The sequence below is a fragment of the Amycolatopsis sp. NPDC051102 genome (assembly GCF_040682815.1).
GTDB lineage: Bacteria > Actinomycetota > Actinomycetes > Mycobacteriales > Pseudonocardiaceae > Amycolatopsis.
Genome location: NZ_JBFBBT010000008.1, coordinates 225,482 through 282,312, shown reverse-complemented (window position 1 = coordinate 282,312; position 56,831 = coordinate 225,482). Strand labels below are relative to the sequence as shown.

Below are 56,831 nucleotides of genomic sequence, written 5' to 3'. Positions count from 1 at the left end.
GTGCGGATCGACTGCGACGGCGATACGGTCCTGCTGCGCGTCGACCAGACCGGCCCGGCTTGTCACACCGGCACGCACACCTGTTTCGACACCGAGGAACGCCTCCTCCTGGCCGATGAGAAAGAGCACGCGTGACCATCGTCGCCGACATCCTGGTCGGGCTCGTCGCCCTGATCCACGTCTACATCGTCGTCCTGGAGATGTTCCTCTGGACGACGCCCCGCGCCCGCGCCGCGTTCGGCACGACGGAGGAGTTCGCGGAGGCGAGCAAGACGCTGGCGGCGAACCAGGGGCTGTACAACGGCTTCCTGGCGCTGGCGCTGGTGTGGGGCCTGATCGCGGGCCAGTTCCAGCTCCAGCTGTACGGCCTCGTCTGCGTGATCATCGCGGGCCTCTACGGCGCCGCGACGGCCAGCAAGCGGATCCTTTTCGTGCAGGTGCTCCCGGGCGCGCTGGCGCTCATCGCGCTGCTGATCGCCCGGTAGGCCCAACGTCGTTGCCGCTCAAGGCTTCCAGCCTGGCTGCCGCCGGCGACCGCGACGACCTCGCGCGCCGAAGGCGGCGGCGTCAGCCGATCTCGCCGGTGAGGTAGCGCTGCAGGTTCGGCGCGATCGCGCGCACCAGGACCTCGACCTCCTCGGTGGCGACCGGCTCGAACTTCGCCACGTACCGGACCATGCCCAGGCCCACCATCTGCGTCGCGCAGAGGTTCATCCGCAGTGGCACGCGGTCCGAGCCGATCGAGGTGATCAGCGCGCTGAAGAACCGCTGGAAGAAGTCGCGCAGCACGTGGCCGGCCTGCTCGTGGCCGGTGACGCTGCGGATGAGCGCCACGAACACGCCGCCGCCCGCGCTGTCCCAGCGGGTGATGAACGTGCGGACGATCCGCTCGCCCAGTTCGTCGTCGGGGCCGTTGCGGAGGACCTTCTGCAGTTCCAGGGGGTCGAACGGCAGCTCGAGGACCGCTTGGGCGAACAGGCCCTCCTTGCTGCCGAACCAGTGGTTGACCATCGCCGCGTCGACGCCGGCGCGGGTGGCGATCGCGCGCACGGTCGCACCGTCGTAGCCGTTCTCCGCGAACACCGACCGCGCGGCCTCGACCAGCGCCGTGCGGGTGTCCTGGCCGGCGGGCCGCCGCCCGCGGCGGCGGACGTTAGGCTCGCTGTTCTCCGTGGTGCTCACCTGCCCATCATGACGCACGGCAAGCCCGAATTCAACATTCATTGAATTAAGGCGGTGAACCGCAGGCCGTCCATCAGGAGGTCCAGCAGGCGGCAGGCCTGGGCTTCGTGTCCGGGCCGGGGGGCCACGGTGAAGATGCCGATGAGCGCGGCGGCGATGTCTTCGGCGGTGACGTCGGAGCGGAGGTCGCCCGCCGCGCGGCCGGCGTCGAGGATCGCGGTGATGGCCGCCAGCAGCTCGGTGCGAGTGCGGGCGTGCGCGATTTCGCCCGACTCGATCATCGCGAGCAGCGTGTCGAGCATGCCGTTCTTGGTCGCGATCCAGTCGCCGAACAAGTCCATCCAGCGCCGCATCGCCGCGGCCGGAGGCAGCCGGCCGAGCAGCTCCTGCGCGCCGGTCGCCAGCCGGGTGACCTGGTCCTGGTAGACCGCGTCGACCAGCGACTCGCGGGTCGGGAAGTGCCGGTAGAGCGTGGCGATGCCGACCCCGGCCTCGCGGGCGATCGCCCGCATGGACGGCTCGGTGTCCGCCGCGGCGAACATGCGGGTCGCCACCGTGAGCAGCTGGTCGCGGTTGCGGGTCGCGTCCGCGCGCGGTCCGCGCGGCTCGGGCTCGGGCAAAACGGATCACGCTCCGTTTCTGCTAGGCTCGGCAGGTAACCGGAGCATAGTCCGTTTCACGGTGTGTTCCCCCAGCGCGAGGAGACAGACATGAGCAAGGCGGTCCGGCTCGACACGTTCGGCGGCCCCGAAGTCCTGGCTGTGCAGGAGGTTCCCGCACCGCAGGCCGGCCCGGGACAGGTCCGGGTGCGGGTCACCGCGGCCGGATTGAACCCAATGGATTGGATCATGACCGCCGACGCGGACACCGCCGCCCGGTTCGGCTTGCGCCTGCCGGCCGGGTTCGGGACCGACTACGCGGGGCGGGTCGACCAGGTCGGCGCGGGGGTGACCGGGTTCGCGCCCGGCGACCGGGTGTTCGGGGGTGCCCTGTCACGCGCGGTCGCCGAGTTCGTGGTGGTCGACGCGGCCGGGGAAGCCGCGGCGGACGAGGTCCACCACACCCCCGAGGGCGTCGACGACCGCACTGCCGCCACCCTCACGATCGCCGGCCGCACGGCCGCCGCCGCCCTCGCCGTCGTCGATCCGGGTCCGGCCGACACCGTGCTGATCGGCGGCGCGGCGGGCGGGGTCGGGGTGTTCGCCGTCCAGCTCGCCCGGATCGCGGGCGCGCGGGTGATCGGGACGGGATCGGCGGCCTCGGCCGGCTTCCTGCGCGAGCTCGGAGCCGAGCCGGTCACCTACGGCGACGGCCTGGCCGGCCGGGTCCGCGCCCTCGGCGGTGTCACCGCCGCCATCGACCTGCACGGGACCGAGACCGCGCACGCCGCCCGGGAGCTCGGCGTCCCGGACCACCGCATCGTCACCGTCGCCGCGCGGCTCGACGGCGTGGCGGGGGCCAACGGCGCGGACGCCGCGCCCGGGACCCTGGCGGAGATCGCCCGCCTGGTCGCGGCCGGCCGGCTCCGCGTGCCGATCGCGGCGACCTTCCCGGTCGAGGACATCCGCCGCGCGGCCGAGCTCCAGGCCGGCCGGCACGTGCACGGCAAGGTGGTCGTCGACTTGTAGCGTCGTGGTCGTCGCCCGCGCCACCGGGCGATCCGCGCAAGCGGCACAATGAGGTCCATGGTCAGCGCATCCGCCGGTTCGGCCGGTCCCGGCACGGTCAGCCCGTCCCGCGAGGACTTCCGCGTCCTCGCCGAGAGCCGCCGCGTGATCCCGGTCGTGCGCCGGGTCCTCGCCGACGGCGAGACGCCGATCGGGGTGTACCGCAAGCTCGCCGCCGACCGGCCCGGCACGTTCCTGTTCGAGTCCGCCGAAAACGGCGCGTCCTGGACCCGCTGGTCGTTCATCGGCGTCCGCAGCCCGGCCGCGCTCACCGTCCGCGACGGCGAAGCGGTCTGGACCGGCACCCCGCCGGTCGGCCTGCCCTCCGATGGCAACCCGCTGAACGTCCTGCGCGAGACCATCGAAGCCCTGCACACCGAGCCGCTGCCCGGCCTGCCCCCGCTGACCGGCGGCATGGTCGGCTACATCGGCTACGACGCCGTCCGCTGGCTGGAACGGCTGCCGGAGCTGGCCGAGCGCGACCTCGACATCCCCGAGCTGACCATGCTCCTGGCCACCGACCTGGCCGCGTTCGACCACCACGAGGGCACGGTCACGCTCATCGCGAACGCCGTCAACTGGGACGACTCGCCCGAGCGCGTGGACGCGGCCTACGACGACGCCGTCGCCCGGCTCAGCGCGATGACCGAGCAGCTGCAGGTGCCCGCGCCGGCCACGGTCGCCGCGTTCGACCGGCCCGCGCCGGAGTTCACCCGGAAGCGGTCGAAGGCGGACTTCCACGCCGCGGTCGAGAAGGCCGTCGAGGCGATCAAGGCCGGCGAAGCGTTCCAGATCGTGCCGTCGCAACGCTTCGAGATCCCGACCGCGGCCGACGCGCTCGACATCTACCGCGTGCTGCGGACGTCCAACCCGAGCCCGTACATGTACCTGCTGCGGCTGGAGGGCTTCGACATCGTCGGCTCCAGCCCCGAATCCCTCGTCACCGTGCGGGACGGCCGCGCGACCACGCACCCCATCGCGGGCACGCGCTGGCGCGGTGCGGACCCGGAGGAGGACGCGCAGCTGGCCAAGGACCTGCTGGCCGACGACAAGGAGCGCGCCGAGCACCTGATGCTCGTCGACCTCGGCCGCAGCGACCTGGGCAAGGTCTGCAAGCCGGGCACCGTGCGCGTGGTCGACTTCTTCCAGATCGAGCGCTACAGCCACGTCATGCACATCGTGTCCACCGTCACGGGCGAGCTGGCCGAGGGCAAGACGGCGTTCGACGCGGTCACGGCGTGCTTCCCGGCCGGGACGCTCTCGGGTGCGCCCAAGGTCCGCGCGATGCAGCTGATCGAGGAGCTGGAGCCGGTCCGCCGCGCGCTGTACGGCGGCGTCGTCGGCTACCTCGACTTCGCCGGCGACGCCGACACCGCGATCGCGATCCGCACGGCCCTGGTCAAGGACGGCATCGCGCACGTCCAGGCCGGCGGCGGGGTGGTCGCCGACTCGGTGCCGGACTACGAGGACACCGAATCGCTGAACAAGGCCCGGACCGTGCTCTCGGCGGTGGCCGCGGCGCAGACGATGGTGGCGGCGGGTGCGCTCGACCCGGCCGCGGACGCCGCTCATGTCTGACACGCCGGACGCCTCCCCGGTCGCCGACGCGGCCGCTCCGGCGGCGAGGCGTCCACTGTGGATGATCGTGGTCGCGCTGCTGCTCGGCGCGCTCGCGCTGTGGGGTGCGTCACGGCTGACGTGGTTCGCCGAATTCCGCGACGGCGGCGTCCGCGGCACGGTCCTGTACCGCGAAACCGGCGAGCAGCGGGCGACCGCGCTGGTGCCGCTGGCCCTGCTCGCGCTGGCCGGCGTGGCCGGGGTCGTGGCCACCGGCGGCTGGGCGCGGCGCGTGCTCGGCGGCGTGCTCGTGCTGGCCGGGGTGGCGGCGGTCTGGACCGGCGTCGATGGCGTCCGGTTCGCCGGCTACGCCGACGGCCTGCCGGTGACCCAGATGCTGCTCGGGCGCGGCCTGGCCGTGCTCGGGGGAATTCTCGTCGCCGCCGGCGGGTTGGTCGCCGTCAAGGGCGCCGGCCGGGCCGCCCGCCTCGGCACGAAGTACGCGGCCCCGGCCACCCGGAAGAAGGTGCGTGACCCGGACGCCGAGCTGTGGGAGGCGCTGTCCGAAGGGGAAGACCCGACGGACGTCCGGGGCAGGCATTCGGAGTAACGCGCACACCCGGAACCGGGCGTCTCGGATGCGGGGGTTAGCATCGTTTCGGCGGGAAGGGGAAGGTTTTTGTGAGCGAACTTGCGAGTGGATCCGTGAGCACGCGCCCTGGTGGGGGCGCCCGGTGAGCGTGCTCGAAGACATCGTCGCCGGCGTGCGGGAAGATCTCGCCGTGCGGGAATCCGCGCTGCCGTTCGACCAGCTGAAGATCCGGGCGGCCGCCGCCCCCGGCCCCCGCGACGTGATGTCCGCGCTGCGCGAGTCCGGTATCGGCGTGATCGCCGAAGTGAAGCGGCGCAGCCCCTCGAAGGGCGACCTGGCCGACATCCCCGACCCGGCCGCGCTGGCGAAGGACTACGAAGACGGCGGCGCGCGCGTGATCAGCGTGCTCACCGAGCAGCGCCGCTTCGGCGGTTCGCTGGCCGATCTGGACGCCGTCCGCGCCGCGGTCGACATCCCGATCCTGCGCAAGGACTTCGTCGTCAGCCCCTACCAGGTGCACGAGGCCCGCCTGCACGGCGCCGACATGGTGCTGCTGATCGTCGCCGCGCTGGAGCAGAACGCGCTCGTCGCGCTGCTCGACCGCGTCGAGTCGCTCGGGATGACCGCGCTGGTGGAGATCCACAACGCCGAGGAGGCCGACCGGGCCCTCGAGGCGGGCGCCAAGGTCATCGGCGTCAACGCGCGCAACCTGCACACCCTCGAGGTGGACCGGGACGTCTTCTCGCGGCTGGCCCCCGGCCTGCCGATGGACGTCTACAAGGTCGCCGAGTCCGGGGTGCGCGGCCCGGGCGACCTGATGTCCTACGCCGGCCACGGCGCCGACGCGGTGCTGGTCGGCGAGGGTCTCGTCGCCTCCGGCGACCCGAAGGGCGCCCTCGTCAAGCTGGTCACCGCCGGTTCCCACCCCGCCTGCCCGAGGCCGTCGCGGTGACCGAAGAGCACGGTGCTGTCAAACGGCCTCAGGAACTCGGCGCACACGACCCGGACGAGCGCGGCTATTACGGCCCGTACGGCGGGCGGTTCATGCCGGAGGCGCTGATCGGCGTCGTCGACGAGGTCGCCACCGAGTACGACAAGGCCCGCCATGACCCGGAGTTCCTGAACGAGTTCAACCGCCTGCTGAAGGACTACGCGGGCCGCCCGTCGCTGCTCACCGAGGCCAAGCGCTTCGGTGAGCACGCCGGCGGCGCGCGGGTCTTCCTCAAGCGCGAGGACCTGAACCACACCGGCTCGCACAAGATCAACAACGTGCTGGGCCAGGCGCTGCTCACCAAGCGGATGGGCAAGAAGCGCGTGATCGCGGAGACCGGCGCGGGCCAGCACGGCGTCGCGACGGCCACCGCGTGCGCGCTGCTCGACCTCGACTGCGTCGTCTACATGGGCGAGGTCGACACCGAGCGCCAGGCGCTGAACGTGGCCCGGATGCGGCTGCTCGGCGCCGAGGTGATCCCGGTCAAGACCGGATCGCGGACGCTGAAGGACGCGATCAACGAGGCCCTGCGCGACTGGGTCACCAACGCCGACACCACGCACTACCTGTTCGGCACGGCCGCCGGGCCGGCGCCGTTCCCGACGATGGTGCGCAACTTCCACCACGTCATCGGCACCGAGGCGCGGGAGCAGATCCTGGAGCAGGCCGGGCGCCTGCCCGACGTCGTCGCGGCCTGCGTCGGCGGCGGGTCCAACGCGATCGGCATCTTCTCGGGCTTCTACGACGACCCGTCCGTGCGGCTGGTCGGCCTGGAGCCGGGCGGCGAGGGCATCGAGGGCAACCGCCACGGCGCGACCCTGACCAAGGGCACCCCGGGCAACCTGCACGGCGCGATGACGTACCTGCTGCAGGACGAGGACGGCCAGACGGTCGAGTCGCACTCGATCTCGGCCGGGCTCGACTACCCGGGCGTCGGCCCGGAGCACGCGTGGCTCAAGGACACCGGCCGCGCGGAGTACCGCCCGATCACCGACGCCCAGGCGATGGACGCGTTCAAGCTGCTGTCCCGCACCGAGGGCATCATCCCGGCGATCGAGTCGGCGCACGCGCTGGCCGGCGCGCTGGACCTGGGCCGCGAACTGGGTCCGGACGGCCTGATCGTGGTCAACCTGTCCGGCCGCGGCGACAAGGACATGGACACGGCGGCCAAGTGGTTCGGACTGGTGAACGAATGAGCGGGCTGGACGACCTCTTCGCGACCACGCGCGCGGAGGGCCGCGGCGCGCTGATCGGCTACCTCCCGGCGGGCTTCCCGACGGTCGAGGGCTCGAAGGACCTGATCGCGGCGTGCGTCGACGGCGGCGCGGACCTGATCGAGGTCGGCGTCCCGTATTCGGACCCGGTGATGGACGGCCCGACCATCCAGGCCGCGTCGGTGACCGCGCTGGACAACGGCTTCCGCCTCAAGCACGTGTTCGAGGTCGTCGAGTCGGTGTCGGCCCGCGGCGGCCGCGCGGTCGTGATGACGTACTGGAACCCGGTGAACCGCTACGGCGTGGACCGCTTCGCCCGCGACCTCGCTTCGGCGGGCGGGCTCGGCCTGATCACCCCGGACCTGATCCCGGACGAAGCCGGCGCGTGGATGGAAGCTTCGGCTCAGCACGGCTTGGATCGGACGTTCCTGGTGGCGCCGTCGTCGTCGGAGGAGCGGCTCGCCCGCACGGCGGCGGCCTCGTCGGGCTTCATCTACGCGACCGCGGTGATGGGCGTGACGGGCGCACGCGACCAGGTGGGCGCGGGAGCGGAAGAGCTGGTCCGCCGCACGCGCGCGCACACGGACCTGCCGATCGGCGTGGGCCTGGGTGTCCGCTCGGGCGACCAGGCGGCCGAGGTGGCGTCCTTCGCGGACGCGGTGATCGTGGGTTCGGCCCTGGTCACGGCGGCGGCGGAAGGCGCGGACGGGGTTCGCCGCCTGTCGGCGGAGCTGGCCGAAGGCGTGCGCCGGGCGGTCGCGACCGCCTGACCCGGATCTGCTGCCGGGCGGTGTTCCACGGGTGTGACGCCCTCACCTGATCCAGAACTGTCGGTAGCGGTCCGCATACTCGTTGTGTGATGATCCACAACGAGGGGACCGGCCACACATGTCACACTGGAGCAGACCCACGGCGACGCGCGGGAGCGGAGGTGAAGCGCGATGGCAGCACCGGCTGAGCCCGAGACGCACAGCGAGTTCCACATCCCGCCACGACCGGACGGCTGGACGGTCGACGAGGTCCTCGCCTTGTCCGAGGACCAGGCGTCACGGCACCGGGTCGAACTCGTGGACGGAGCGCTCCTCGTGAGCCCCGCGCCGACTTCGGTGCACCAACGGCTCCTGCAGAAGTTGCAGCTCGCCTTCGTGCCCGCGCTGCCGGGCGGTACCGAACTACTGCCCGGAGTGAATGTGCGCTTCGGAACGCAGCGGCTGCTGGTCCCCGATCTGGTGATCCTCAACTGCCCTGGAGTCGATACCGTGGCGTACCTCGCGAGTGATGTCCTGCTCGCCGCGGAGATCGTCTCACCTTCGAGCAAGGTGCAGGACCGGATGCTCAAACGAGCCCTCTACGCCGAGGCATTCATCCCGTACTACCTCCTGGTCGAGCCGCTCGAACCGACGGTGGCGACCCTGTTCGCCCTCGAACGCGACGAATACGAGCCCATCGCCAAGAGCAAGGACGGCGAACTCCGGCTCATGCGGCCGTTCGAAGCCACCCTCCGCCTCTGACAGCTCTTGTACGAAAGCTGTACGCCCCCGCGGCAAAGTCCGCGCCATGGACATCGCACACCTCCCGCGGCGCAGCTTCCTGCGCGGTGCCGCCGGCCTGGCCGTCGCCGGGGCAGCCGGGCTTCTCCTCCCGCAAGCCGCCCGCGCGGTCACCGTGCCGCGGATCTACAGCTGTGCCGAATGGGGCGCGCGACCGCCCGCCGATGCGCTCACCACGCTCGACCACCCCGCGAACCGGGTGCTCATCCACCACATCGCCTGCCCCAACAGCACCGACTACTCCCTCGCGCACGCCTTCCAGGTCGCCCGGGACGACCAGCACGACCACATCGACAACAACGGCTGGTCCGACACCGGGCAGCACTTCACCGTCAGCCGCGGCGGCTACCGGCTCGAAGGGCGGCACGGCAGCCTCGACGCCCTGCGCGGTGGCACCACGATGATCCAGGGCGCCCACTGCCCGGGCCAGAACACCAACGCCATCGGCATCGAAAACGAAGGCACCTACACGAGCGTCGAGCCGCCGCAGGCGCAGTGGGCGTCGCTCGTCGTGTTCTGCGCCTACATCTGTCGGCAGTACGGGATCCCCGTTGAGGAGATCAAGGGCCACCGCGACTTCTACAACACCGAATGCCCCGGCGACCGCCTGTACGCCAAGCTGCCGCAGCTGCGCACGGAGGTCGCCAGGGCACTGGCGGCGTGAGCGGCTACCCGAGGGTGTCCAGCGTCCGCACCGCGTCCGAAGCCGCGGCCTGGTCCGCCGGGTCCGGTTCGGCCGCCGCGGCCGGGTGACGCGAGGCCGCCGGGTGCGTGCAGCCCAGCTGCTGCAACGACCCCTTGAGCCGGTCGGTGAGGAACTTCAGCAGGCCGGTGCCGTCGTCAGGGGACGGCGCCGCCCGCAGCAGCCGGCGGTCCGACGTCAGGCGATCCAGCCCGGACGTCCGCAACGACCGGCAGTACGCCCGGGTGCTCGCCGGACGCCGGTCGAGCGCGGGCTGGTCGACGCCCGCCCGGTACAGGTTCGTCTTGGCGGGGCTGGGTTTCCCGTCGACCAGCGTCATCGGGTCGCCCGGCGGCACCAGCGCCACCGGGTTCCGCTGGCCGGCGGCCGCCTGCAGCTCGTTCAGGGCGAGTGACGTCGTGGGGCGGCCGCCGTCCGTCAGGTCCGGGGCCGTGAACGGGGTGCAGCCCAGCGCCGGGTCCACGAACGCGTCGAGCAGCCGGTTGTCGCTGCCGTTCGCGAGCGTGGCGGGCTTTCGCAGCGTGCGCGAGTTCGCCGCGGTGGCCTGGGCCGTCCGGCCGTCGCGCGTCGCCAGGTACGTCGTCGTCACGTTGTCGCTCTGGTCCTGGTCCACCAGCGAGAAGTCGCGCACCGACGGGCACGGCCGGCCGTCCTTCGCCCGGCCCAGCGGCGGGATCCGGAGCTTGCCGTCCCGGACGGCCTTGTTCGCCGCGTCGAAGAACGGTTGCGCGCCGCAGAAGGCGACCTGGCCGAACAGCGAACCGCCGAGGCCGTTGACGCAGTGACCCAGCCGGCCCCCGGCGAGGGTCAGCGTGTCGCCGTTGAACCCGAACCACAGGCCGACGACGGCGTTCCGCGGCAGCGCCGGGACGACCGGCGGTGCCGCGGGCGCGGTGCCCGCGTCGACGACGAGCGGGTGGTACACCGACAGCTTCCCGGTGGCGGGGTCGAGGATCGTCGCCTCGGCGAACGCGCCCTGCGCGTCCACCGATTCGTGGCAGGCGCCTTGCCGCGGATCGGTCGCGCGCAGCTGGTACGGCGTGGCCAGGCCACGCGCCGACAACGGATCTTCGGGCACCTGCAGGGTGCAAGCGGAATCGGGGATCGCGGGCGGCGGCGCGGGGGTGCGCGGTGCGGCCACCGCGATCCCGACCGCGCCCAGCGACGCCGCGGCCACCGCGACGGTCACCTTGAGCTTCCAAGGCCGTTGCCGGTGGCGGGGACGAGCTTCTGGCATGGACTGTGCCTTCTTTCGGCCTCCTCACCTCACCCGGCGCAGGACGCTAGCACAGATAACAGCCCGATCACAGAACGATTTCCGGGCACAATTCCGGCATTCGCGGCGAATGGTGCCCGGAAAAGATCAATGGAGGTACCGCATCACGGCGCACAGCTCCTCGGGCGGCAGGGCGCCGAGCCGGTCGATCTCCCCGCGGCGCACGTCCACCAACGTCGTCGCCAGCTCCGCCCCGAACGCCGAAGTCAGCGCGGAGTCCGCCTCGAACGCCGTCACCGCGTCGGCCAGCGACTCCGGCAGCCGCTCGGCCGAAGGCAGCGTGCCCGGGTCGACGTCGACCGGCTCGGGCAGGTTCGCCCGGGACTCCACCCCGGCCAGGCCCGCGAAGATCAGCGCGGCCACCACCAGGTACGGATTGGCCGTCAGGTCGAAGCACTTGACCTCGAAGTTCGCCGCCCGGTCGCGCTGCCCGGCCGGGCCCTGGACCAGCCGCAGCGGCGCCTCGCGGTTTTCCAGGCCCCACACGCGGAAGACCCCGGCCCACTGGTGCGGCTCGAGCCGCAGGTAGCTGACCACCGAAGGCGCGCCGATCGCCAGCAGCGCCGGCAGCCCGGAAAGAATGCCGGCGCCGAACGCCTCCGCGGTGCCGGTGAGCCCGAACCGCCGGTCGCCGCCGGCGCACAGGTTGCGGTCGCCGTCCCACAGGCTCAGGTGGACGTGGCCGCCGTTGCCGACGCCGTCCGGCGCGAACTTCGGCGTGAACGACGCCCGCAGCCCGTGGTGCTCGCTGACCGTCCGGATGGTCTCGCGCATCAGCACGGCGACGTCGGCCGCGCGCACCGGGTCGCCGGCCGCGACCGACACCTCGAACTGCCCGGCCGCATACTCCGGGTGGATCTGTTCCACCGCGACACCCTGCGCGGCCAACGTGGACACCAGCGTGCGCAGGTAGCGTGCCTGCGAGGAAAGCCGCGCGTACCCGTAGGCCGGGCCCGCGGTGGCCGAGCGCGGGTCGTCCGGCGCGTCGGCCGCCGTGACCACCCACTCGATTTCGAACGCCGTCCGCGCGTTGTAGCCCAGTGCCGCGAGCCGGGCCGTCGCGGCCGCGGCCAGCGCCCGCGCGTCCTGCGGGTGCGGCTCGCCTTCCTGGTCGTACCGCCAGGCCGGCGCCCACGCCCAGCCGGGCTGGGCGGCCAGCGGCACGAGCGCGTCGAGGTCAGGGTGCAGCCGCAGGTCGCCGACCGGGCCGCGCGAGTGCGTGCCGTCCACGATGTCGTCGGTGGCCAGGAAGAAGTCGAACGAGTTCGACGCGCCGACACCCCACGCCGCGGCCGACCACAGCCGGTCCACCGGCACGGCTTTCACCCGCGCGATGCCGCTGTTATCCACGAACGTCAGCGCGACGAGCTCCACGCCGGCGGCGCGCAGGCCGTCGGCCCGGAGTGCGCCCTGTTGCGCGAGTTCTGCCCGATCGAGCTGGCTCATCCTGCCCCCGTCGATGTTCACTTGAGTGCTTCTCGCCTGAGAAAGAGGTGAAGATCGTGTCAGACACCGTCGAAACCCGTCCAGGTCTGCGCCGCTCCCTGTCCGTCTGGCAGGCCGTCGGCCTGTCCGTGGCGTTGATGGCCCCGAGCATGGCCGCCAACATCAACCCCCAGCAGACCGCGGCCGCCGCCGGCCGCGCCGTGCCGCTCGCCTTCCTGCTCTCGGCCGTCGGCGTCCTGCTGGTCGCGTACGGCTTCGTGAAGCTCTGTCAGCACTACCAGCACGCCGGATCGGTGTACGCCTTCGTCGGCGCCACCCTCGGCCCGCGCGCGGGAGTGGTTTCCGGCATCGGTCTCCTCGGGACGTACACGTTCTACGCCGTCGTCACGAGCTCGGCCGCGGGCACGCTGGGCACCGCTTTCCTGACGCAGGTGGGCATCTGGCCGGACCCGCCGTCGTGGGGCCCGTTCGTGCTGACGGCCGTCGCGCTGATCGGCGCCTGGCTGCTGGCGGTGGTGCCCGCCCGCCGCGGCACGAGCACGCTGCTCGCCGTCGAAGGCGCCACGATCGCGGTGATCCTGCTGGTCACGGTGGTCATCCTGGTCCGGCTGCTCGCCGGGAGCGCCCCCGGCGGCGCGCGGTTCACGATGGCCGTCTTCGTTCCGGAAACCGGGCTGTCCGGGGTGTTCCTCGGCGCGGTCTTCGGGTTCCTGTCCTTCGCCGGGTTCGAAGCCGCCGCGACGCTCGGCGAGGAAACCCACGACCCGAAGCGCAACATCCCGCGCGCGATCCTCGGCACGGCGATCTTCGGCGGCCTCTACTTCGTGGTGGTGACGGCCGTGGAGATGATGGCGTTCGGCGGCGACGCGGGCGCGTTCCACGATTCGTCGTCCCTGCTGGGCGACCTCGGCAGCCGGTACGCGGGCGCCTGGGTCGGCGACGTCATCAGCGTGGGCGCGGCGATCAGCGCGTTCGGGTGCTGCCTCGCCTGCGTCGTCGGCGGCTCGCGGCTGCTCTACGCCCTGGGCCGCGACGCGGTCGGCGGCCGTGGCATCGGCCGGACGTCGTCGCGCGGCACGCCGGTGGCCGCGGTCAGCGTGGTGACGGGCGCCGCCGTCCTGATCATCCTGGTGTGCGCGCTGTTCTTCGGCGCGACGGCGTCGGACACGTTCGCCTGGTCCGGTTCGATCGGGACGCTCATCCTGCTGGTGATCTACCTGCTCACGACGGTGGGCGCGATCCTGCTGCTGTTCGTGAAGCGCCGGATGCGCGTGCCGGGGTGGCACCTCGTGTTCCCGATCGGCGCGCTCGCCGTGCTCGGGTACACCGTGTACGTCAACGTGGTGCCGTACCCGGCCGAAGGCCCGGCGCGGTGGTTCCCGGTGGTGGCCGCGGCGGTGCTCGCGCTCGCGGTGATCTTGGTGCTGGCCGCGCCCGCCTACGCTCGTAGGGTGGGGGAGAGGCTCACGAGTGTGGACGGAGGCGCATGACCGAGCTGCTCCCGTTCGTCGCGGACCTGCCGCTGGTGGACCACCACTGCCACGGCCTCGTCACCCGGGACGTCACCCGCGCGGGCTTCGAGGCGATGCTGACCGAGGCCGACGCGCCGTCGCCGCTCGGGACGAGCCTGTTCGACTCGCTCATCGGGCTGGCCGTGCGCGCCCGCTGCGCGCCCGTGCTCGACCTGCCGGCGCACGCCCCGGCCGAGGTCTACCTCGAGCGTCGCGCCGGACTGGGCGCGGCCGAGGTGGCCCGGCGGTTCCTGCGGGCCACCGGCACGACCGACTTCCTCCTGGACGGCGGGTTCCTGCCGGACACGCTGACCACGACCGCGGAGTTCGCCGGGCTGGCGGGCACCCGCGCGCACGACGTCGTCCGGCTGGAGCAGGTCGCGGAGGCGGTGATCGGCGGCACCACCGCGGCCGGGTTCGCCTCGGCTTTCGCCGACGAGCTGGGGAAACGCGCCGCGACGGCGGTCGGGCTGAAGTCGATCGCCGCCTACCGCGTCGGCCTCGCGCTGGTGGGGGAGCGGCCGTCGGCGCCGGAGGTCGAAGCCGCCGCCGGCCGGTGGCTCGCCGCGGGCGGCGGCCGGCTGGCCGACGAGGTGCTGCACCGGCACCTCGTGTTCACCGGCCTCGACCTCGGCCTGCCGGTGCAGTTCCACGTCGGCTACGGCGACGCCGACGTCGACCTGCACCGCTGCGACCCGCTGCTGCTCACCGGGCTGCTGCGGGCGACCCGCGACCGCGGGGTGCCGATCCTGCTGCTGCACAACTACCCGTTCCACCGCCAGGCCGCGTATCTGGCGCAGGTCTTCGAGCACGTGTTCGTCGACGCCGGGCTCATCACGCACAACGCGGGCTTCCGGGCCCCGGCCGTGCTGGCCGAGCTCCTGGAGATCGCGCCGTTCGGGAAGGTGCTCTTCTCCACCGACGCCTTCGGCCTGGCCGAGCTGTACCACCTGGGCACGGCCCTGTTCCGGCAGGGTTTGTCGGACTTCGTCCGCGCCGCGCTGGCGGCCGACGCGATGTCCGAAAAGGACGCCGTCCGGCTGTGTGCTTTGGTGGGACACGAGAACGCGAAGAGGATCTACCGCTTGGAGCACGTGTGAGTGATCTGTGGACCCGGTGGACGCAGGCGATCGCCGGGGAACTGCCCGCCGCCGTCGAGCTGCGGCACGCCGTGCACGCCGACCCCCGCGGGTCCGGCGACGAAGAGGACACCGCCCGCCTGGTGAGCGACGCGCTCGGCGCGGGCGACGGCACCCGGGTCGCCAAGACCGGCCGCGCGATCCCGCTGCCCGGCACGTCCGACGGCCCGGCCGTGGCGCTGCGGGCCGAGCTCGACGCCCTGCCGGTGCTGGAGGGGACCGGCGTGCCGTGGGCGTCCGGCAACGAGCTGATGCACGCGTGCGGCCACGACGTCCACCTGGCCGCGCTGGTCGCCGTCTGCCGGGCCGCACGGCGCGTCGGCGTGCCGCGGCCGATCCTGGCGCTGCTGCAGCCGCGGGAGGAGACGTCCCCGCCCGGCGCGCTCGACGTCGTCGAGTCCGGGGTGCTGGCCGAGCACCGGGTGGACACGGTGATCGGTGCGCACGTCCAGCCGCGGATCGCGCACGGCGTCGTCTCGGCGGCGGCGGGCCCGGTGAACGCCTCCACCGACGAGTTCGAGGTGACGATGCACGGCCAGGGCGGTCACGCCGGCTACCCGCACCTGCTGCGCGACCCGATCGTCGCGCTTTCGCAGCTGGTCGTGAGCCTGCAGCAGCTCGCGTCACGCCGGATCGACCCGGTGTTCGGCGCGGTCTGCTCCATCGGCCGGATCCAGGGCGGCGCCGCGGCCAACGTCGTCCCGAACAGCGCGAGCGCGTTCGGTTCGCTGCGCCTGATGCGCACGAAGGACCGCGAGCGCGCCCTGGAGACGCTGGCCGACATCGTGCACGGCACCGCGCGGGCCCACGGCTGCACGGCCGAGCTGGAGATCAGCCCCTGCGAGCCGGTCCTGGACAACGACCCGGCGCTGGCGGCGGGCGCGCAGCAGTGGCTGCGGCACGCCGGCTTCGTCGTCGACGACAAGTTCCGCTCGTTCGGCGCCGACGACTTCGCCCACTACTGCGGCGGCGCGACCCGCGGCCTCATGCTGTTCGTCGGCCTCGGCGACACGGCGGGGGTGCCGAGCCTGCACGACGAGCGGTTCCTCCCGCGCGACCAAGCCGTCACCCAGGTCGCGCACGCGCTGGTGGCGGGGTACCTGGCCGCCTTGGACGCCCCGGCACGCTAGCGCTACGGTGGCCGCGTGATGAGCGCCTACCTCGCGACGATCCCCAGCCCCGACCGGGGGGTCTGGCACCTCGGACCGATCCCGCTCCGCGCGTACGCCCTGTGCATCATCGCCGGCATCATCGTGGCGATCTGGTGGGGCGAGCGGCGCTGGGTGGCCCGTGGCGGCACCAAGGGCACGGTGATCGACATCGCGGTGTTCGCGGTGCCGTTCGGCCTGGTCGGCGGCCGGTTGTACCACGTGATCACCGACCCCGAGCTGTACTTCACCGAGGGCCGCAACCCGTGGAACGCGTTCGCGATCTGGGACGGCGGCCTCGGCATCTGGGGCGCGATCGCCCTGGGCGCGGTGGGCGCGCTCATCGCCTGCCGCCGCAAGGGCATCCCGCTGCCGGCGATGGCCGACGCGGTCGCGCCGGGCATCGTCGTCGCGCAGGCCATCGGCCGCATCGGCAACTACTTCAACCAGGAGCTCTACGGCGCGCACACGGACCTGCCGTGGGGCCTGGAGGTCTACCAGCGCTTCAACCCGGAGGACCCGGACAACCTGCTCAACGGCGTCGCGACGGGGCACATCCCGCTGCCGGAGAGCCCGGTCCACCCGACGTTCCTGTACGAGCTGATCTGGAACCTGCTGGTCGCGCTGCTGGTGGTGTGGGCGGACCGCAAGTTCAAGCTGGGCCACGGCCGGGCGTTCGCGCTGTACGTCGCGGGCTACACGGTGGGCCGCGGCTGGATCGAGATGATGCGGACGGACACGGCCAACCACATCCTCGGGCTGCGGGTGAACGTGTGGACGTCGATCCTGCTGTTCCTCGCGGCGGTGACGTACTTCGTGCTCGCCGGCCGGCGGGGGCCGCGGGAGGCGCCGGAGACGCTGGTGAGCAAGGACGCGGTGGGGCCGGACGAGGTCCCGGTGGCCGCGGGGGAGCCGGGGGCTTCGGAGGTCGGTTCCGTCGATGAGCCCGAGCTCGAGCCCGCGGCCGATGAGCCGGAGCCCGCGAAGGTGGCGGCCGATGCCCCGGCTGCCGTGGACAAGCCGGCTTCCTCGGAGGCAGCGGCCCCAGAGCCGAAGAAGACCGACGAGAGCTGATCGCTCGCGTTCGGAGGCCGCCGCCGGGATGCCTGGTGGCGGCCTTCTTCGTGTGCGGGGGTTGGGCGCCGCCCCCCACTTGCCACGCTACCGGGTGGCACCGACGGTTTCGGGGCCGTTCAGCCGAGGTCGGGGAGGCCGAGCTCCAGGTTGGGTGCCTGCAACCCGCCGTCGACCTCGAGGATCTTGCCGGTGATGTAGCCGCCCGCCCGGGAGGCCAGGAACACCACCGTGGCCGCGATGTCCTCCGCTTCGCCGATCTTCCGCAGCGGCGTCGCGGACTCCATCTTCGCCTTCAGCTCCGGGTTGCCGACCACGATCTCCAGGGCCGAGGTCGCCACCGAACCCACCGAGATCGCGTTGACGCGGACCTTCGGCGCCAGGTCCGCCGCCGCCAGGCGCGTGTAGTGCGCCAGGGCCGCCTTCGCCGTTCCGTACGCCGCGAAGCCGCGGCCTGACACCCGGCCCATCACCGACGAGATGTTGACCACCGAGCCGCCCGTCTCCACCAAGGACGGTGCCGCCGCCACGGTCAGCGCGTGGGCCGTGGCCACGTTGAAGCGGAACGCTTCCTCCATGAAGTCCACCGTCGACTCCAGCAACGGGCGCGGGTACGTGCCGCCGACGTTGTTGACCACCAGGTCGAGGCGGCCGAACTCCGACACCGCCGTCGACGCCAGTGCCGCCGCCGCGTCGGGCGAAGAGAGGTCCACCGGTACCGGCACGGCCCGGCGGCCCGCGTCGGCCACGCGCGCGGCGACGTCCTTGAGCTGGGACTCCGTGCGGGACGCGATGACGACGTCGGCGCCCGCTTCGGCGAGGGCCACCGCCGTGGCCGCGCCGATTCCGCGTCCGGCGCCGGTGACCACCGCGACCTGGCCGGTGAGCTTGAACCGATCGAGGATCATGCGGCGAAATGTAACACGTTCTAGTGATCGCGGACACAGTCCGCGATCAGGTCACGTTAGACTTGACCGGAGTTTCCGGGCCGTATACTTAGCCGAACGAACTACCGGAAGCCCATCAGGAACTATGTCGTTCCGCGCAGCCAGATCGTTACCGTCCGACGTCGTCCGGGGCGCTCTGGAATGCTGCTGCCGTGTTTCCCAGGTGTTAAAGTCGCGCTAACAAGCGGGCCATCGTCGTCCCGTGCGCTCCCCGGCCGGTAGCCCGGCCCCGCACGACAAGACGACGAAGGAGGTCCCTTCATGATCTTCTCCGCCATTCCCGGCAAGCAGGGTCTCTACGATCCGGAGACCGAACAGGACTCCTGCGGTGTGGCCATGGTGGCCGACATCCGCGGGCGCCGCTCCCACGGCATCGTCACCGACGGCCTGGCCGCGCTGACCAACCTCGACCACCGCGGCGCCGCGGGCGCCGAGCCCACCAGCGGCGACGGCGCCGGCATCCTGCTGCAGCTGCCCGACACGCTGCTGCGCGCCGAAGCCGGCTTCGCGCTGCCCGAACCCGACGAGCGTGGCCACCACACCTACGCCGCCGGCATCGCTTTCCTGCCCCAGGACACCGAAGAGCGCCGCAAGGCCGTCGGGCTGGCCGAACGCATCGCCGTCGAAGAGGGCCTGGAGGTCCTCGGCTGGCGCGAGGTCCCGGTCGACGCCGACCGGGCCGACATCGGCCCGACCGCCCGCTCGGTCATGCCGCACTTCGCCATGCTTTTCGTCACCGACGACGGAAAATCGGGCCTGGAGCTGGACCGCCTCGCGTTCTGCCTGCGCAAGCGCGTCGAACACGAAAGTGTCACCGCCGGCTGCGGGACGTACTTCCCGTCGCTGTCCTCGCGGACGCTCGTCTACAAGGGCATGGTGACCCCGGAGCAGCTGCCCGCCTTCTTCGCCGACCTGCGCGACGAGCGGCTGGAAAGCGCCATCGCGCTGGTCCACTCCCGCTTCTCCACCAACACCTTCCCGTCGTGGCCCCTGGCCCACCCGTTCCGGTTCGTGGCCCACAACGGCGAGATCAACACCATCCGCGGCAACCGCAACCGCATGCGGGCCCGCGAGGCGCTGCTGGAGTCCGACGTCATCCCCGGCGACCTGAGCAGGCTGTTCCCGATCTGCTCGCCGGACGCGTCGGACTCGGCGTCCTTCGACGAGGTCCTCGAGCTGCTGCACCTGGGCGGCCGGTCGCTGCCGCACGCGGTGCTGATGATGATCCCGGAGGCGTGGGAGAACCACGCCACCATGAAGCCCGAGCGCCGCGCGTTCTACCAGTTCCACGCCAGCCTGATGGAGCCGTGGGACGGCCCGGCCTGCGTCACCTTCACCGACGGCAGCCTGGTCGGGGCGGTCCTGGACCGCAACGGCCTGCGCCCGGCGCGCTGGTGGCGCACGGCCGACGACCGCGTCGTGCTGGCCAGCGAGGCCGGCGTCCTCGACGTCGCTCCGAAGGACGTCGTCGCCAAGGGACGGCTCAAGCCCGGCAAGATGTTCCTGGTCGACACCGAGGCCGGCCGGATCGTGGACGACGAAGAGGTCAAGTCCGCGCTGGCCGCCGAACTGCCCTACGACTCGTGGCTGCACGCGGGCCTGCTCAAGATCGCCGAGCTGCCCGACCGCGACCACATCGTGCAGAGCCACGACTCCGTGCTGCGGCGCCAGCTCTCCTTCGGCTACACCGAAGAAGAGCTCAAGATCCTGCTCGCGCCGATGGCCGAGAAGGGTGCGGAGCCGATCGGTTCGATGGGTTCCGACACCCCGCCCGCGGTGCTGTCGAAGCGATCCCGGCTGCTCTACGACTACTTCAAGCAGAACTTCGCCCAGGTCACCAACCCGCCGCTGGACGCGATCCGCGAGGAGCTCGTCACCTGCATGGCGCGGATCATGGGGCCGGAGCGCAACCTCCTGGCCCCCGGCCCGGCGTCCTGCCGCCACTTGAAGCTGCCGTACCCGGTCATCGACAACGACGAGCTCGCCAAGCTCATCCACATCAACGACGACGGCGACCTCCCCGGCTTCGCCTGCAGCGTCCTTTCCGGACTGTACGAAGTGGACGGTGGCGCGGAAGCGCTCGCGAGCGCCATCGAGCGCGTCCGGCGCGAGGCGTCCGAGGCGATCGCGGCCGGCGCGCGCACGCTCGTGCTGTCCGACCGCGACTCCGACCACCGGATGGCGCCGATCCCGTCGCTGCTGCTGGTGTCCGCGGTGCACCACCACCTGGTCCGCACCAAGGAACGCCTGCGCGTCGCGCTGGTCGTCGAATCCGGTGACGCGCGCGAGGTGCACCACATCGCGCTGCTGCTCGGCTACGGCGCCGCCGCGGTCAACCCGTACCTGGCCTTCGAGACCATCGAAGACATGATCGGGCAGGGCGCGGTCACCGGCATCGAGCCGGCCAAGGCGATCCGGAACTACGTGTACGCGCTGGTCAAGGGCGTCCTGAAGATCATGTCCAAGATGGGCATCTCGACGGTCGGCGCCTACACCGCCGCCCAGGTCTTCGAATCCCTCGGCCTGAGCCAGGACCTGCTCGACGAGTACTTCACCGGGACGTCGTCGAAGCTCGGCGGCGTCGGCCTCGAGGTGCTCGCCGAAGAGGTCGCGACGCGCCACCGCCGCGCGTACCCGGACAACCCGACCGACCGCGTCCACCGTGGACTCGACACGGGCGGCGAGTACGCCTACCGCCGCGAGGGCGAGCTGCACCTGTTCACGCCGGAGACGGTGTTCCTGCTGCAGCACGCGTCGAAGACCGGCCGCGACGAGGTCTACCGCAAGTACACCGACGAGGTGCACCGCCTCTACCGCGAGGGCGGCACGCTGCGCGGGCTGTTCTCGTTCAAGGACGGCGTCCGCGAGCCGGTGCCGCTGGACGAGGTCGAGCCGGCCGAGGCGATCTTCAAGCGCTTCAACACCGGCGCGATGTCCTACGGCTCGATTTCGGCCGAGGCGCACGAAACCCTGGCCATCGCAATGAACCGCATCGGTGGCCGGTCCAACACCGGCGAGGGTGGCGAGGACCCGGAACGGCTCTACGACCCCGAGCGCCGCAGCGCGATCAAGCAGGTCGCTTCGGGCCGGTTCGGCGTCACGAGCGAATACCTGGTCAACGCCGACGACATCCAGATCAAGATGGCGCAGGGCGCGAAGCCCGGCGAGGGCGGCCAGCTGCCGCCGAACAAGGTGTACCCGTGGATCGCGCGCACCCGGCACTCGACGCCGGGCGTGGGGCTCATTTCGCCGCCGCCGCACCACGACATCTACTCCATCGAGGACCTGGCCCAGCTGATCCACGACCTCAAGAACGCCAACGAGCACGCCCGCATCCACGTGAAGCTGGTGTCCTCGTTGGGCGTCGGAACGGTGGCGGCGGGGGTGTCGAAGGCGCACGCGGACGTCGTGCTCATCTCGGGCCACGACGGCGGCACCGGCGCGTCCCCGATGAACTCGCTCAAGCACGCGGGCACGCCGTGGGAGATCGGCCTCGCCGAGACCCAGCAGACGTTGCTGCTCAACGGGTTGCGCGACCGGATCACCGTGCAGGTCGACGGCGCCATGAAGACCGGGCGCGACGTCGTCATCGCGGCGCTGCTCGGCGCCGAGGAGTACGGCTTCGCGACGGCCCCGCTCGTCGTCGCGGGCTGCATCATGATGCGCGTCTGCCACCTCGACACCTGCCCGGTCGGCGTCGCCACGCAGAGCCCGGAACTGCGCAAGCGCTACACCGGCCAGGTCGAGCACGTGGTCAACTTCTTCAAGTTCGTCGCCGAAGAAGTCCGCGAAACCCTGGCCGCACTGGGCTTCCGCACGCTCGACGAGGCCATCGGCCACGCCGAGCTGCTGGACACCGACGAGGCCGTCGACCACTGGAAGGCGTCCGGTTTGGACCTGGCGCCGATCTTCGAGATGCCGTCGGAGACCCCGTACGGCGGCGCGAAGCGGCGCACCCGCGGCCAGGACCACGGCCTCGAGCACGCGCTCGACCGCACGCTCATCCAGCTCGCCGAAGCGGCCCTGGAAGACGCGCACCAGGTGAACATCGAACTGCCGGTGCGCAACGTCAACCGGACCGTCGGCACGCTGCTCGGCTCGGAGATCACCCGCCGCTACGGCGGGGACGGGCTGCCCGAGGGCACGATCCACGTCACGCTCACCGGGTCGGCGGGCCAGTCGCTCGGCGCGTTCCTGCCGCGCGGCATCACCCTCGACATGGTCGGCGACGCGAACGACTACGTCGGCAAGGGCCTTTCCGGCGGCCGGATCGTCGTCCGCCCCGACCCGGAGGCGTCCTTCGCCGCCGAGGCGCAGACGATCGCGGGCAACACGATCGCCTACGGCGCCACGGGCGGCGAGATCTTCCTGCGCGGCCAGGTCGGCGAACGCTTCTGCGTCCGCAACTCCGGCGCCACGGTCGTCGCCGAGGGCGTCGGCGACCACGCCTTCGAGTACATGACCGGCGGCCGCGCGGTGGTGCTCGGCCCGACCGGGCGGAACCTGGCGGCCGGCATGTCCGGCGGCATCGCCTTCGTCCTCGACGTCGACGCGAAGAAGGTCAACCAGGACATGGTGGACCTGCTGCGGCCGACCGCCGACGACCTGGCGTGGCTGAAGAAAACCGTGCAACAGCACTACGATCTCACCCGCTCCGCGGTGGCGGCCTCGCTGCTCGGCGACTGGCCGCGCCGGTCGGTGGCGTTCACGAAGGTGATGCCGCGCGACTACCAGCGGGTTCTGGACGCGGCGAAGGCGGCCCGAGCCGCCGGCCGCGATGTCGACGAGGCGATCATGGAGGCCGCTCGTGGCTGACCCGACCGGTTTCCTGAAGTACGAACGCGAAGAGCCGAAGAAGAAGTCCTACGAGGAACGGCTTTCCTCGTGGGGCGAGGTCTACGCGGACGTCGACCCGGCCGAGCGCAACGAACAGGTGCGCAAGCAGGCGTCGCGCTGCATGGACTGCGGTATCCCGTTCTGCCACTCCGGCGGCTCGGGCTGCCCGCTGGGCAACCTGATCCCGGAGTGGAACGACCTGGTCCGCCGCGGTGACTGGGCGGCGGCGAGCGACCGGCTGCACGCGACCAACAACTTCCCCGAGTTCACCGGGAAGCTGTGCCCGGCGCCGTGCGAGGCCGGCTGCGTGCTGTCGATTTCGCCGATGTCGGGCGGCGCGGTGGCGATCAAGCGCGTCGAGCAGACGATCGCCGACCAGTCCTGGGAAGCGGGCTACGTCCAGCCGCAGGTGTCCGAAGTGTCCAGTGGCCGCCGGGTGGCGATCGTGGGCTCCGGCCCGGCCGGGCTCGCGGCGGCCCAGCAGCTGACCCGCGCGGGCCACGAGGTCACGGTGTTCGAGCGCGACGACCGCCTCGGCGGCCTGCTGCGCTACGGCATCCCCGAGTTCAAGATGGAGAAGAAGGTCCTCGACCGCCGCCTGGCGCAGCTGCGCAAGGAAGGCACCCGGTTCGTGACGGGCTGCGAGGTCGGCGTCGACCTGTCGGTGGAGGACTTGCGAGCGCAGTACGACGCGGTGGTGCTGGCGGTCGGCGCGCTGCGCGGCCGCGACGACACGACGACACCGGGCCGCGAGCTGGCGGGCATCCACCTGGCGATGGAGCACCTGGTCCCGGCCAACAAGTACGTAGAGGGCGACGGCCCCCCGTCGATCGACGCGAGCGGCAAGCACGTGGTGATCATCGGCGGCGGCGACACGGGCGCGGACTCGTACGGAACGGCGACCCGCCAGGGAGCGCTGTCGGTGACACAGCTCGACCAGTACCCAACGCCGCCGTCCGCCCGCGACGACGCCCGGTCCCCGTGGCCGACGTGGCCGTACATCCTGCGCACGTACCCGGCCCACGAGGAGGCGGGCGAGCGGAAGTTCGCGGTGGCGGTCAAGCGGTTCGTGGGTTCCCCCGAGGGCCGCGTGACGGCGGTGGAGCTGCAGCAGGTCCGCGTCCAGAAGGACCCGGCCACCGGTCGTCGCGAGGTGATCCCGGTGAACGACGAGATCGAGACGCTCCCGGCGGACCTGGTGTTGCTGGCGATCGGCTTCGAAGGCGTGGAGGAGATGCCGCTCCTTCCCGGCTTGGGTCTCTCGTTGACCCGCCGCGGAACGTTGTCGTGCGGCGCGGACTGGCAGACGGAGACGCCGGGCGTGTTCGTGTGCGGAGACGCGCATCGAGGGGCGTCGCTGGTGGTGTGGGCGATCGCGGAGGGCCGTTCGGTGGCCAACGCGGTGGACACGTACCTGACGGGCGCGTCGGACCTGCCGGCTCCGGTGCACCCGACGGCGTTGCCGCTCGCGGTCGTCTGATCGTTTCGTCTCGGAGGCCCTCTCGCCACTGGTGAGGGGGCCTCCGGCGTTTCGGAGCGGTAAAGTAGTAACGATGGTCGTTCTCGCAACGACGCTGGAGGGGCCAGCGGACGGTGACGGGGGGATCGCCGATGACCCAGCCCGAGCAGAACGAGCCGGAAAGCGTGGTGAATTCGGTTTCGTTCGACGAGAACATGACCGGAAGCATCTTCCAAGCCGGTCAGATCGTCGGCAACGTGTACCACAGCTCATCGGGCATCGCCCGATCCTGGTACCTGGAGACGGTTCGTGAAGTGGCGCCGAGCAGCCTCGCGAACCGGACGACCGAACTGGCCGAGCTGGCAAAGTTCTGCACCGCACCCGATCCGTCGCCGCAGTACGTGTGGTGGAGAGCCGAGGCATGGTCCGGCAAGACGGCCTTGATTTCGTGGTTCGTCCTCAACCCACCCTCGAACGTCCGGTTGGTCCCCTTCTTCATCACGGCCCGGTATGCCGGCTCCGACACGCGCGACGACTTCCTCAACGTGGTGAATCCTCAGCTCGCGGCCATACTGGGAATCGACGCGCCGAAAGGGGACGGCCCGTCCGAGTTTCGTGGTCTGCTGTCGGAAGCGGCGAAGCTGTGCACCGGTCGCGGCGAACATCTCGTGCTCGTCGTCGACGGACTCGACGAGGACCGGGGGACAGGGCAGGCGGGCGGCGCAAGAAGCATCGCCGCCCTCTTGCCCCGCAACCCGGTCGACGGTCTTCGGATCATCGTCACGGGCCGCCCGAATCCCGGGATCCCGTCCGTGCTGCCGGACGATCATCCCCTCCACGACCCCAAGATCGTCCGCGAACTCGCGCCTTCCCCGGCAGCGGAGGCTGCGCGGCACGCGATGGAAGCCGACCTCGACCGGTTGCTCACTCCGACGGCTGCCCCCGGCCGGGACGTCCTGGGCCTCCTCGTCGCCGCGCGCGGCGGCCTCAGCCGCCAGGACCTCGTGGAACTGACGGGGGAAGAGGCACAGATCCAGAAGATCATGGACAGCGTTCAAGGCCGGGCTTTCAGCCGCCGTCGCGCTCATTGGCATCCGCGGTCCGCTCCCGAGGTCTATCTCCTGGGCCATGAAGGACTGCAAGCCGAGGCGACACGTCGGCTGGGAGAACCGGCCATCCGGGCTTACCGCCGGAAGATCACGGAGTGGGCCGAGGGATATTGGGAGCGAGGCTGGCCCGCACACACTCCACAGTTCCTCCTGCAAGGCTACCCACGGCTGCTGCAGGAAGACGGGGACTTCGGCCGGATGGTCCGGTGTGTCACCGATCTGGCCCGGCAACGGCGTCTCGCGGAGGTCGCCGGCGGCGAAGCCGCTGTACAAGCAGAAGTCGCCGGCGCGCATGCGGCTGTCTTCGCGTCGGCGAAGCCCGACGTCCTCGACATCGTCAGATTGACCATGCACCGCGATGACCTCAGTGACCGAAATGCTCGTACGCCGACGAGGTTACCGGCCCTTTGGGCCCGGCTGGGCGACTTCGCCAGGGCGGAGGCGTTGACTCGGTCGATATCCGAACCATTCCGCCGGGCGGACGCCGTGAGTGCCCTCGTCGAGGTTCTGGTCGAACACCGGAAGATCGATCGCGCGGACCGATTGATCGCCGAAACCGTCGACGAGACGAAGAATCCGCATGTCCGGCGCCGGTTCGTGCAAGCTGTCGTCGCCGCTGGTGACCTCGCCCGGGCGCGGGCGATCGCGAGCGCAGTCGCCGACCCCGACCAGCGCAAGCGTGCGCTACTGGTGGTCGCCGCCGCCGAGCCGGAGACGGGGCCGGACAAGCTCTTGGCCGCGGTCGAGATGATCGAGGGAGACGAAACAGAAGCCGGCGCTCGGCACTTCGTCGCGTCATGGCTGGTCAGACGCGGAGAAATCGATGGGGCGATGCGGATGGCCGAAGATCTCTCCGCTCTTTATCGCGAGGACGTGGCCGAGCAGGCAGTCGAATTCCTGCTGCGGGCGGACGACTTCGAGTCGGCGAGGCGCCTGGCGGATTCGACCGGGAACGCCGCCGCGCGCTGGCCCGTTCTTCGCGCGGAGATCGAGTTGCTGGCCAGGCAGGACTTCGATGGGGCGCGTGCGAGGGTCTACGCCATCGAGGATATCGGTTCCCGTGAGCGGCTGATGCGAGTGCTGACGATCCTCGCGACCGAGATGGGGGACTTCGACCTCGCGGAATCGCTCCTCGACACGATGACATCGTTCGAAGGCAAGATGGCCCTGTTCGGGGTGCTCGCGGCGATGGGCAAGCGAGGTCTGGGTGAACGAGCGGGCAACTTGCTGAAATGGGCCGTGGCGAAGCCCGAACGACGGTTCGATCAAACAATGCGAGCGGACGCCTACACGGCACTTGCCGAAGGAATGCTGTCCTCCGGTGATACCGAGGGGGCGTGCGTGTTCGCTCATCACGCCGAATCGGCGGCGCGCCATGTCGGTGACTCCTACGAAACCGGAGCGTTGTTCCGGCGGTTTGTGGAGTTCGCCGTCACGGCAGGCGATGTGAAGACAGCCGAGCGTCTCGCGAGGATCATCGTCGAAGCCGGGATGAAGCGGCAGGACTTCGCGGGCATCGCCCGCTTCTTGGCCGAACGCGGCGATCCCCGGCTGGCGGAATCCCTCGCGTTCCGGGTGGAACGGATCTCCGTGCTGATGGAGGTGCTTTCGCCTCTGCTCCGGCGCCTGAGGGCCGGTGGTGAAACCAGTGCGGTCCGCCGGATCGTCGCCCGTGTCGATGATCTCATCGATCACTTCGAAGGAACTCGGTTCGACTCGATCCGCCTGCTGGACGTCGCCGGGTTCTACTGCGCGGCCGGCCTGCCGCGGCAGGCCCTCGCCTGGGTGGCGAAGTTCGAGGACAGCTTTGACCGGATGCGTGCGTTGTCGGTTGTGCTGAAGGAGTTCTGCGCAATCGGTGACATCGAATCGGCGATCGACGTGGTGCTCGACGAGGGCCGTGACGAGCCATCGGGCTTGAGACTCGCCGGGAGTCTTGCGGAGGCTCTGGGCGAGGCGGGTCACCGTGAAGGTCTCCAGGTGCTCAAGCACCTCGGCGTCGACCCGCGGTCGACCGCGCCGAGAGTCTTCCTCGAGCACCTCGCCGAGCACGACGGTGAACGCTCCTTCGAACTGGCCAAGACGTTGCTGATCAATTACGAGCGGACCGCGGCGTTGGTGGCCATCGCGGGAAAGGTCGGCGAACCGATGCGGTCGCGGGTACTGGCCGAAGCGATGCTGGACAACGACTGGTCACAGGCACTGTCTGCACTGTCTGCGGACGAGCGCCTCGGCTTGGTCGCGGTGATCGACCAATTCATCGAACTGCAGGAAGCACGCCTGGGGTTCCACACTTCCGGTGAGTGACGCGCGCTCGTCCATTACGCCGGACGGCGGCTGTGCACTCCGTACACGGACAACTACTTTCGAGGAGTTGTGTCGCCTTTGCGACGATTCACTTCTCCGGAAGGTGGGGCGTCTTGAAGCACACGAAAGCCGCGGTGGTCACCGCCATCCTCTCCCTCGCGCTCGCCTTGGTCGGTACCCCCGTCCAAGCCGCGCCGAAACCCTTCTGGACGCCCGATGCCATGCGGGCGGCCGTCCCCATGGACTCCCTCGTCAAAGCTCCGGCAGCAACGCCGAAAGACGTCGCCAAAGGGCAGAGCACAATCATCCAGAGCATCCCGAACGGCGGTGGAGCCTGGACCGGTGGTGGCAAGGTCACCCAGACCGCCGGGCGCGTGTTCTTCCTCTTCAACGGCCAGAAAGCCTCCTGCTCCGGTGACGCCGTCACCAGCGCCAACGGCAGCGTCGTCGTCACCGCCGGGCACTGCGTTAAGTACCAGGGCACCTGGCACACCCAGTGGGTCTTCGTGCCCGGCTACAACAACGGCAACGCCCCCTACGGCCAGTGGACCGCCAAGACCACCCTCACCACGCCGCAGTGGGAAGCCAGTGAGGACATCAACTACGACGTCGGCATGGCCGTCGTCAATCCGCTGAACTCGCAGCGGCTCACCGATGTCGTCGGTGCGCAGGGCATTGCCTTCAACCAGCCGAAGAACCAGAACATGTACACCTTCGGCTACCCGGCCGCCGCGCCCTACGACGGCACCAAGCTGATCTACTGCAGCGGCAGCACCTTCACCGATTTCCTGCTGACCCAGGACCACGGCATGAGCTGCAACATGACCGGTGGCTCCAGCGGCGGCCCGTGGTTCCTCTCGTTCGACGAGAGCACCGGCGCCGGCGTGCAGGCCTCGGTGAACAGCTTCGGCTACAACTTCCTGCCCGGCTACATGTTCGGGCCGTACTTCGGTGCCGACGCGCAGAACCTGTACAACCGCGCTCAAGCCGCGTGACCGCGGGTCAGCCCAGGGGCGGAGCAGGAGTTCCGGTCCCTGGGCTGACGTCGGTGCGGGGCCGTCGCGGCAGGGTCGGGGCATGCGGAAAACCCTCATCGCTCTCGCCTTCTTGCCCCTGCTCGCCGCACCTCCGGCGCAGGCGGCCCCGAACCTGCAGTGGACGACCCCCTGCCCGGACTACGGCCTGTCGCCGTCCCCGACGGCCGGGCTCGAATGCGCCACCCTGCGCGTGCCGCTCGACTACGCGCACCCGGGCCGCACCATCGAACTCACGCTCTCCCGCCACGCCGCCACCGCCGGCAAGAAACGAGGCGTGCTGCTGATGAACCCCGGCGGGCCGGGCAGTCCCGGGCTCGCCATGCCCGCCCAGCTGCTGCAGCGGATGGGCGGCTCCAGCCTGCCGGACGCCTACGACGTCATCGGGTTCGACCCCCGCGGCACCACCTACAGCACACCGGTGACGTGCGACATGACGCCGGAGCAGCGTGGCGCTGTCCTCGGTCCGTACGCGGACGGCCCGCGGGACGTCGTGGCCACCGCCGCGAAAGCGCGCGTCGTGGCGGAGAAGTGCGGCCGTGCGTCCACAAAGGACCTGCTGCCGCACATGACGACCGCGAACACCGCGCGCGACCTCGACCGGATCCGGGAAGCGCTGGGGGAGCGGCGGATCTCCTACTACGGTGTCTCCTACGGCAGCTACCTCGGTGCCGCCTACGCGTCGATGTTCCCCGGCCGCACCGACCGGATCGTGCTCGACAGCGTCCTGGGGCCGGGCGGCCTCGACGTCCGCGCGAACCAGCGCTTCGCCGAAGGGTTCGACGACCGCTTCCCGGACTTCGCCGCCTGGGCGGCCGCGCGCGACGACGTCTACCACCTGGGCCGGACGCCGGCGGCGGTGACGGCGAAGTTCGCCGAGCTCGCCGCCGTCCGCGGGCCGGAGTTCCGGGCGAACACGTGGAACGGGCTCTACGACGACGCGTTCTTCCCGGCGCTGGCCCGGGACTGGGCGGGGACCGCGCGCACCGCGGCCGGCCCGCTCGACGGCGACAACCGCGCCGCGCTGCAGCTCCAGGTGCTCTGCAACGACTCCGACTGGCCCGGGCAGCTCGGCTACTACCAGCACGCGGTCGAACGCGAACGGGTGCGGCACCCGATGTTCGGCCCGGCCGCAGCGAACGTGAACCCGTGCGCGTTCTGGCCGGTCGAACGCGCGGAGCCGCCGGTGCGCGTCGGCGGCCCCGGCCCGGCGAACGTCCTGCTGGTGCAGAACCGGCGCGACCCGGCGACCCCGCTCTCCGGCGCGCGCGAGACGCGGGCGGCGTTCGGGTCCCGCGCGCGGCTGGTGACCGTCGACGCCGGCGGGCACGGCGTCTTCACGCGGGAAAACGCCTGCGGAAACGCGGCGGTACTGGGCTATCTGCGTGACGGGGTCTTCCCCGCGGCGGACGTTTCCTGCCAATCTGGCCGGTGAGGGGGTCGATTCCCCCTCGGGGGAAACGAGGGGAAAAAATCATGAAAAGAATGGTGTTCTTCGCCGTGTCCGCGCTGGCCGCGTTCGTGCTGGCCGCTCCGTCGGCCGCCGCGCAGCCCGCGCGGGTGGGGCCGTTCTGCATTCCGGAAAGCCTCTGGCTCGACGGCGTGAACGGGACCGCGATCTGCCTGGCCGTGGCGACACCGTCGATCACGCCGCCGTTCACCGCGGTTTCCGAACAGAACGGCAGTCAGAACGACTGGTGCCTGTTCACCCAGCCGGGCTACGCCGGGCTCCAGCTACGGGTCCCGGCGTTCTCCCAGACCCACGTCTGGGTGACGATCGCTTCGGCGCGGCCCTGCTGAGGGCTCACGTCAAGGCGGTGAGCAGCGCCCAGTAGCCGCCCCCGCCGACGACCACCCCCATCAGGAGGCCGGCCAGCACCTCCCGGGTGGTGTGGTCCCGCAGCGCGACGCGGGACCACGCCACCCAGGCGACGGGCAGGGCCAGCAGCAGCGCCCACGGTCCGTACGTCAGCGCCAGCACCACGACGGCGGCCGAGGCGACCGCGGCGTGCAGCGAGATCTTGAACTTCGCGCCGAACGTGATCGCCACCGCGACCACCAGGCTCGCCAGCATCGACGCCGCCAGCGCGACCAGCTGCGCGGGCGCGCCGCCGGCCAGCAGCACGGCGAACCCGAGCCCCAGCGACACCCCGGCGGCCAGCAACGGGACCCGGCGCCCGGCCCGGTTCGTCACGTGGTGGCCGTCCCACTTGCCGCGTCTCGCCCCGCGGACGATCACCGCCATCGGGATCAGCGAACCCGTCACGGAGATCAGCAATCCCCAGCCCAGCGCGGGGAGCGGCCGGTGGCCGGTGGCGGCCCAGGCGACGGCGAGAGGCAGCGTGAGGACCCACACCCAGGGGGCCAGGATCTCGGTGGCCAACCGGGCGAAGCGCAGCACGGCGCGAACCTCCTGTGTCGTTCGATCCCCATCCGGCCACAGCCACGGCCGAATGATGTTGTACCAACAGGGTGCGTGCCGGGTGGGGGTCGGCCTGCTCGCGGCCCGATTAGTATCGTGGTCAGCGTGAACTGGACTGTGGACGTCCCCGTCGACACACTGCCCGAGCTGCCGCCGCTGCCGCCCGAACTGCGGGAGCGGCTCGACAAGGCGCTGGCCCTGCCGGCCGCGCAGCAGCCGGAGTGGCCCGACCCCGAGGCGACCCGGCGGGTCCGCGGCGTGCTCGAGAGCGTGCCGCCGATCACTGTCCCGGCCGAAATCGACCGGCTGAAGAGCCGGCTGGCGATGGTCGCGCGCGGCGAGGCCTTCCTCCTGCAGGGCGGCGACTGCGCGGAGACGTTCGAGTCCAACACCGAGCCGCACATCCGGGCCAACCTGCGCACGCTGCTGCAGATGGCCGTCGTGCTCACCTACGGCGCCAGCCTGCCGGTGGTCAAGGTCGGCCGCATCGCCGGCCAGTACGCGAAGCCGCGCTCGGCCGCGACGGACGCGCTGGGCCTGCCGGTGTACCGCGGCGACATCATCAACTCCCTGGTCGCCAAGCCCGAGCTGCGTGTGCCGGACCCCGGCCGGATGATCCGCGCCTACGCGAACGCGGGCGCCGCGATGAACCTCGTCCGCGCCCTCACCGCGGCCGGCATGGCCGACCTGCACCAGGTGCACGACTGGAACAAGGACTTCGTGTCGGCTTCACCGGCGGCGCAGCGCTTCGAGTCGCTGGCCAACGAGATCGACCGCGGCCTGCGGTTCATGTCGGCGTGCGGCGTCACCGACACGTCGCTGCAGTCGACCGAGATCTTCGCCAGCCACGAAGCGCTGCTGCTCGACTACGAGCGTTCGATGCTGCGTCTCGACAACGCCGACGCGACGAACCCGAAGCTGTACAACCTCTCGTCGCACTTCCTCTGGATCGGCGAGCGGACCCGCCAGCTGGACGGCGCGCACATCGCCTTCGCCGAGCTGCTGGCCAACCCGATCGGGTTGAAGATCGGCCCGACGACCACGCCGGAGCAGGCGCTGGAGTACGTCGAGCGGCTCGACCCGCGCTCCGAGGCGGGCCGGCTGACACTCATCGCCCGGATGGGCAACGGCAAGGTCCGCGAGGTGCTGCCGGCGATCGTGGAGAAGGTCGAGGCGTCCGGGCACAAGGTCATCTGGCAGTGCGACCCGATGCACGGCAACACCCACGAGTCGTCCACCGGCTACAAGACCCGCCACTTCGACCGGATCGTCGACGAGGTCCAGGGCTTCTTCGAGGTGCACAACAAGCTGGGCACCTACCCCGGCGGCATCCACGTCGAGCTGACCGGCGAGGACGTCACCGAGTGCCTGGGCGGCGCCCAGGAAATCTCGGACGTCGACCTGTCGGGCCGCTACGAGACGGCCTGCGACCCACGGCTGAACACGCAGCAGTCGCTGGAGCTGGCGTTCCTGGTCGCGGAGATGCTGCGCGGCTGATCCCGGCGGGTCCGCGAGCCGCCGGGGCGGCCGCCGGCGGTCAGGAGGCGTCGAGCAACCGGGCCGCCGATTTCAGGACCGCGTCGCGCAGCGAGCCGACGTCCGGCACCGCCTCGCCGTTGACCTGCAGGCCGACGTGGACGGAGTCGCGGTAGGTCGCGACCGCGATGCCGACCGCGTGGCGCGGTGCCAGCGGCACGAACGGGTAGAGCTCCGTCAGCCGGGCGCCGTCCAGGGACAGCCGGGCCGGCGGCAGCGGCACCGTCGTGATCACCAGGTCGAACAGCATCGGCGCGGCCAGGCCCGCGGTGCGCGTGCCCAGGCGGTGCAGCAGCGGCGGGACGCGGCCGGCCAGCAGGGGCAGCGCCCCGGCGCCCCGGCTCGGGCCCGCCGCCTTGTTGCGGGTCATCGCCCGGCGGACCACGCGCAGCCGCTCGATCGGGTCGTCCTCGCCGACCGGCAGGTCGCACAGGTACCCCGAAAGCTTGTTGCCGCCGAGCTGGTCCGCCGCACGCCCGCGCACGCTCACCGGGATCAGCGCGCGCAGCGTGCGGCCGTCGGCGCGCTGGCCGCGGTTCACCAGCCATTCGCGCAGCGCGCCGGAAAGCACCGCCAGCACGACGTCGTTGGTGGTGCCGCCGTGCGCGCGGCGCACCCGGCGCAGCTCGGTCAGCGGCAGCCGCACGAACCCGAGCCGCCGCTGGGCCGACGGCGGCGCCGAAACCGGCGACAGCGGCGGCCGCGCGGCCCGCACCACCGACGACGCGATCCCGGCGGTCTCGTTCGCCTGGTCCCACACCGTGCCCAGCGCGTCCTTCACCGTGTCCAAAGTGGAGCGCGGGGCGGGGATCGGGCGGGCCGGCGCGGAGACGCGCTCCGGCTGCTCGGCGCCGTCGAGCAGCCCGGCCGCGACCGCGTACGCGCCGGCGCCGTCGGTCAGCGCGTGGTGCAGTTTGAGCAGCAGCGCGAACTTCCCGTCCGGCAGCCCGGTGACCAAGGTCAGCTGCCACAACGGCCGCGAGGTGTCGAGCGGCTCCGCGATCCACTGCGACGCGTACGCGGGCAAGGGGTCCGGGTCGTACAGCGAGCTGAGTTCCACGTGGTCGATGTGCGCGGCCGCGGCGAACTGCGGGTCTTCGGTCCAGCGGGCCGAGCCCGGCGGGAACAGTTCCGCGCGCGCCCGCTGGCGCAGCTTCGGCAACCGTGCGGCCCGCTGCGCGAGCAGCGCCGTCAACGCGGCCGGATCGACCGGGCCGCGGGCGGCGAAGGTGACCACCGCCCCCATGTGCATCGGGGAGGTTTCGCTTTCCAGGCAAAGGAAAGCGACGTCGAGTGCGCTGAGCGGCGAGCCTGCCATGGGCGACCTTTCCGGGTTCGCGGGGGGCGCACGGCCACGTGCGTCGGAAGGGAAGGAACTCACTGCACCAGCCCGACATGACGGCCGGGTGGTCGAAGTGTTTCCACCACGCTAACGAGCGGCCCTGTTCCGCCATTCGAGACACCCCGGGCCGCGGTGCCCCGGCTCACAGATCAAGAAGGACTCATTCTCCGGGAGCATGCTCGGGTTCTTCCGCCCGTGCCACCGGCGTGCCCCAATCGGGGGTGAGCGCGACCTGCTTGCCGACGCGGCGCACGGGCAGGCCGTTCACCTGCCGCCGCCCCAGCCCCGGCCAGATCTCCGCGGCGTCCTTCGCCGCGGCCCGGATCGCCCCGCCGTCGAGCGTCGTCCGGGTCTCCGGGATCTGCCGGTCCGTCCACTGCACGACCAGCTTCAGCGGGCCGGCCGACGGCAGCGGCCACAGGAAGATCTCGTGTTCGACGGCGAACCGGGTGCCGCCCACCGGCTGGGCGCGCAGCACCGGGGCCTCCGGTTCGGACGCGGACGGCACCGAGATCGTCTCGGAGCTCGCCCGGCTGCCGTCGGCGAAGAGCACGCCGATGAGCAACCCGTTGTAGTCGGGCTTGCGCCGGTGGTCGATCAGTCCCTCGGCGGGGTCGTCGACCAGGCTGTCCCGGGAGTACACCGTGACGCGCAGTGTCAGCGCCTCCGGCCACACCTCGATGGTCCGCAGCGCGACCACCGTGCGCTCGGACCGGCCCAGCGGCTGCGCCCACGGCAGCACGGCCGGGACGATGTGCTCGCGCGGGGGGTCGGTCCAGTGCCGTCCGTTGAAGGCGTAAAGCTCCTGCTCCGGAACGGGGAACAGGGGACGCTCACGGGGACCGCCGGTGAAGAAGCTCATCGGACGGCCCGCGACGCACGGTCCGGCACCATGCGCCCACGGTAGGACAAGAGAGCGGGAATTTCCGCCCCCGAACGGGGGTACGGCCCCCGCGAACCGTGATCCGGGACACAGGGGCCGTACACGCAGCGTGAGCGGTCAGTCGCTGAGCTTCAGTTCGCCGTTGCGCCGGGCGGACTCGTCGAGCTCCTTCTCCGCCGGCTTCCCCATGGCGTCCATCAGCTGGCGGGCCAGGCCGAGACCGGTCCCGCCGAGCGACAGCGCCTTGGCGAACATGTCGGACATGCCGTCGGCGCCGTTGAGCACGACCATGTGGTCGACGTTGCCGAAGGCGCTCGCGCCCGCTTCGACGATCTCCGGCCAGCGCTCGGCCAGCTGCTGCGCGACGACGGCTTCCTGGTTCTCCGCCAGCGCCGCCGCGCGGGCCTTGATGGCGTCCGCCTCGGCGAGACCCTTCGCCCGGGCCGACTCGGCTTCGGCGAGACCGCGCGCCTTCGCGGCTTCCGCTTCCGCCAGGCCGCGGGCCTTGGCCGCGGCGGCCTCGGCCTCACCGGTCGCCCGGGTCGCCCCCGCCATCGCCTCGGCACGGGCCTTCGTGGCCTGCGCCTCGGCCTCGGCGGCCGTCTTCACGCGGGTCGCGTCCGCCGCGGCCCGCAGCTCGGTCTCCCGCGCTTCGGCCTGGGCCTTGGCGATCGAGGCGTCCCGGGCGGCGTCGGCCGTGGTGCGGGTGTCGTAGGCCTTCGCGTCGGCCGGCTTGCGGACCTGCGACTGCAGCCGCTGCTCGGCCAGCGCCGCCTCCAGCTCGGCGGCCCGCGTCTCCTGGACGACGACCTCCTGGCGCGCGGTCGCCTCGGCCAGCGGCCCCGACTGCGACGCCTTCGCCCGGGCCTGGTCGACCTCGGCCTGGTAGCCGGCCTGCTGGATCTGGCTCTCGCGGACCGCGGCGGCCTTCTTCGCGGCGGAGACCTGTTCGACTTCGGCGGCCTCCTGGTCGCGCTGGGCCTCGGCGATCCGCGCCGACGCGGCGATCGCGGCGGCGTGCGGCTTGCCGAGATTGAGGATGTACCCGGACTCGTCGTCGATCTCCTGGATCTGCAGCGAGTCGACGATCAGCCCCAGCTTGATCATCTCCGTGGCCGAGGACTGCCGCACCTCGCCGGTGAGCGCGTCCCGGTTGTGGATCATCTCCTCGATGGTCAGCCCGCCCACGATCGAGCGCAGGTGCCCGGAGAAGAGCTCGTGGATCGTGTCGTTCATGCCCTTCTGCTGGTCCAGGAACCGGCGGGCGGCGTTGGCGATCGAGGCGAAGTCGTCCCCGACCTTGTAGATCACCACGGCCCGGACGGTGACCGGCAGCCCCTGCTTGGTCACGCAGGAGACCTGCAGGTTGACGCCGCGGGTGTCGAGCGACAGCCGCCGGGCGGTCTGGAATCCGGGGATGACGTTCACCCCGCGGCCGGTGATGATCTTGAAGCCCAGGCTGTCGGCGGTGTCCGCGCGGTCGACGCGGACCCCCAGCCCGGAGATGATCAGCGCTTCGTTCGGCTCGGCCACCTTGTACAGCAGCCGCAGGACCCCGAAGACCACGATCAGCACGACGATGAGCCCGCCCGCCGCGGACAGCAGGACCTCCACGAGACTCATGGCACCGACCCCCTCGTTCTTTTCTGTTGTGGGTGTGTTGGTGCCTCTTCGACGCCGTCAGCGGCTCAGCGGTTGCCACCGTTCGACGTAAACCGTCCGCGGGGGTTCGAAGTCGACCACCAGCACCTGCGTGCCGGAGGAGAACGTCTCGTCGGGGTCGGCCGGGTAGGCGTAGAACGCCTCCGTGCCGCCCCGGACGTTCAGCAGCACCTCGCCGATGAGGCCGGGGCCGATCGTGCCCGTCACGCGGCCTCGGCTGCCGATCATCCCCCGAAGCCCTTCAGCTTGACCTTGCTGCCCTTCTGCACGAACGTGCCCGGCTGCGGGTCCTGCTGGAAGACGAAGTCGAACCCGCCGCCGCCACCGTGACCGCGGCCGCCGTCGCGGTCGGCCTTCAGCCCGGCCTGCTCCAGGAGCTTCTGGGCGTCGTCGAACGACCGGAACCGGACGTCCGGCACCTGGACGGCGTTGTTGACGAACACGCCGATCCGCTTGGCCTTGGGCTGCGCGTTGGCCGGCGGGTCGGTCCGGGTGACCGCGCCGCCCGGGACGTCCTGCCGGAACTCCTCGCCCGCCTGGAACGGCTCGAAGCCGGCCTGCTGCAGCAGGCCGAACGCCTCGTCCTTGGACTTGCCGGTGACGTCGGGGACCGGCGGCAGCGGGATCGGGCCCTTCGACACGATGATCGTCACCTGGCCGCCGATGGTCAGCTGGCTGCCCGCCGACGGCGACGTGCGGATGACGGCGCCCTGCGGGACGTCGGCGTCGAAGTCGTCGGTCCCGCGGACCGGCGTCAGCTGGGCCGCCTTGATCGCCTGCTCGGCGTCGGGCAGCGCGGTGCCCGGCCGGATGTCCGGCACCGACGGGCGGCCCTTCGACAACACCACCGACACGTTCGCGTTCGGCGACAGCGTCGTGCCCTCTGCGGGGTCGGCCCGCAGCACGGTGTTCGACGGGACCGTGTTGTCGTACTCCTGGCTGAACTGCGGGTTCAGCTTCACCGCGCGCAGCGCGTCGCCGGCCGCGGCCTGGTTCAGCCCGACCAGGTGCGGCACCCGCGCGGTCTTGTCGCCGCCGGTGTCGGTGAGGATGAACGCGAACGCCCCGATCAGGCCGCCGAGCAGCAGCACCCCGGCGGCGATCCCCAGCAGCAGCTTCCGGTTGCCCGCCGGCTTCTTCTCCGGCTCCGGCCGGCTCCGCCGCCGCGGGGGCGGCGGCGGGGTGAGCACCGGCGGCGCGACCTGGCTCAGCGCCCGCGTCGCGTTCGGCCGGTGCACCGGCATGGTCTGCGCGGTGTCCGGCACCTGCGGGATCCGCGGCAGCGTGCGCTCGGTGTCGGCGAGGTCGCCCTGGCCGCGGGACACCGGGATCGGCACGGTCACCGGCAGCAGCCCCAGCTGGGCGCGCACGGCGGTCAGCTCGGTGAGGAACTCCCCGGCGTCGGCCGGGCGCAGCTGCGGGTCACGGCGTGTCGCGCGCACGACGAGGTCGTCGAGCGCCGGCGGCAGGTCCGGGCGCAGCTCGCTCGGGTGCGGCACGTCGTCGTTCACGTGCCGGTAGGCCACCGAGATCGCCGTGTCGCCGGTGTAGGGCACCTGGCCGGTGAGCATTTCGTACAGCAGGATCCCGGCCGAGTAGACGTCGCCGCGCGCGGACGCCGCGCCGGTGGCGACCTGCTCGGGGGAGAGGTAGGCGACCGTGCCGAGGATGACGCTCGAGGAGGTCGTGCCCGCGCTCGCCACGGCCCGCACCAGGCCGAAGTCCGCGACCTTCACCGCCCCGCCGGTGTGCTGCCCGACCCGGCCGATCAGCACGTTCTCCGGCTTCACGTCCCGGTGCACCAGCCCGGCCCGGTGTGCGGAGGCCAGCGCCGACAGCACGGGTTCGGCCACGCTCAGCGCCAGCGCGACGTCCAGCGGGCCGCGATCGTCCAGCAGATCGCGCAGGGTGCCGCCGTCGACCAGCTCCATCACCAGGAACGCCAGGCCGGACTCCGCGCCCGGTGGCAGGTCGAAGCCCTGATCGTGCACCGCCACGACGTGCGGGTGGTGCAGCTGCGCTGCGGACTGCGCTTCCCGCACGAACCGGTCCACGAACGACCGGTCGTCCGCGAACCGCGGATCCATGATCTTGATCGCGACCGGACGGTCCAGCCGGGTGTCCGTCCCCCGGTAGACGGAAGACATTCCGCCGTGGGCGAGCAGCCGGTCCACCCGGTAGCGCCGCTCCAGGAGCGTGCCGACCAGGCTGGGATGGGTGCGTGTCACGAGTATGGATCGTACGGAACCGCGCACGCCTCGTGGAGGAGACCTCGCGGGTCACCCGTGCGCACTAGCGGGTGCGGGGGCCCAATGTGGCACAGTGTCACCTGTGAGTGGGATTCCTGTCGCCGAAGACATCCTCGACACCGCCATCACGGTCCTCCCGTTGGCGGAAGTGGCGACCGTCCTCGGGACCTCGGCCAACAAGGTGCGGCAGATGCTGCGCGACGGACAGCTGATCGCCATCAGGCGCGGCGGTGACCTGTGCGTGCCCGGCGACTTCTTCGTGAAGGACGGCGTCGTCAAGGGCCTGACCGGCACGATCACCGTGCTCGCCGACTCCGGGTTCAGCCGCACGGAGATGCTGCGGTGGCTGTTCACCGCCGACGACACGCTGCCCGGCAGCACGCCCATCAACGCGCTGCGGACCAGCCACGGCACCGAGGTGAAGCGGCGCGCCCAGGCGATGGCGTTCTGACCTGCTGAAACAGGTCGCCGCCGCGATGAGCTGAACGGCGGCCGCGGTCAGCAGGCACGCCGGCAGCGACCACGCGGCCAGCGGACCGGCCAGCGCCGCGCCCGCGGCCAGCCCGGTGATCTTCACGCTCGCCGCCGTGGTGAACACCTGCGCGCGGACGTGCTCGGGCGCCTCGCGGTGGCGGATCGCGAACAACGCCGTGAGCTGCGGACCTTCGGCGAATCCGGCCAGCACGGCCGCCACGACGATGCCGTGCCCGCTCGCCGCCAGGAGGCAGCTCGCGGCCAGCAGGAGCGTGCTCAGCCAGACGGTCCGGTCGGGGGCCCACGGCAGCGGCTTCCGCACGAAGACGGCGTTGGCCAGCAGGGACGCCACCGCCAGGACGGTCAGCAGCAGCGCGCCGTCCGCCGGGCCGCGCAGGTGCACCGCCCCCAGAACGGGGTAACACACCGTGACCATGCCCATGCCGGCGCAGGAGATCGCCGAGGCGACGGTGGCCCGCCGCAGCGGCGCGTTGTGGACCAGAACCCGGAAGCCGTCCTTGAGGCGCGTCTTCTTCGGTGTCCGCTCCGGCAGGAACCACGCCACGGGAATCGCCGCGGCGACCAGGCCGACCGCGACGACCAGGCCGGCCGGGCCGCCGAGGAGCCCGGCCAGGCCCGGCCCGGCGAGGGCGGCGGCGGTGAACGTCATGGCGTCGAAGCGGCTGGCTTTCGGCAGGTGCCGGGGCCCGGCGACGGCGGGCAGCTGCGCGGTCCAGCCGCCGGCGATGGCGGGGTTGAGCAGGCCGGCCACGACGGCCACCGCGACGACGGCTTCGAGCGGCAGGCGCCCGTAGAGCACGCTGACCAGCGCGATTCCGCCCGCGTAGCCGCCCAGCGCGATCGCGAGCAGCCGTCCCGGAGTCGCGCTGCGGTCCAGCAGGGCGCCGAAGACCGGGCCACCGGCGGCGGCCGCCGCGGTCAGCCCGGCGAGCAGCGCCGCGCCGGCGTGCGGGCCCGAGGTCATCCCGAGCAGCAGCAGTGCGGGCCCGGACAGCTCGTCCCCGGTCCGGGCGAGCGTTGCGCCGACCATGTAACGTCTTATCACTGGCAAGACGTTACAATGGAGTATGGCCTTTCCGCACCGGAATTCCGTGCAGCGCGCGGTGGATCTGCTGAACGTGCTGCTGGTCCCGGCCCCCGACCCGGCTTCGGTGGCGCAGGTGCTGCGCGATCACGGCGAACCGGACGTTTCGCTGTCGCCGGACGAGGTCGCCGAGCTGCGCGCGGCGGCTCTGGAGCTGCGCGAAGTGTTCGCGGCGCCGGACGTCGCTTCGGCGGCTTCGGTGCTCAACGCGCTGTTCGCGGCGTACGCGGGCCCGCCGCGGCTGACGGACCACCAAGACGGCTACGGCTGGCACCTGCACGCGGACGCGGCCGACGACGGGCCGTGGGGCGCGTGGCTGGTGACGTCGTCGGCGCTGGGGCTGGCGTCGCTGCTGGCGGAGCGGCAGGGCGTGCCGGGCGGGCTGTGCGCGTCACCGTCGTGCGGGAAGCCGTTCGCGCAGACGGGAGGCGGCAGCCCGCGGCGGTTCTGCTCGCCCCGGTGCGCGACGCGCGAACGCGTCGCCGCGCACCGGGCGCGCGGGTAGAGTTCAGCCCTGGTTTTTGTCGCGCCAGGCGATCCACTTCTTGAGCGGGCCGAGGTCGTAGTCCGGGCCGCCGGCGCCGACCGTGAAGGTCGTGACGCCCAGCTCCAGCAGCTGCGGGCCCAGCTCGTCCGGCTCGCCCTGGACGCCGCACGAGCGCTCGATCTCGGCCGGGTCGCGGCCGACGTCCGCGCAGTGCTGGTCGAGGATCTTCACCTTGCGGCCGACCACCTCCGGGTCGCCGAAGCCGTGCCAGATGTCGCCGTGCTTGGCCACCAGCTTGAGGGTCTTCTTTTCGCCGCCGCCGCCGATCAGGACCGGGATCTTGCGGGTCGGGGCCGGGTTCAGCTTGCCGAGGCGGGACTCGATGCGGGGGAGGGACTCCGCCAGGTCGTCGAGGCGGCCGCCCGCGGTGCCGAACTCGTAGCCGTACTCGTCGTAGTCCTTCTCGAACCAGCCGGAGCCGATGCCGAGGATGAGCCGGCCGCCGGAGATGTGGTCGACCGTGCGGGCCATGTCGGCCAGCAGCTCGGGGTTGCGGTAGCTGTTGCAGGTGACCAGCGCGCCGATCTCCACCCGGGACGTCGACTCGGCCCACGCGCCGAGCATCGTCCAGCACTCGAAGTGCATGCCGTCGGGGTCGCCGTAGAGCGGGTAGAAGTGGTCCCAGTTGAAGATGATGTCGGCCCCGAGGTCTTCGGCGGCCGACGCGGTGCGCCGGATGCTGTCGTAGTCGGCGTGCTGCGGCTGGAGCTGCAGGCCGATCCGGATGCGTCGTTCGGTCATGATCGCAGCCTACGACCGCCGCGGAACGTCTCGCGCGTCCAGACCGAAACCAACGGCGGCAGCGCGACCGCCAGCCGCCGCCCCTTCGGCACCACCGCCCGCCGCGTCAGGATGTCGTAGTCCAGCGCGACGATCTCGTCGAGGATTCCTTCGTACAGCGTCAACGCCGTCCGCACGCAGGGCCGCGATTCGGGCCGCAGCAACGCCACGCCCGCGTCGGCCCGCCGGTACACCGCCCGCGTCCGCGCGACGAAGTACGCCAGCGCCGCCCGGATCCGCGGGTCGGGCCGCCGCGCTTCGAGCAGCTCCCGCGAAACGCCGAACGCGGCGAGCTCGTTCAGCGGCAGGTAGAGCCGCCCGCGGTCGAGGTCCTCGCCGACGTCACGCAGGAAGTTCGTCAGCTGGAGCGCCTCACCCAGCGCGATCGCGCCCGGTTCGGCGTCCGCCGGTGCGCCCACCGTGCCGAACACCGGCAGCATCTGCAGCCCGATCACCGCGGCCGAGCCGTACATGTACTCGCCCAGTTCGGCGAACGTCCGGTATTCGACCGGCTGCAAGTCCGCCCGCATCGACTTCAGGAACGCGTCGAACAAGTCCCGCGAGAGGCCGTGGCGCCGCACGATGTCGGCCAGGGCCACCAGCACCGGGTCGTCCGGGGTCCCGCCGTCGAAGACGACGTCGACCAGGTCACCGACCCGGTCGAGGGAAGCCGCCGGATCGGTGCCCGGCTCCGGGTTGTCGACCAGTTCGTCCGCCATCCGCGCGAACCCGTACAGCGCGTGCGCGGCGGGCCGGGCCCGCGCGGGCAGCAGCCGCGTCGCGAGGAAGAACGTGCGCCCGTAGTGGGCGTTGATGCGGCGGCACTCGGTGTAGGCGGCCCGCAGCTGCGGCGAGCGGATGCCCGCGGCGTCGAGTTCGTTCACCGGCCGGTGATCCGTTCCGCGGCCAGCCGTCCCGAGATGAGCACCGGCGGAATGCCGACGCCGGGGGTGGTGCCGCAGCCGGCCAGCACGACGTTGCCCGCCGCGCGGACCAGGTTCGCCGGGCGGAACGGGCCGGTCTGGGCGAAGGTGTGCGCCAGCGAGAACGGCGTCCCGGCCGCCAGCCCGCGGGCCGCCCAGTCCGCCGGCGTGATCGTCTCGTCGACGGTGAATTCGCCGCCGAAGCCGGTCAGCCCGCGGGCTTCGAGCGTCCGGAGCAGCTCTTCGCGGTACGGCCCGCGGACGCGGTCCCAGTCGATCGGGCCGCGGCGCAGGTTCGGGGCGGGGGCGAGCACCGAGACGATCTCGCCGCCGCGCCCGGCCAGGCCCGGGTCGGTCGCCGTCGGCCGGGTGACCAGCAGTGACGGGTCGCTCATCAGCGTGCCTTCGCGGATGATCTCGGCGAACGTCCGCTCCCAGGCGCCGCCGAAGAAGATCGTGTGGTGGCCGAGGTCCCACTTCTCGTTCGTCCGGCCGTGCAGCACCACGGCCGACGGGGAGTAGCGCAGCGGCAGCGGACGGCGGGGCCGCGCGCCGAGCAGCCGGTAGGCCGTGCTCAGCTCGGTGGCCAGCACGACGGCGTCGCAGGCGATCCGCTCGCCCGAGCGCGTCCGGACCGCACGCACCCGCGAATTCACCCGTTCGAGCCAGGCGGCTTCGGTGCCGAAGCGGACGTCCGCGCCCGCCCGCGCGGCGGCCCCGGTCATCGCGCGGCCGATTTCGCCCATTCCGCCTTCGGGGTAGTAGACGCCGCCGACGGTGTCCATGTAGGCGATGACGCCGTACGCGCCGATCGCGCGGGCCGGGTCGAGGCCCGCGTACAGGGCCTGGAACGTGAACAGCCGCCGGACCCGCTCGTCCCGCAGGTAGCGGGCGACGCGCGGGCCGAGCCGGCCGAAGCCGCCCAGCCCGCCGAGCCGCGCCAGCTCGGGGCGGACGAGATCGAGCGGCGAGTCGAAGTTCGCCGCCAGGAAGTGGTCCTTATGCACGGCGTACAGCTCGGTCAGCCAGCGCCGCAGGGCCCGGTAGCCGGCCGCCTCGCGGGCGTCGGCGAAGGCGCGGATCTCGGCCTCCATCGCGTCGCCGTCGGTGTGCAGGGCGAGCTCGCCGCCGTCGGCGAACCGCGCCCGGTACGCCGGGTCGAGCCTGGTCAGGCGCAGGTTCTTGGCCAAGGGCTCGCCGACCGCGGCGAACGCCTCTTCGAGCAGCTCCGGCATGGTGAGCACGCTGGCACCGGTGTCCACGGCGTTGCCGTCGAAGCTCTGCTGCCCGGCCCGGCCGCCGGGGGTGTCCGCCTGTTCCAGCAGCGTGACGCGCCGTCCCGCGCCGAGCAGGTGCAGCGTCGCCGAGAGCCCGGCCAGGCCGGCCCCGATGACGACGACGTGGTCGGCGGCCCCGAAGGACCTCCTGCTCCTCCGCACGTCAGTACGTCCGCTGGGTGGCCTTGACGACCAGCCCGGTCAGCGCCGCGGGCGCGGGCTCGGCCAGGTGCGCGCGGTCCAGCGCGGCCATCGCCGCCGTCGTCAGCTCGTCGATCCGGCGCTCGACCGCGTCGACCGCGCCCACCTGCTGCAGCGCCATCCGGACGGTCTCGACGCCCTCGTCGGACAGGTCCGCGTCGCCGATCGCGTCGGCGATCACCGTGGCCGCGGCCGTCTCGTCCTTCTCGGCGGCGAGCTGCAGGCCGAGCGCGACGAGCAGGGTGCGCTTGCCCTCGCGCAGGTCGTCGCCGGCGGGCTTGCCGGTGACCGACGGGTCGCCGAACACGCCGAGCAGGTCGTCACGCAGCTGGAACGCCACGCCGACCTCGCCGCCGAACTCCAGCAGCGTGGCGATCAGCTCCGGCGAGGCGCCGCCGAGCGCGGCACCCAGGTGCAGCGGCCGCTGCACGGTGTAGGCGGCGGTCTTGAGCCGGTCGATCTTGAGCGCGGCCTCGACCGAGGCGTCGCCGGTGGCCTGCGTGCGGACGTCGAGGTACTGCCCGGCGAGCACCTCGGTGCGCATCGCGCGCCAGGCCGGGCGGGCCGCGGCCAGCGTTCCGGCAGGCAACGGCGCGTCGGCGAACATGTCGTCCGCCCAGGCCAGCGCCAGGTCGCCGACGAGCACCGCGGTGGCCAGGCCGAACGTCGCGGGGGAGCCGAGCCAGCCGCGGTCGGCGTGCAGCTTGGCGCCGGCGATGTGCACGGTCGGGTTGCCGCGGCGGGAGTCGGAGGAGTCGATCAGGTCGTCGTGGATCAGCGCGCACGCCTGGATCAGCTCGAGGCTGGCCACCGCCTGCAGGACACCCTCGGCGTCCGGGCCCGCGGGGTCGCCGCCCGCGCCGCGCCAGCCCCACCAGGCGAACGTCGGGCGCAAGCGTTTGCCGCCGCCCAGCACGAACCCGCGCAGCGCGTCGATCCCGGCGGCCACGGTCGGCTCGGTGCCGAGGATCGCGGCGCCCGCCCGATCGAGGAACCCGGTCAGCGCGCGCTCGACGTGGACGGGCAGCTCGGTGTCGGCGACGGGCGCGTTCATCCCGCCATCCTCGCCGAACCCGCGGGGGCGCGGGCGCGCGGGGCACCCGGATGTGGCGAATCAGACTCCGGCTCAGACCCCGGCCGCGGGCGCCCAGAACGGCCCCGTCAAGCCCGCCTCGGCGAAGTAGGCGACGGCGTCGTCCGGTTCGCGCCGCCGGTAGCCGCGCTCCAGCCGGCCCGCGTACCAGCCGCGCGCGAGCCGCCAGAGCGTGACCAGGTCCAGCACGGATCCGCGGGCCTGCCCGGTTTCCGCCAGCCAGGCGTCCACACAGGACTCGCAGCAGAAGAGGCGCTGGTTCGCGCACGTGTGCAGCACGTCGTCCCACATCCGCGCGGCGGGCACGAGGAAGTGTGCGACCTGCGCGCCTTCCGGTGGTTTCGACCGCTCGACGACCAGGGCGTGCGGCTGCCCGCAGCCGGGGCAGCGGGTCGCGACCAGCACCTCCGGCTCGGCCTCCACCAGGTGGGGGATGGCGAACGAATCCCACGCGCAGCCGCCCCACCACAGCGTGTGCGCGCTCATCACGGAGAAACCGAGCGACTTCGCGGCGAACGGGTGCGCCAAGACGACGTGCTCGCACTCGTCGAGCACCAGGTGGTGGGCGCCGGCGAGGCGGTGCAGCGCCTGCTTCGCGACGGCCAGCGACCCGCCCGCGGCGTCGGCCAGCTCCGGCGCGCTCGGGGCGCGGCCGTGGCGGGCGAAGGCGTGGTAGACGGCCAGGCGCACGTCTTCGTCCCAGCTCGCGTCGTCATCCCTCATCGTTCACTCCTGTATCGAGTCTAGAGCCGGGACCCTTAACATTCGAGGTATGACGTCGGTGATCGAGCGGTTGCGCGGAGACGGGCCGAAGTTCTCCATCGAGTTCTTCCCGCCCCGGGACCCGGCGGACGAGGCCGTCCTCTGGAAGGCGATCCGGGAGCTCGAGCCGTACGACCCGGCGTACATGTCGATCACCTACGGCGCCGGTGGCTCCAGCCGCGACGGCACGATCCGCAGCATCGCCCGCGTCGCGACCGAGACGACCCTGGTGCCGATGGCGCACCTGACCGCGGTCAACCACTCGGTCGCCGAGCTGCGCAACGTGATCGGCTGGTACGCCTCGGTCGGCGTCCGCAACATCCTCGCGCTGCGCGGCGACCCGCCGGGCGACGTCTACGGCGAGTGGATCCCGCACCCCGACGGCCTCACCTACGCCGAAGAGCTGGTGCAGCTGGTCCGTGAGCTGGGCGACTTCTGCGTCGGCGTTTCGGCGTACACCTACGGCCACCCCCGCTCGGCCGACCTCGAGACCGACACGAAGTACCTGGTCCGCAAGCTGCGCGCGGGCGCGGACTTCGCGATCGCGCAGCTGTTCCACGACGCCGAGGACTTCCTCCGGCTGCGCGACCGGGTGGCCGCGACCGGCTGCGACGTCCCGGTGCTGCCCGGCGTGATGCCGCTGACGACCATGCGGACGCTGCAGACGACGGTCAAGCTGTCCGGCGCCCCGGCGCCCCGCAAGCTCCTGGACCGGCTCGAACCGCTGGCCGACGACCCCAAGGCGTTCCGCGCGGCGGGCATCGACGTGATCACGGAGCTGTGCGAGAAGCTGATCGCCGAGGGCGTGCCGAACCTGCACTTCTACACGTTCAACCGGTCCAAGGCGACGCGCGAGGTGATCGCGCGGCTGGGGCTCGTCCCGGCCCGTGCTTAAGTACGTACCACCGGGTCGGTCCGGCCCGGTAGCGTGCCTGCATGGCTTCTACTGCTTCCCAGGGCGTGCACGAGATCTGTGACCGCTACGTCGACGACCTCGTGGCCGTGGACCCGGTCGCGGCGACCGTTCACGGCATCAACGGGCACGACCACAAGCTGACCGACTACTCGGCGGACGGCTTCGCCGAGCGAGCCGGCATCGCCGCACGGGCGCACGCCACCGTCGCCGCCACCGAGCCGCGGGACACCGCCGAGCGGGCGGCGAAGGCCGTGTTCAGCGAGCGCATCGGCCTGGAGCTGGAGATCCACGAGGCCGGCCTGGACGTGGCGAGCCTCAACGTCATCGCCAGCCCGGTGCAGGAACTGCGGATGGTGTTCGACCTGATGTCCCTGGAAACCGAGCAGGACTGGGCGACCGTCTCGGCCCGGATCGGCGAGGTCCCCCGCGCGCTCGCCGACGTCCGCAGCGGCCTGCTTTCGGCAGCCGACGCAGGCCACGTCGCGGCGCTGCGTCAGGTCGCGAAGGTGGCGGAGCAGTGCGAGACGTGGGCCGGCCTGAAGGAGGAGAAGGGCTTCTTCACCGAGCTCATCGCGCCTTCGCCCGGTTCGGCGTTGAAAGCGGACCTCGAGCATCGCGCGCGGGCCGCCGAGGAGGCGTTCGCCGAGTTCGCCGGGTTCCTGCGCGCCGAGCTGGCGCCGAAGGCCCCGGTCAAGGACGCCGTCGGCGAGGACGTCTACCGCCTGTGGTCCCGGTACTTCGTGGGCGCGGCGCTGGACCTGCAAGAGGCCTACGAGTGGGGCTGGGCGGAGTTCGCCCGCATCGAGGCCGAGATGCGCGCGGTGGCGAACCGCATCAAGCCGGGCGCGTCGCCGGCCGAGGCGGCGGCGATCCTGGACGCGGACCCCCGCTACCGCGTCCGGGGGCGCGCGGAGTTCGAGGCGTGGATGCAGCGCCTGTCCGACGACGCCCTGAAGTCGTTGCGCGGCAAGCACTTCGAGATTTCCGACCGGGTGATGGCCCTGGAGTGCAAGATCGCCCCGCCGGGCGGCGGAGTCGGCGCGTACTACACGGCCCCGAGCGAGGACTTCGGCCGCCCGGGCCGCATGTGGTGGTCCGTGCCGCCGGCCCGCGACGAGTTCGTCACCTGGCGCGAAACGAGCACGGTGTACCACGAAGGAGCCCCGGGCCACCACCTCCAGATCGCGACGGCGGTGGACCAGTCGGCGGGCCTGAACAAGTACCAGCGCCTGATGGCGTTCACGTCCGGCCACGCGGAGGGCTGGGCCCTGTACGCGGAGCGCCTGATGGAGGAACTGGGGTACCTGTCGGACGACGGAGACCTCCTGGGAATGCTGTCGGAGCAGCTCTTCCGCGCGGCGCGGGTGGTGGTGGACCTGGGCATGCACCTGGAGCTGCCGATCCCGGCCGGAACGGGCTTCCACGAGGGCGAGCGCTGGACACCGGAGCTGGGCCTGGAGTTCATGCTGACCCGCACGATCACCGACCAGGCCCACGTCCGCGACGAGATCGACCGGTACCTGGGCTGGCCGGGCCAGGCCCCGGCGTACAAGATCGGCGAGCGCCTCTGGCTGGCGGCCCGCTCGGAAGCCCGCGCCCGCGCGGGGGCGGCGTTCGACATCAAGCGGTTCCACACGGAGGCGTTGAAGCTGGGCGGGATGGGGCTGGACACGCTGCGGGAACAGCTGGCCGGCCTGGACTGAGCTGTTCGAGGGGGCCGAACCCGCCGGCTACTTGCGGCGGGTTCGGTTCTGCCGCTTTTCCGGCGGTCTCGCGTCCTCTTCGGGAGGGGCCGGGGCGAATTTCTGATCTGCTTCACGACCTGCTCGGCGAGCCGCTTTCGCGACGCTTCCACGCGGAATTCAGCAGCAGCTTCACCGCCCAATAGAACGAGGTCGCGCCCCACAGCCACAGTCAGGAAAGCAGCCGGGCAGTCGCACGAGTTCGGCGCCGTGCCGTCGGGCAGGCGCGCTGCATCCCGGACGGACCGGCGCCCCCGGAGGAAGGCGCCTGTCGTGGTCCTGGCGACAGGGCAGTCACCACCCCGCCGGAATTCGCTGGTTGGCGAGGGCGCGTCTGGGTAGGGTTCCTCTCGTGCGCCGAAGGCTTTTCGTCACCCCACCGCCCCGCGTCTGAGCGGGGTGGTCCCTCGCCGCGTGGCCTCGTAGGCCCGCGGCTGATTCGTCTTGCGCACCGCCCCGCGTCGTCGAACTCCCTTTCCTTTCGACACAGACGCAGGAGCGTTCATGTCCCTCGTCCTCCCCACGCGCGCCCGGTCCTCGGCCGCGCTCGTCCTCGCCGGTGTCCTCTGGGGCACCGGCGGTCTCGCCGGCTCCCTTCTCGGTCAACGAGCCGGCCTCCACCCGCTCGCCGTCGCCGACTACCGGCTGCTCGTCGGCGGCGCCGTCGCCACGCTTGTCCTGAAAGGCCGCGGTTTCCCGCGCACACCGGAAGCCCTCCGGCGCATCCTCGTCGTCGGCGGCCTCTTCGCGCTCTTCCAGGCCAGCTACTTCGCCGCCGTCGCGCTCAGCTCGGTCAGCGTCGCCACCATGACCACCATCGGCGCCGCACCCGTCATCGTCACCCTGCTGTCGGTGCGGAAAATCCGTCGCTGGACGATGGTGTCGACGGCGGGCACCCTTGCCGGCCTGGTGCTGCTCCAGTGGTCACCCGGCGAAGCGATCTCGTTCGGCGGCCTCGGCTTCGCTCTGCTCGCAGCGGCCGGCTTCGCGACCCTCACCCTGCTCACCGCGAAGCCGGTCGACGGCCTCGACCCGTTGCCCACGACGGCGTTCGGCTGCCTGACCGGCGGCCTGCTGCTCCTGCCGGTCGCGAGCTGGACCGGCATGGCGATCCCACTGCACACGGACGTCCTCGCGCTCCTCTGCTACCTCGGCGCCGTCCCGACCGCGCTCGCCTACGCCGCCTACCTGCGGGGCCTGGCCGACGCCCACCCGGTGCTCGGTGCGCTTTCGGCGGTGCTCGAGCCGCTGACGGCGGCGGTGTTGTCCGCGGTGCTGCTCGGTGAACGGCTGAGCGTCACGGCCTGGTGCGGCGCCGCCGTGCTGGTCGCGGCGCTGGGCGTCGGCTACTGGCGCCCGGAACCGCGCTGAGGGGACGCTGCCCCTCGGCTCAGCGCGGGTCGAGGGGCAGCGCGCGTCCCAGGATCGCGAACGGCCGCGGGTCGCCCGCGAAGTGGTAGTCGCGCAGGACGTCGACGAACCCCGTGCGGCGGTAGAGCTTCCACGCGCGGCTCGTGCCCTCGGGCGTCGACAGCAGCACGTTCGCGCTCGGCACGCCGTCGAGCAGGCCGCGCAGCAGGTCCTCGCCGATCTGGTGGCCCTGGTTCTCCGGCCGGACGTGGATCTCGGTCAGCTCGAAGTAGTCCGACAGCCAGCGGTCGGCTTCGACGGAGCCGGCCCGGCGGCTCAGGCCGTGCCGCACCTGCTCGTGCCACCACTGCCCGGCCCGGCCGCGGTAGCCGTAGGCGAGGCCGAGCAGGACGTCGTCGGCGTCGAACGCGGCCATGCAGCGCCAGCCCTCACGCAGCGCGTGCGTGAGCCACATCGGCGCACGCTGCTCGGCGGTGCCCGCCGGGTACCGCATCGCCCGGACGTAGATGTCCAGCGCTTCGGGCAGGCGGGCGCGGAATTCGTCCGCGGAAAGCTGGACGTAGCGGGAGCAGCCGGCGGGCATCGCGGTCACAGCGGTCCATCTTCCTCCGCGCCGCCGAGCGCGCCCGGGGTGCCCCCGGTCAACGCCACCAGCCCCGCGAAGGTCGTGGGGAAGACGGCCTTCGGGTGCCCCGCGGCGGCCCACACGACGTCGTGGGCGCGCAGCGCGGTGTCGACGAGCGTGGGCAGCGGCACGGGGTGCCCGACCGGGGCGACACCGCCGATCGGCTGCCCGGTGTGCGCCCGCACGAAGTCGGCGTCGGCCTTGCCGATTTCGCCGCCGGCCAGCCGGGCGAGCGTGGCCGGATCGGCGCGGTGCGCGCCCGAGGTCAGGGCGAGGAGCGCGTTTTTGTCGGACCCCAGGCGGAAGATGAGGCTGTTGGCGATGGCCCCGACGGGCACGCCGAGCGCTTCGGCCGCCTGCGCGGCGGTCCGGACCTCGGCGGGCAGGACACGGATGCCCTCGGCGGCGGCGTGCTGCCCGGCTTCGGCCAGCGCGGCCGCCACCTTGGCGACGGCGGGGTGCTCCAGCGAACTCATGGACCTATGAGATCACGCCGCCGACCTGGTGTCGCGCACCACGTCCGGGGATCGTCCCCCGGGGTTGAGCGCACACCCGGTCCGGGGTTACTCTGGAAATTGTTCGAACAGACGTTCGACATCGGTGAGCGCGCACCGGTCAGGTGCCCGGGACCGGGACGGGGGAAGCGTCTCGGCACCGGGCACATGATCGGGCTCACCCCGCGCAGGAGGAGGGTCGCCATGTCCGTCAAGGTCGTGTCCCCCACGGATCCCGGGCAGCCGGAGCTGCCCATGTCGCTGCGCCCGCCGGCCACCCAGCCGCAGGCCGCCCGCCGATCGCGGCAGTGCCTGACGCCCGGCGCGGAGTCCCGGCAGCGCCCCTCGGCGCCATCGGTGGACGCCCGGCAGCCCGAGCTGCCGATGCTGCGCCCGACGGATCCGGCTCCTGCGGATTCCGGCCAGCTGGAGCTGCGCCCGGCTCCCGCGGACCCGGCGCAGGTCCGGCTGCGGCCGCCGGCTCCGGCTCTTGCAGGTTTGGCGCGCTGTCGGCCGACCATGGCGGACTCCGGTCAGCTGGAGCTGCGCGCGACTCCCGCGGACTCGGTGCCGTCCCGGCCGATTGTGGACTCCGAGCTGCGCTCGTCGGCTGCCGCGGGCCCGGGTCAGCTTCAGCGGCGCATGGACTCGGCGCCGTCCCGGCCGGCTGTGGACCCCGAGCTGCGCTCGTCGGCTCCCGCGGACCCGGCGCAGTCCCCGCTGCCCTCAGACGTCGCGCCGCAGCCCGAGCTGCCGATCCCACCGCAGCGTCCCGCCTCTGCCGACCAGGCCCGGCCGCCGGCCACCCATCCCGCGCTGCCCATGCCGCCCGCCGTCGACCCCGACCAGTCCGCGCTGCCCATGGCGCTGCGTCCGCCCGCTCCGCCGGCCGCTGCCGGGTTGCTCGCGCAGGCTCGACGCGGGCTCGCCGAGGCCGAGCGGGAAACGCAGCCCGCCGAGCGCTTCATCGGTGCCTACCTCGCCGCGCTCCGGGGCGCTGCCGCCGTGCTCGCCGCGCGGGGGCGGCCGCACCGGGGGCGGGCCCGGCCTGCCAGCACCTGGGTGCTGCTCGACTCCGTCGCCCCCGAACTGCGGGAGTGGTCAGCCTTCTTCGCCGGCAACTCGGCCACGCGCGCCGCCGCGCAGGCCGGGATCAGCGGGAAGGTCACCGCCGAATCGGCCGCCGAACTCGTGCGCGCCGCCACGCCGTTCCTGGAACTCGTCCGCCGGCTCGTGCACGGCCTGCCGATCACCGGGGAAGCCCATGTCGCGTGAGCACGGCCCGGTCGACCAGGGGCGGTTGCTCACGGCGTTGGGAATCGAAGGCAGGCTGCTGGCCGAGGCGGTGCACGCCGCGCCGGCCGAGGCGCCGGTGCCCGCCTGCCCGGGCTGGTCGCTCGGCGAGGTGGCCCGGCACGTCGGGAGCCTCTACCGGATGGTCCGGCGCCGATTGACCGACGGCCGCAGCCCCGACGACTGGCCGCGCGACCCCGAACCGGGCCAGAGCCTGCGGGACTTCCTGGAGACGGGCCTCACCGAACTGCTCGACGAGCTGGCCGCGCACGACCCGGAGGAACGCGCCGACACCTGGTGGCCGGCGGACCGCACGTACGGCTTCTGGCGGCGGCGGATGCTGCACGAGACGGTCGTCCATCGGGTGGATGTCGAACAGGCGGCCGGCGCCGAGTCCCGTGGCGTGCCCGACGACGTCGCGATCGACGGCATCGACGAGGCACTGACCTTGTGGTTCGGGCAGAAGCTGCCGATGCTCGGCCTGACCGGCACCAAGGCGGGCACGGTCGGCGTCCGGGCCGGCGCCCACAGCTGGATCGCGCGGGCCGGGCCGGTGACCACCGAAGCCTGGCGCTGCTCGGCCGAGGAGGCCGGGGCCGCGGACGACGTCGTCACGGCCGCACCCGCGCAGCTCTACCTGTGGCTCTGGGGCCGGTCGTCCCTGACCTCGGTGACCGTGCGGGGCGTGCACGACCAGGCGGCTCAGCTTTGGGCGTTGCTGCGGCTCGCAACCCGATGACCCGGCCGGTGGGGAAGCCGAACCGGAACTGTCGGGGGTGGCGGTTAGCCTGCGCTGCATGAGCACACGCCTGGTGAACGTGGTGATCGACGCGGCGCGGCCGAGGGTCCTGGCGGACTTCTGGGCCGCGCTGCTCGGCTGGCACGTCGCGCTCGAGGAGGCCGGCGAGGTCGACGTCCGCGCCCCGGCGAGCGACGGCTGGGAGCTGGACCTGGTTTTCGTGCCGGTACCCGAACCCAAGGAGGTGAAGAACCGCGTCCACCTGGACCTGGCGAGCACGAGCCCCGCACACCAGGCCGAGCTGGTGGCGCGCGCCCTGGAGCTGGGCGGAAGCCGCGTCGACCTCGGGCAGGGTGACGTGCCGTGGGTCGTGCTGGCGGATCCGGAAGGCAACGAGTTCTGCGTTCTCGAGCCGCGCGAACGGTACGCGGACACGGGTGCGGTGGCGTCGATCGTCGTCGACGCCCACGACCCCGGGCCGCTGGCGGAGTTCTGGGCGGGGATCGCCGGCTGGCCGGTCCGGAGCCGCGAGGGGGACGTCCTGGTGGGCCTGCGTTCGCCGGCCGGCCGGGGGCCGTGGCTGGAGTTCCTGCGCAACGACGACGTCAAGCGGGTCAAGAACCGCGTGCACCTGGACGTGGCGCCCCCGGCGGACGCCGGCCACGCCGCGGCGGTGAAGGAGGTCGTCGCGGCCGGTGCGGCGCCGGCGGACCTGGGCGCTCCCGCGCTGCCGTGGCGCGTGCTGACGGACCGGAGGGCAACGAGTTCTGCGTGCTGACCCCGCGCTGACCTAGCGTGGGGAACATGGAGATCTTCGACTGGCAGGGACGCCGGATCGCCTGGGAGCGCGCCGGAGCGGGGCCGGCGGTGGTGTTCTGCCACGGCACACCTTGGTCGTCGTGGCTGTGGCGGCCGTTCGCCGAAGCGCTGAGCGCCGAGTTCACCGTGTACCTCTGGGACATGCCCGGTTACGGCCGTTCGTCGAAGGACGCGGAGCACCCGGTCGATTTCGGTGTCCAGACCGACGCCTTCCGGGCGCTGCTCGAGCACTGGGGACTCGACCGGCCGCACGTCGTCGCCCACGACTACGGCGGCGCTGTATCGCTGCGCGCCCACCTGGTGCACGGCGTGCCGTACGCGTCGCTGCTGCTGGCCGACGCCGTGGTCATCCCGCCGTCGGGTTCGCCGTTCTTCCGGCTGGTCAAGGAGCATCCCGACGTGCTCGCCCGAGTGCCGCCGTACATCCACGAAGCGCTGGTCCGCGCCTACGTCGCCAACGCGAGCTTCCGGGAGCTGCGCGAGGCCGACCTGGCCGAGCTCGCCGCCCCGTGGCTCGGCGACGAGGGCCAATCCGCGTTCTACCGGCAGATCGCCGCCTACGACGAGCAGTACCTGGCCGAGAACGAGCAACGGCTGAGCGCGGCCGACGTGCCGGTGCGCGTCCTGTGGGGCGCCGAGGACACGTGGATCCCGCCGGCCATCGGCGAGCGGCTGGCCGCCGGCCTCCCCGGCGCGACGTTCGCCCCGGTCGCCGGCGCGGGCCACCTCATCCAGCTGGACGCCCCGGTCGCGCTGGCGACCGAGTTGCGGGCCTGGCTCGGTGTTTCGGCCGGGTTGCCGGGCCGCGTCGAACGCTGACCTGCACGAAACACCGGCGTCCTGGAGCGGCAACAACCCCGCGGGACCGTGGGGGCATGAAGACCTCCAGAGCGTTGCCCCAACCGGGCCGGACGGCCGCCGTCGCCGAGCCGGTCACGCCGTCGGCGTGGCGGGTGCGGATCCGGATGCACGACCACCCGGGCACCCTCGCCCGCATCGCCATCCGGCTCGCCGACCTCGAGTGCAACATCCTCGGCCTGTCCGTGCTGCCGGTGCCCGGCGGCGTGCTCGACGAGATCGTGCTGCGTCCCGCGATCGGCCTGCCCCGCCGGCACCTGGTGGATGCCATCCGTGCCGAGGGCTGCGAATGCACGGCGATCGTCGACGCCGACGTCCACGAGCTGGTCGACCCGTCGGCGTCGACGCTGCTCGCGGCCCGTCGCGCGGTCGACGACCCGGCCCGCCTGGCCGAAGTGCTGAAGGACGTCCTGGCGGCGGACGTCGTCACGCTCGTCCCCGCCGTCGAGGCGAACCCGGCGCGCACGGAGAGCGGGCACCGGGCGGTGTTCGAGCTGGCCGACGGCAGCGCGCTGGTGGCGCGCCGCCAGTGGGCGCCGTTCGTGCAGCTGGAGCTGACCCGCGCGGAAGCGCTGGTGACGCTGCTCGCGGCGGCGGCCCGGAACGTCGCCGGCCCGGTGGTCCTCGACCGCCCGGACGGCGCGGCGATCGTCCTGCGCAAGGGCGTCCCCGGCGACGCCGACGCGGTGTCCGAGCTGCACCGGCGCTGTTCGATGGCGACGTTGTTCCGCCGCTACCACACGGGCGTGCGCTCGGTGCCGCGCCGCTGGCTGCACCGGCTGCTGGTGCCCCCGCGCGGCACGAGCGTGCTGGCCGTGTTCGGCCGCGAGGTGATCGGCCTGGCCCAGCTGATCCCGGTGACCTCCGGCGGCGCGGAGATTTCGCTGCTGGTGGAGGACGACTGGCAGCAGCAGGGGATCGGCACGGCGTTGCTGGCGCGCTTGGCGGTGCTGGCGGAGGCTCAGGGCATCACGGAGCTGTCCGCGGACTGCCTCGCGGGCGACGACGTCCTGCCCCGCACGGCGGCCCGAGCGGGCTTGCGCACGGAACGCGGCGTCGAGGACGGCGCCAAGCTGAGGCTGTTCCGGCCGGCTTGAGCCGCGGTCAGCGTTTCCAGAACCAGTCCTTGTCGCGCGCTTGGCGCATGGCGGTTTTCTTGCGTTCGGCCGTGAGCCGGTCGAGGTAGAGAATGCCGTCGAGGTGGTCGGTCTCGTGCTGCAGGCACTGCGCGAGCACGTCCTCGCCTTCGACCTCGATCGGCTCGTTGTGGACGTCGACGCCCCGGACTTTCGCGTGCTTCGCCCGCTTGGTGGGGAACCACAGCTCCGGCACCGACAGGCAGCCTTCGTCGATCTCGTGCGTTTCCTCGGACAGCTCGACGATCTCGGGATTGATGACATACCCGGTCAACCCGGCGACGTCGTAGCTGAAGACGCGAAGCCCCACGCCGATCTGCGGCGCGGCCAGCCCGGCGCGCCCGGCGGGTTTCACGGAGTCGACGAGATCCCGCACGAGCGCCTCGAGCTTCTCGTCGAACACGGTGACGGGATCGCAGACGGACTTGAGGATCGGGTCACCGAAATAGCGCAGTTCGCGCATCGCCATGAGCAGAACATCCTTCGTGCGTGTCGGACTGGCAGCTTAGGCCAGCCCGGACGGCGGCCGTACACGGAATCGCGAACCCGCTTCGGCCGGAGTCGCGCTGCTGCGGTGAGTGGAGACCGCGGCGCGGTGGTGCCAGGGCGCGGCGGTGCGAGGGTGCGGAGCGCGGCGGTGCCGGTGAGCGGTGGTGTGGGGGAGCGGTGGTGCCAGGGCAGCGGTACCGGGCAGCGGCGGTGCCAGGACGCGGTGCGAGGGAGCGGCGAAGCGCCGATGCCGGAGAGCGGCGGTGCCGGAGAACGGGGTCCGGGCAGCGGGGGCGCCGGGGCGCCGCGCTGCGAGGGAGCGGTGGTGCCGGGGGCGGAGCGGTGGTGGTG

General features: G+C 72.1%; 49 protein-coding genes and 2 pseudogenes (1 of these 51 cut by a window edge). 31 read left to right on the top strand and 20 right to left on the bottom strand.

Annotation, left to right across the window (positions count from 1 at the left end; all coding sequences use genetic code 11):
- Together hisI and AB0M93_RS24005 are read left to right on the top strand one after the other, a co-directional pair.
- Positions 1 to 135, top strand: partial view of a phosphoribosyl-AMP cyclohydrolase gene (gene hisI / locus AB0M93_RS24010; protein ID WP_176175816.1) — the 3' end only. The gene continues 228 nt to the left of window position 1, outside the view; the window shows 135 of its 363 coding nt (coding positions 229-363); its start codon lies beyond the left edge, outside the window; it ends in the stop codon at positions 133 to 135.
- A complete protein-coding gene (locus AB0M93_RS24005; protein WP_364276397.1) occupies positions 132 to 485 on the top strand; it encodes a DUF1304 domain-containing protein in 354 nt (117 codons plus the stop codon). The genes hisI and AB0M93_RS24005 overlap by 4 nt, the downstream gene beginning before the upstream one ends.
- A gap of 82 nt (positions 486 to 567) precedes the next feature.
- Here the strand turns inward: AB0M93_RS24005 and AB0M93_RS24000 are convergent, their stop codons facing one another.
- Both AB0M93_RS24000 and AB0M93_RS23995 read right to left on the bottom strand, forming a co-directional pair.
- Positions 568 to 1,182 (bottom strand): TetR family transcriptional regulator, encoded by a 615-nt coding sequence (locus AB0M93_RS24000; protein WP_364276396.1) that lies wholly within the window; start codon positions 1,180 to 1,182, stop codon positions 568 to 570.
- A gap of 38 nt (positions 1,183 to 1,220) precedes the next feature.
- Entirely contained in the window at positions 1,221 to 1,802 is a 582-nt protein-coding gene (locus tag AB0M93_RS23995; protein WP_364276395.1) for a helix-turn-helix domain-containing protein, read from the bottom strand.
- Positions 1,803 to 1,892: 90 nt separating this feature from the next.
- On the opposite strand from AB0M93_RS23995, the gene AB0M93_RS23990 reads away from it, so the two are divergent.
- The 8 genes from AB0M93_RS23990 (at position 1,893) to AB0M93_RS23955 (ending at position 9,417) form a co-directional block, all read left to right on the top strand.
- Entirely contained in the window at positions 1,893 to 2,810 is a 918-nt protein-coding gene (locus tag AB0M93_RS23990) for an NADP-dependent oxidoreductase (RefSeq protein WP_364276394.1), read from the top strand.
- 57 nt (positions 2,811 to 2,867) lie between these two features.
- Positions 2,868 to 4,427 carry an anthranilate synthase component I gene (locus AB0M93_RS23985; protein WP_364276393.1) on the top strand — a complete coding sequence of 520 codons (1,560 nt, stop codon included), beginning with the start codon at positions 2,868 to 2,870 and terminating at the stop codon, positions 4,425 to 4,427.
- Positions 4,428 to 4,488: 61 nt separating this feature from the next.
- Entirely contained in the window at positions 4,489 to 5,016 is a 528-nt protein-coding gene (locus AB0M93_RS23980) for a Trp biosynthesis-associated membrane protein (protein WP_364276491.1), read from the top strand.
- A 124-nt stretch (positions 5,017 to 5,140) separates the two neighbouring features.
- Positions 5,141 to 5,950, top strand: coding sequence for an indole-3-glycerol phosphate synthase TrpC (gene trpC, locus AB0M93_RS23975; RefSeq protein ID WP_364276392.1), 810 nt, complete (start codon positions 5,141 to 5,143; stop codon positions 5,948 to 5,950).
- Positions 5,947 to 7,185 carry a tryptophan synthase subunit beta gene (trpB, locus tag AB0M93_RS23970; protein WP_364276391.1) on the top strand — a complete coding sequence of 413 codons (1,239 nt, stop codon included), beginning with the start codon at positions 5,947 to 5,949 and terminating at the stop codon, positions 7,183 to 7,185. The genes trpC and trpB overlap by 4 nt, the downstream gene beginning before the upstream one ends.
- Positions 7,182 to 7,973: a tryptophan synthase subunit alpha gene (gene trpA / locus AB0M93_RS23965; protein WP_364276390.1), complete on the top strand. Its 792-nt coding sequence runs from the start codon at positions 7,182 to 7,184 to the stop codon at positions 7,971 to 7,973. Before trpB ends, trpA begins: the two co-directional genes overlap by 4 nt.
- Before the next feature lie 171 nt (positions 7,974 to 8,144).
- Positions 8,145 to 8,714, top strand: coding sequence for a Uma2 family endonuclease (locus AB0M93_RS23960; RefSeq protein ID WP_364276389.1), 570 nt, complete (start codon positions 8,145 to 8,147; stop codon positions 8,712 to 8,714).
- Positions 8,715 to 8,760: 46 nt separating this feature from the next.
- On the top strand, positions 8,761 to 9,417 hold the full coding sequence (locus tag AB0M93_RS23955) for a peptidoglycan recognition family protein (protein ID WP_364276388.1): 657 nt from the start codon (positions 8,761 to 8,763) through the stop codon (positions 9,415 to 9,417).
- Between the two features lie 4 nt (positions 9,418 to 9,421).
- On the opposite strand, the gene AB0M93_RS23950 is transcribed toward AB0M93_RS23955, so the two are convergent.
- Positions 9,422 to 10,645 carry a hypothetical protein gene (locus tag AB0M93_RS23950; protein ID WP_364276387.1) on the bottom strand — a complete coding sequence of 408 codons (1,224 nt, stop codon included), beginning with the start codon at positions 10,643 to 10,645 and terminating at the stop codon, positions 9,422 to 9,424.
- Between the two features lie 174 nt (positions 10,646 to 10,819).
- A complete protein-coding gene (locus tag AB0M93_RS23945) occupies positions 10,820 to 12,178 on the bottom strand; it encodes a glutamine synthetase family protein (protein WP_364276386.1) in 1,359 nt (452 codons plus the stop codon).
- Between the two features lie 56 nt (positions 12,179 to 12,234).
- On the opposite strand from AB0M93_RS23945, the gene AB0M93_RS23940 reads away from it, so the two are divergent.
- From AB0M93_RS23940 to lgt, 4 genes are read left to right on the top strand one after another with little or no spacing between them, the layout of a single operon-like run.
- Positions 12,235 to 13,668 carry an APC family permease gene (locus AB0M93_RS23940; RefSeq protein ID WP_364276385.1) on the top strand — a complete coding sequence of 478 codons (1,434 nt, stop codon included), beginning with the start codon at positions 12,235 to 12,237 and terminating at the stop codon, positions 13,666 to 13,668.
- Positions 13,665 to 14,789 carry an amidohydrolase family protein gene (locus tag AB0M93_RS23935; protein ID WP_364276384.1) on the top strand — a complete coding sequence of 375 codons (1,125 nt, stop codon included), beginning with the start codon at positions 13,665 to 13,667 and terminating at the stop codon, positions 14,787 to 14,789. Before AB0M93_RS23940 ends, AB0M93_RS23935 begins: the two co-directional genes overlap by 4 nt.
- Complete coding sequence (locus AB0M93_RS23930) at positions 14,786 to 15,958, top strand: amidohydrolase (RefSeq protein ID WP_364276383.1); 1,173 nt, start codon at positions 14,786 to 14,788, stop codon at positions 15,956 to 15,958. The genes AB0M93_RS23935 and AB0M93_RS23930 overlap by 4 nt, the downstream gene beginning before the upstream one ends.
- 18 nt (positions 15,959 to 15,976) lie before the next feature.
- Complete coding sequence (lgt, locus tag AB0M93_RS23925; protein ID WP_364276382.1) at positions 15,977 to 17,050, top strand: prolipoprotein diacylglyceryl transferase; 1,074 nt, start codon at positions 15,977 to 15,979, stop codon at positions 17,048 to 17,050.
- A 119-nt stretch (positions 17,051 to 17,169) separates the two neighbouring features.
- On the opposite strand, the gene AB0M93_RS23920 is transcribed toward lgt, so the two are convergent.
- Positions 17,170 to 17,958, bottom strand: a complete 789-nt coding sequence (locus AB0M93_RS23920; RefSeq protein ID WP_364276381.1) for an SDR family oxidoreductase — start codon at positions 17,956 to 17,958, stop codon at positions 17,170 to 17,172.
- Positions 17,959 to 18,258: 300 nt separating this feature from the next.
- Between AB0M93_RS23920 and gltB the strand changes: the two genes are divergently transcribed.
- The 6 genes from gltB to AB0M93_RS23890 all read left to right on the top strand — a co-directional run bounded on the left by gltB (position 18,259) and on the right by AB0M93_RS23890 (position 30,542).
- Positions 18,259 to 22,812 carry a glutamate synthase large subunit gene (gene gltB / locus AB0M93_RS23915; protein ID WP_364276380.1) on the top strand — a complete coding sequence of 1,518 codons (4,554 nt, stop codon included), beginning with the start codon at positions 18,259 to 18,261 and terminating at the stop codon, positions 22,810 to 22,812.
- Complete coding sequence (locus AB0M93_RS23910; protein ID WP_364276379.1) at positions 22,805 to 24,313, top strand: glutamate synthase subunit beta; 1,509 nt, start codon at positions 22,805 to 22,807, stop codon at positions 24,311 to 24,313. Before gltB ends, AB0M93_RS23910 begins: the two co-directional genes overlap by 8 nt.
- A 131-nt stretch (positions 24,314 to 24,444) precedes the next feature.
- Entirely contained in the window at positions 24,445 to 27,708 is a 3,264-nt protein-coding gene (locus tag AB0M93_RS23905) for a hypothetical protein (RefSeq protein WP_364276378.1), read from the top strand.
- Positions 27,709 to 27,821: 113 nt separating this feature from the next.
- Positions 27,822 to 28,703: a peptidase gene (locus AB0M93_RS23900; protein WP_364276377.1), complete on the top strand. Its 882-nt coding sequence runs from the start codon at positions 27,822 to 27,824 to the stop codon at positions 28,701 to 28,703.
- Between the two features lie 82 nt (positions 28,704 to 28,785).
- Positions 28,786 to 30,177 carry an alpha/beta hydrolase gene (locus tag AB0M93_RS23895; RefSeq protein WP_364276376.1) on the top strand — a complete coding sequence of 464 codons (1,392 nt, stop codon included), beginning with the start codon at positions 28,786 to 28,788 and terminating at the stop codon, positions 30,175 to 30,177.
- 41 nt (positions 30,178 to 30,218) lie between these two features.
- Positions 30,219 to 30,542 carry a hypothetical protein gene (locus AB0M93_RS23890; protein ID WP_364276375.1) on the top strand — a complete coding sequence of 108 codons (324 nt, stop codon included), beginning with the start codon at positions 30,219 to 30,221 and terminating at the stop codon, positions 30,540 to 30,542.
- A gap of 4 nt (positions 30,543 to 30,546) precedes the next feature.
- Here AB0M93_RS23890 and AB0M93_RS23885 read toward each other — a convergent pair whose 3' ends face one another.
- On the bottom strand, positions 30,547 to 31,143 hold the full coding sequence (locus AB0M93_RS23885; RefSeq protein WP_364276374.1) for a hypothetical protein: 597 nt from the start codon (positions 31,141 to 31,143) through the stop codon (positions 30,547 to 30,549).
- Between the two features lie 126 nt (positions 31,144 to 31,269).
- On the opposite strand from AB0M93_RS23885, the gene AB0M93_RS23880 reads away from it, so the two are divergent.
- Entirely contained in the window at positions 31,270 to 32,661 is a 1,392-nt protein-coding gene (locus tag AB0M93_RS23880) for a class II 3-deoxy-7-phosphoheptulonate synthase (protein ID WP_364276373.1), read from the top strand.
- Between the two features lie 40 nt (positions 32,662 to 32,701).
- Here the strand turns inward: AB0M93_RS23880 and AB0M93_RS23875 are convergent, their stop codons facing one another.
- The 5 genes from AB0M93_RS23875 to pknB all read right to left on the bottom strand — a co-directional run bounded on the left by AB0M93_RS23875 (position 32,702) and on the right by pknB (position 38,815).
- The gene (locus AB0M93_RS23875; RefSeq protein ID WP_364276372.1) at positions 32,702 to 34,018 is read right to left on the bottom strand and encodes a wax ester/triacylglycerol synthase family O-acyltransferase; all 1,317 of its coding nucleotides are present in this window, start codon (positions 34,016 to 34,018) and stop codon (positions 32,702 to 32,704) included.
- Between the two features lie 184 nt (positions 34,019 to 34,202).
- On the bottom strand, positions 34,203 to 34,904 hold the full coding sequence (locus AB0M93_RS23870) for a hypothetical protein (protein WP_364276371.1): 702 nt from the start codon (positions 34,902 to 34,904) through the stop codon (positions 34,203 to 34,205).
- A 138-nt stretch (positions 34,905 to 35,042) separates the two neighbouring features.
- Positions 35,043 to 36,548, bottom strand: a complete 1,506-nt coding sequence (locus AB0M93_RS23865) for an SPFH domain-containing protein (RefSeq protein WP_364276370.1) — start codon at positions 36,546 to 36,548, stop codon at positions 35,043 to 35,045.
- Positions 36,549 to 36,605: 57 nt separating this feature from the next.
- The gene (locus AB0M93_RS23860) at positions 36,606 to 36,815 is read right to left on the bottom strand and encodes a hypothetical protein (protein WP_020644793.1); all 210 of its coding nucleotides are present in this window, start codon (positions 36,813 to 36,815) and stop codon (positions 36,606 to 36,608) included.
- Complete coding sequence (pknB, locus tag AB0M93_RS23855) at positions 36,812 to 38,815, bottom strand: Stk1 family PASTA domain-containing Ser/Thr kinase (RefSeq protein WP_364276369.1); 2,004 nt, start codon at positions 38,813 to 38,815, stop codon at positions 36,812 to 36,814. Before pknB ends, AB0M93_RS23860 begins: the two co-directional genes overlap by 4 nt.
- A 103-nt stretch (positions 38,816 to 38,918) precedes the next feature.
- Here pknB and AB0M93_RS23850 point away from each other — a divergent pair, with 103 nt between their 5' ends.
- Positions 38,919 to 39,287, top strand: coding sequence for an Rv2175c family DNA-binding protein (locus AB0M93_RS23850; RefSeq protein WP_364276489.1), 369 nt, complete (start codon positions 38,919 to 38,921; stop codon positions 39,285 to 39,287).
- A 414-nt stretch (positions 39,288 to 39,701) separates the two neighbouring features.
- Here AB0M93_RS23850 and AB0M93_RS23845 read toward each other — a convergent pair.
- A pseudogene (locus AB0M93_RS23845) lies at positions 39,702 to 40,361 on the bottom strand (MFS transporter); the annotation flags it as partial.
- Positions 40,362 to 40,398: 37 nt separating this feature from the next.
- Between AB0M93_RS23845 and AB0M93_RS23840 the strand changes: the two are divergent.
- Positions 40,399 to 40,920 carry a CGNR zinc finger domain-containing protein gene (locus AB0M93_RS23840; protein WP_364276368.1) on the top strand — a complete coding sequence of 174 codons (522 nt, stop codon included), beginning with the start codon at positions 40,399 to 40,401 and terminating at the stop codon, positions 40,918 to 40,920.
- A gap of 3 nt (positions 40,921 to 40,923) precedes the next feature.
- Here AB0M93_RS23840 and AB0M93_RS23835 read toward each other — a convergent pair whose 3' ends face one another.
- The 5 genes from AB0M93_RS23835 to merB form a co-directional block, all read right to left on the bottom strand.
- Entirely contained in the window at positions 40,924 to 41,703 is a 780-nt protein-coding gene (locus AB0M93_RS23835; RefSeq protein WP_364276367.1) for an LLM class F420-dependent oxidoreductase, read from the bottom strand.
- A complete protein-coding gene (locus AB0M93_RS23830; RefSeq protein WP_364276366.1) occupies positions 41,700 to 42,626 on the bottom strand; it encodes a phytoene/squalene synthase family protein in 927 nt (308 codons plus the stop codon). The genes AB0M93_RS23835 and AB0M93_RS23830 overlap by 4 nt, the downstream gene beginning before the upstream one ends.
- Complete coding sequence (crtI, locus tag AB0M93_RS23825) at positions 42,623 to 44,104, bottom strand: phytoene desaturase family protein (RefSeq protein WP_364276365.1); 1,482 nt, start codon at positions 44,102 to 44,104, stop codon at positions 42,623 to 42,625. The genes AB0M93_RS23830 and crtI overlap by 4 nt, the downstream gene beginning before the upstream one ends.
- 1 nt (position 44,105) lies before the next feature.
- A complete protein-coding gene (locus tag AB0M93_RS23820; RefSeq protein ID WP_364276364.1) occupies positions 44,106 to 45,197 on the bottom strand; it encodes a polyprenyl synthetase family protein in 1,092 nt (363 codons plus the stop codon).
- A gap of 72 nt (positions 45,198 to 45,269) precedes the next feature.
- On the bottom strand, positions 45,270 to 45,959 hold the full coding sequence (gene merB / locus AB0M93_RS23815) for an organomercurial lyase (protein ID WP_364276363.1): 690 nt from the start codon (positions 45,957 to 45,959) through the stop codon (positions 45,270 to 45,272).
- Between the two features lie 49 nt (positions 45,960 to 46,008).
- Here merB and metF point away from each other — a divergent pair, with 49 nt between their 5' ends.
- The 3 genes from metF (at position 46,009) to AB0M93_RS23800 (ending at position 50,027) form a co-directional block, all read left to right on the top strand.
- Positions 46,009 to 46,893, top strand: coding sequence for a methylenetetrahydrofolate reductase [NAD(P)H] (metF, locus tag AB0M93_RS23810; protein ID WP_364276362.1), 885 nt, complete (start codon positions 46,009 to 46,011; stop codon positions 46,891 to 46,893).
- Between the two features lie 41 nt (positions 46,894 to 46,934).
- Complete coding sequence (locus tag AB0M93_RS23805; protein WP_364276361.1) at positions 46,935 to 48,617, top strand: DUF885 domain-containing protein; 1,683 nt, start codon at positions 46,935 to 46,937, stop codon at positions 48,615 to 48,617.
- Positions 48,618 to 49,160: 543 nt separating this feature from the next.
- Entirely contained in the window at positions 49,161 to 50,027 is an 867-nt protein-coding gene (locus AB0M93_RS23800) for an EamA family transporter (protein ID WP_364276360.1), read from the top strand.
- Positions 50,028 to 50,046: 19 nt separating this feature from the next.
- Here the strand turns inward: AB0M93_RS23800 and AB0M93_RS23795 are convergent, their stop codons facing one another.
- Both AB0M93_RS23795 and AB0M93_RS23790 read right to left on the bottom strand, forming a co-directional pair.
- The gene (locus AB0M93_RS23795) at positions 50,047 to 50,619 is read right to left on the bottom strand and encodes a GNAT family N-acetyltransferase (protein ID WP_364276359.1); all 573 of its coding nucleotides are present in this window, start codon (positions 50,617 to 50,619) and stop codon (positions 50,047 to 50,049) included.
- Positions 50,616 to 51,128 (bottom strand): YbaK/EbsC family protein, encoded by a 513-nt coding sequence (locus AB0M93_RS23790; protein WP_364276358.1) that lies wholly within the window; start codon positions 51,126 to 51,128, stop codon positions 50,616 to 50,618. The genes AB0M93_RS23795 and AB0M93_RS23790 overlap by 4 nt, the downstream gene beginning before the upstream one ends.
- Positions 51,129 to 51,968: 840 nt before the next feature.
- Between AB0M93_RS23790 and AB0M93_RS23785 the strand changes: the two genes are divergently transcribed.
- The 5 genes and pseudogenes from AB0M93_RS23785 (at position 51,969) to AB0M93_RS23765 (ending at position 55,952) form a co-directional block, all read left to right on the top strand.
- Positions 51,969 to 52,421: an SAV_6107 family HEPN domain-containing protein gene (locus AB0M93_RS23785; RefSeq protein WP_364276487.1), complete on the top strand. Its 453-nt coding sequence runs from the start codon at positions 51,969 to 51,971 to the stop codon at positions 52,419 to 52,421.
- Positions 52,411 to 53,178, top strand: coding sequence for a maleylpyruvate isomerase family mycothiol-dependent enzyme (locus AB0M93_RS23780; RefSeq protein WP_364276357.1), 768 nt, complete (start codon positions 52,411 to 52,413; stop codon positions 53,176 to 53,178). The genes AB0M93_RS23785 and AB0M93_RS23780 overlap by 11 nt, the downstream gene beginning before the upstream one ends.
- Positions 53,179 to 53,236: 58 nt before the next feature.
- Positions 53,237 to 53,967, top strand: a pseudogene (locus AB0M93_RS23775) (VOC family protein).
- A 15-nt stretch (positions 53,968 to 53,982) separates the two neighbouring features.
- Positions 53,983 to 54,816 carry an alpha/beta hydrolase gene (locus tag AB0M93_RS23770; protein ID WP_364276356.1) on the top strand — a complete coding sequence of 278 codons (834 nt, stop codon included), beginning with the start codon at positions 53,983 to 53,985 and terminating at the stop codon, positions 54,814 to 54,816.
- Positions 54,817 to 54,890: 74 nt separating this feature from the next.
- Positions 54,891 to 55,952, top strand: a complete 1,062-nt coding sequence (locus AB0M93_RS23765) for a GNAT family N-acetyltransferase (RefSeq protein WP_364276485.1) — start codon at positions 54,891 to 54,893, stop codon at positions 55,950 to 55,952.
- Positions 55,953 to 55,959: 7 nt separating this feature from the next.
- On the opposite strand, the gene def is transcribed toward AB0M93_RS23765, so the two are convergent.
- A complete protein-coding gene (gene def / locus AB0M93_RS23760) occupies positions 55,960 to 56,460 on the bottom strand; it encodes a peptide deformylase (RefSeq protein WP_364276355.1) in 501 nt (166 codons plus the stop codon).
- Positions 56,461 to 56,831 lie beyond the last annotated feature (371 nt).

Bases quoted from the DNA above. Each gene is read 5' to 3' on its own strand.
- AB0M93_RS23990 (WP_364276394.1), top strand. From the start codon at position 1,893: ATGAGCAAGGCGGTCCGGCTCGACACGTTCGGCGGCCCCGAAGTCCTG.
- AB0M93_RS23985 (WP_364276393.1), top strand. From the start codon at position 2,868: ATGGTCAGCGCATCCGCCGGTTCGGCCGGTCCCGGCACGGTCAGCCCG.
- AB0M93_RS23980 (WP_364276491.1), top strand. From the start codon at position 4,489: ATGATCGTGGTCGCGCTGCTGCTCGGCGCGCTCGCGCTGTGGGGTGCG.
- trpA (WP_364276390.1), top strand. From the start codon at position 7,182: ATGAGCGGGCTGGACGACCTCTTCGCGACCACGCGCGCGGAGGGCCGC.
- AB0M93_RS23960 (WP_364276389.1), top strand. From the start codon at position 8,145: ATGGCAGCACCGGCTGAGCCCGAGACGCACAGCGAGTTCCACATCCCG.
- AB0M93_RS23955 (WP_364276388.1), top strand. From the start codon at position 8,761: ATGGACATCGCACACCTCCCGCGGCGCAGCTTCCTGCGCGGTGCCGCC.
- AB0M93_RS23945 (WP_364276386.1), bottom strand. From the start codon at position 12,178: ATGAGCCAGCTCGATCGGGCAGAACTCGCGCAACAGGGCGCACTCCGG.
- AB0M93_RS23935 (WP_364276384.1), top strand. From the start codon at position 13,665: ATGACCGAGCTGCTCCCGTTCGTCGCGGACCTGCCGCTGGTGGACCAC.
- lgt (WP_364276382.1), top strand. From the start codon at position 15,977: ATGAGCGCCTACCTCGCGACGATCCCCAGCCCCGACCGGGGGGTCTGG.
- AB0M93_RS23920 (WP_364276381.1), bottom strand. From the start codon at position 17,958: ATGATCCTCGATCGGTTCAAGCTCACCGGCCAGGTCGCGGTGGTCACC.
- gltB (WP_364276380.1), top strand. From the start codon at position 18,259: ATGATCTTCTCCGCCATTCCCGGCAAGCAGGGTCTCTACGATCCGGAG.
- AB0M93_RS23905 (WP_364276378.1), top strand. From the start codon at position 24,445: ATGACCCAGCCCGAGCAGAACGAGCCGGAAAGCGTGGTGAATTCGGTT.
- AB0M93_RS23895 (WP_364276376.1), top strand. From the start codon at position 28,786: ATGCGGAAAACCCTCATCGCTCTCGCCTTCTTGCCCCTGCTCGCCGCA.
- AB0M93_RS23890 (WP_364276375.1), top strand. From the start codon at position 30,219: ATGAAAAGAATGGTGTTCTTCGCCGTGTCCGCGCTGGCCGCGTTCGTG.
- AB0M93_RS23875 (WP_364276372.1), bottom strand. From the start codon at position 34,018: ATGGCAGGCTCGCCGCTCAGCGCACTCGACGTCGCTTTCCTTTGCCTG.
- AB0M93_RS23870 (WP_364276371.1), bottom strand. From the start codon at position 34,904: ATGAGCTTCTTCACCGGCGGTCCCCGTGAGCGTCCCCTGTTCCCCGTT.
- AB0M93_RS23865 (WP_364276370.1), bottom strand. From the start codon at position 36,548: ATGAGTCTCGTGGAGGTCCTGCTGTCCGCGGCGGGCGGGCTCATCGTC.
- AB0M93_RS23860 (WP_020644793.1), bottom strand. From the start codon at position 36,815: ATGATCGGCAGCCGAGGCCGCGTGACGGGCACGATCGGCCCCGGCCTC.
- AB0M93_RS23840 (WP_364276368.1), top strand. From the start codon at position 40,399: ATGGCCTTTCCGCACCGGAATTCCGTGCAGCGCGCGGTGGATCTGCTG.
- AB0M93_RS23835 (WP_364276367.1), bottom strand. From the start codon at position 41,703: ATGACCGAACGACGCATCCGGATCGGCCTGCAGCTCCAGCCGCAGCAC.
- AB0M93_RS23820 (WP_364276364.1), bottom strand. From the start codon at position 45,197: ATGAACGCGCCCGTCGCCGACACCGAGCTGCCCGTCCACGTCGAGCGC.
- merB (WP_364276363.1), bottom strand. From the start codon at position 45,959: ATGAGGGATGACGACGCGAGCTGGGACGAAGACGTGCGCCTGGCCGTC.
- metF (WP_364276362.1), top strand. From the start codon at position 46,009: ATGACGTCGGTGATCGAGCGGTTGCGCGGAGACGGGCCGAAGTTCTCC.
- AB0M93_RS23805 (WP_364276361.1), top strand. From the start codon at position 46,935: ATGGCTTCTACTGCTTCCCAGGGCGTGCACGAGATCTGTGACCGCTAC.
- AB0M93_RS23800 (WP_364276360.1), top strand. From the start codon at position 49,161: ATGTCCCTCGTCCTCCCCACGCGCGCCCGGTCCTCGGCCGCGCTCGTC.
- AB0M93_RS23790 (WP_364276358.1), bottom strand. From the start codon at position 51,128: ATGAGTTCGCTGGAGCACCCCGCCGTCGCCAAGGTGGCGGCCGCGCTG.
- AB0M93_RS23785 (WP_364276487.1), top strand. From the start codon at position 51,969: ATGCCGCCCGCCGTCGACCCCGACCAGTCCGCGCTGCCCATGGCGCTG.
- AB0M93_RS23780 (WP_364276357.1), top strand. From the start codon at position 52,411: ATGTCGCGTGAGCACGGCCCGGTCGACCAGGGGCGGTTGCTCACGGCG.
- AB0M93_RS23770 (WP_364276356.1), top strand. From the start codon at position 53,983: ATGGAGATCTTCGACTGGCAGGGACGCCGGATCGCCTGGGAGCGCGCC.
- def (WP_364276355.1), bottom strand. From the start codon at position 56,460: ATGGCGATGCGCGAACTGCGCTATTTCGGTGACCCGATCCTCAAGTCC.